General features: G+C 70.3%; 49 protein-coding genes and 6 pseudogenes (1 of these 55 only partly in view). 27 read left to right on the top strand and 28 right to left on the bottom strand.

The window, feature by feature from the left end; genetic code table 11:
• The first annotated feature begins 346 nt into the window (after positions 1 to 346).
• The 5 genes and pseudogenes from gyrB (at position 347) to ACFV8T_RS26730 (ending at position 4505) form a co-directional block, all read left to right on the top strand.
• On the top strand, positions 347 to 2329 hold the full coding sequence (gene gyrB, locus ACFV8T_RS26750; protein ID WP_385332198.1) for a DNA topoisomerase (ATP-hydrolyzing) subunit B: 1983 nt from the start codon (positions 347 to 349) through the stop codon (positions 2327 to 2329).
• Between the two features lie 88 nt (positions 2330 to 2417).
• Positions 2418 to 2797 (top strand): annotated as a pseudogene (locus tag ACFV8T_RS26745) (DNA topoisomerase IV subunit B); the annotation flags it as partial.
• 51 nt (positions 2798 to 2848) lie between these two features.
• Positions 2849 to 3723 (top strand): annotated as a pseudogene (locus ACFV8T_RS26740) (Ku protein).
• 22 nt (positions 3724 to 3745) lie between these two features.
• Positions 3746 to 4411: pseudogene (locus tag ACFV8T_RS26735) on the top strand (ATP-dependent DNA ligase); the annotation flags it as partial.
• Positions 4350 to 4505: an RICIN domain-containing protein gene (locus tag ACFV8T_RS26730; protein ID WP_385332195.1), complete on the top strand. Its 156-nt coding sequence runs from the start codon at positions 4350 to 4352 to the stop codon at positions 4503 to 4505. The pseudogene ACFV8T_RS26735 and the gene ACFV8T_RS26730, both read left to right, overlap by 62 nt.
• A gap of 823 nt (positions 4506 to 5328) precedes the next feature.
• Here ACFV8T_RS26730 and ACFV8T_RS26725 read toward each other — a convergent pair.
• Complete coding sequence (locus tag ACFV8T_RS26725; protein ID WP_385332070.1) at positions 5329 to 7098, bottom strand: amidohydrolase; 1770 nt, start codon at positions 7096 to 7098, stop codon at positions 5329 to 5331.
• A 1032-nt stretch (positions 7099 to 8130) separates the two neighbouring features.
• Here ACFV8T_RS26725 and ACFV8T_RS26720 point away from each other — a divergent pair.
• The 3 genes and pseudogenes from ACFV8T_RS26720 to argB form a co-directional block, all read left to right on the top strand.
• The gene (locus tag ACFV8T_RS26720; protein ID WP_385332067.1) at positions 8131 to 8943 is read left to right on the top strand and encodes a phytanoyl-CoA dioxygenase family protein; all 813 of its coding nucleotides are present in this window, start codon (positions 8131 to 8133) and stop codon (positions 8941 to 8943) included.
• Between the two features lie 341 nt (positions 8944 to 9284).
• The gene (locus ACFV8T_RS26715; protein WP_385332193.1) at positions 9285 to 9584 is read left to right on the top strand and encodes a YfhL family 4Fe-4S dicluster ferredoxin; all 300 of its coding nucleotides are present in this window, start codon (positions 9285 to 9287) and stop codon (positions 9582 to 9584) included.
• Positions 9585 to 10114: 530 nt separating this feature from the next.
• Positions 10115 to 10470, top strand: a pseudogene (gene argB, locus ACFV8T_RS26710) (acetylglutamate kinase); the annotation flags it as partial.
• Positions 10471 to 10681: 211 nt separating this feature from the next.
• Here argB and ACFV8T_RS26705 read toward each other — a convergent pair.
• The 5 genes from ACFV8T_RS26705 to ACFV8T_RS26685 form a co-directional block, all read right to left on the bottom strand.
• Positions 10682 to 11794 carry a trypsin-like serine peptidase gene (locus ACFV8T_RS26705; RefSeq protein ID WP_385332064.1) on the bottom strand — a complete coding sequence of 371 codons (1113 nt, stop codon included), beginning with the start codon at positions 11792 to 11794 and terminating at the stop codon, positions 10682 to 10684.
• 121 nt (positions 11795 to 11915) lie between these two features.
• On the bottom strand, positions 11916 to 12188 hold the full coding sequence (locus tag ACFV8T_RS26700) for a transposase (protein WP_385332061.1): 273 nt from the start codon (positions 12186 to 12188) through the stop codon (positions 11916 to 11918).
• Between the two features lie 121 nt (positions 12189 to 12309).
• Entirely contained in the window at positions 12310 to 12759 is a 450-nt protein-coding gene (locus tag ACFV8T_RS26695) for a hypothetical protein (RefSeq protein ID WP_385332058.1), read from the bottom strand.
• A 23-nt stretch (positions 12760 to 12782) separates the two neighbouring features.
• Positions 12783 to 13535, bottom strand: a complete 753-nt coding sequence (locus ACFV8T_RS26690; protein WP_385332056.1) for an SDR family NAD(P)-dependent oxidoreductase — start codon at positions 13533 to 13535, stop codon at positions 12783 to 12785.
• Positions 13532 to 13849, bottom strand: coding sequence for a hypothetical protein (locus ACFV8T_RS26685; protein ID WP_385332053.1), 318 nt, complete (start codon positions 13847 to 13849; stop codon positions 13532 to 13534). The genes ACFV8T_RS26690 and ACFV8T_RS26685 overlap by 4 nt, the downstream gene beginning before the upstream one ends.
• 70 nt (positions 13850 to 13919) lie before the next feature.
• On the opposite strand from ACFV8T_RS26685, the gene ACFV8T_RS26680 reads away from it, so the two are divergent.
• Positions 13920 to 14840: a LysR family transcriptional regulator gene (locus ACFV8T_RS26680; protein ID WP_385332050.1), complete on the top strand. Its 921-nt coding sequence runs from the start codon at positions 13920 to 13922 to the stop codon at positions 14838 to 14840.
• A gap of 266 nt (positions 14841 to 15106) precedes the next feature.
• On the opposite strand, the pseudogene ACFV8T_RS26675 reads toward ACFV8T_RS26680, so the two are convergent.
• Both ACFV8T_RS26675 and ACFV8T_RS26670 read right to left on the bottom strand, forming a co-directional pair.
• Positions 15107 to 15211, bottom strand: a pseudogene (locus tag ACFV8T_RS26675) (IS5/IS1182 family transposase); the annotation flags it as partial.
• Positions 15206 to 15316 (bottom strand): annotated as a pseudogene (locus ACFV8T_RS26670) (IS5/IS1182 family transposase); the annotation flags it as partial. The pseudogenes ACFV8T_RS26670 and ACFV8T_RS26675, both read right to left, overlap by 6 nt.
• Before the next feature lie 71 nt (positions 15317 to 15387).
• Here ACFV8T_RS26670 and ACFV8T_RS26665 point away from each other — a divergent pair.
• Entirely contained in the window at positions 15388 to 15654 is a 267-nt protein-coding gene (locus tag ACFV8T_RS26665; RefSeq protein WP_385332047.1) for a hypothetical protein, read from the top strand.
• A gap of 82 nt (positions 15655 to 15736) precedes the next feature.
• Here the strand turns inward: ACFV8T_RS26665 and ACFV8T_RS26660 are convergent, their stop codons facing one another.
• From ACFV8T_RS26660 to ACFV8T_RS26635, 6 genes are all read right to left on the bottom strand, one after another.
• Positions 15737 to 17068, bottom strand: coding sequence for a carboxylesterase/lipase family protein (locus tag ACFV8T_RS26660; RefSeq protein WP_385332044.1), 1332 nt, complete (start codon positions 17066 to 17068; stop codon positions 15737 to 15739).
• Positions 17065 to 18009 carry a 5'/3'-nucleotidase SurE gene (gene surE / locus ACFV8T_RS26655; RefSeq protein ID WP_385332191.1) on the bottom strand — a complete coding sequence of 315 codons (945 nt, stop codon included), beginning with the start codon at positions 18007 to 18009 and terminating at the stop codon, positions 17065 to 17067. The genes ACFV8T_RS26660 and surE overlap by 4 nt, the downstream gene beginning before the upstream one ends.
• Before the next feature lie 17 nt (positions 18010 to 18026).
• A complete protein-coding gene (locus ACFV8T_RS26650) occupies positions 18027 to 18482 on the bottom strand; it encodes a hypothetical protein (protein ID WP_385332041.1) in 456 nt (151 codons plus the stop codon).
• A gap of 80 nt (positions 18483 to 18562) precedes the next feature.
• The gene (locus tag ACFV8T_RS26645; protein WP_385332038.1) at positions 18563 to 19957 is read right to left on the bottom strand and encodes an NAD(P)/FAD-dependent oxidoreductase; all 1395 of its coding nucleotides are present in this window, start codon (positions 19955 to 19957) and stop codon (positions 18563 to 18565) included.
• Positions 19958 to 20086: 129 nt separating this feature from the next.
• Entirely contained in the window at positions 20087 to 20512 is a 426-nt protein-coding gene (locus ACFV8T_RS26640) for a PaaX family transcriptional regulator C-terminal domain-containing protein (protein WP_385332035.1), read from the bottom strand.
• 54 nt (positions 20513 to 20566) lie between these two features.
• A complete protein-coding gene (locus tag ACFV8T_RS26635; RefSeq protein ID WP_385332033.1) occupies positions 20567 to 21316 on the bottom strand; it encodes a TetR/AcrR family transcriptional regulator in 750 nt (249 codons plus the stop codon).
• Positions 21317 to 21416: 100 nt separating this feature from the next.
• Here ACFV8T_RS26635 and ACFV8T_RS26630 point away from each other — a divergent pair, with 100 nt between their 5' ends.
• Positions 21417 to 23051: an amidohydrolase gene (locus ACFV8T_RS26630; RefSeq protein ID WP_385332030.1), complete on the top strand. Its 1635-nt coding sequence runs from the start codon at positions 21417 to 21419 to the stop codon at positions 23049 to 23051.
• Positions 23052 to 23084: 33 nt separating this feature from the next.
• Here ACFV8T_RS26630 and ACFV8T_RS26625 read toward each other — a convergent pair whose 3' ends face one another.
• Entirely contained in the window at positions 23085 to 24140 is a 1056-nt protein-coding gene (locus tag ACFV8T_RS26625; RefSeq protein WP_385332027.1) for a LacI family DNA-binding transcriptional regulator, read from the bottom strand.
• A 137-nt stretch (positions 24141 to 24277) separates the two neighbouring features.
• Here ACFV8T_RS26625 and ACFV8T_RS26620 point away from each other — a divergent pair, with 137 nt between their 5' ends.
• From ACFV8T_RS26620 to ACFV8T_RS26600, 5 genes are read left to right on the top strand one after another with little or no spacing between them, the layout of a single operon-like run.
• On the top strand, positions 24278 to 25915 hold the full coding sequence (locus ACFV8T_RS26620; protein ID WP_385332024.1) for an ABC transporter substrate-binding protein: 1638 nt from the start codon (positions 24278 to 24280) through the stop codon (positions 25913 to 25915).
• Positions 25912 to 26865 carry an ABC transporter permease gene (locus tag ACFV8T_RS26615; protein ID WP_385332021.1) on the top strand — a complete coding sequence of 318 codons (954 nt, stop codon included), beginning with the start codon at positions 25912 to 25914 and terminating at the stop codon, positions 26863 to 26865. The genes ACFV8T_RS26620 and ACFV8T_RS26615 overlap by 4 nt, the downstream gene beginning before the upstream one ends.
• Positions 26862 to 27779 carry an ABC transporter permease gene (locus ACFV8T_RS26610; RefSeq protein WP_385332018.1) on the top strand — a complete coding sequence of 306 codons (918 nt, stop codon included), beginning with the start codon at positions 26862 to 26864 and terminating at the stop codon, positions 27777 to 27779. Before ACFV8T_RS26615 ends, ACFV8T_RS26610 begins: the two co-directional genes overlap by 4 nt.
• Before the next feature lie 5 nt (positions 27780 to 27784).
• Positions 27785 to 28777 carry an ABC transporter ATP-binding protein gene (locus tag ACFV8T_RS26605; protein WP_385332015.1) on the top strand — a complete coding sequence of 331 codons (993 nt, stop codon included), beginning with the start codon at positions 27785 to 27787 and terminating at the stop codon, positions 28775 to 28777.
• A complete protein-coding gene (locus ACFV8T_RS26600; protein ID WP_385332012.1) occupies positions 28774 to 29595 on the top strand; it encodes an ABC transporter ATP-binding protein in 822 nt (273 codons plus the stop codon). The genes ACFV8T_RS26605 and ACFV8T_RS26600 overlap by 4 nt, the downstream gene beginning before the upstream one ends.
• Positions 29596 to 29937: 342 nt before the next feature.
• Here ACFV8T_RS26600 and ACFV8T_RS26595 read toward each other — a convergent pair whose 3' ends face one another.
• On the bottom strand, positions 29938 to 30594 hold the full coding sequence (locus ACFV8T_RS26595; RefSeq protein ID WP_385332009.1) for a TetR/AcrR family transcriptional regulator: 657 nt from the start codon (positions 30592 to 30594) through the stop codon (positions 29938 to 29940).
• A gap of 125 nt (positions 30595 to 30719) precedes the next feature.
• Between ACFV8T_RS26595 and ACFV8T_RS26590 the strand changes: the two genes are divergently transcribed.
• From ACFV8T_RS26590 to ACFV8T_RS26565, 6 genes are all read left to right on the top strand, one after another.
• Positions 30720 to 32993, top strand: coding sequence for a glycoside hydrolase family 3 C-terminal domain-containing protein (locus ACFV8T_RS26590; protein ID WP_385332006.1), 2274 nt, complete (start codon positions 30720 to 30722; stop codon positions 32991 to 32993).
• Between the two features lie 51 nt (positions 32994 to 33044).
• Complete coding sequence (locus tag ACFV8T_RS26585) at positions 33045 to 34310, top strand: glycoside hydrolase family 1 protein (RefSeq protein WP_385332003.1); 1266 nt, start codon at positions 33045 to 33047, stop codon at positions 34308 to 34310.
• Between the two features lie 66 nt (positions 34311 to 34376).
• Entirely contained in the window at positions 34377 to 36140 is a 1764-nt protein-coding gene (locus ACFV8T_RS26580) for a sulfatase (protein WP_385332000.1), read from the top strand.
• Between the two features lie 88 nt (positions 36141 to 36228).
• Complete coding sequence (locus ACFV8T_RS26575; RefSeq protein ID WP_385331998.1) at positions 36229 to 37593, top strand: MFS transporter; 1365 nt, start codon at positions 36229 to 36231, stop codon at positions 37591 to 37593.
• 5 nt (positions 37594 to 37598) lie between these two features.
• Positions 37599 to 38543, top strand: coding sequence for a formylglycine-generating enzyme family protein (locus ACFV8T_RS26570; protein ID WP_385331995.1), 945 nt, complete (start codon positions 37599 to 37601; stop codon positions 38541 to 38543).
• Positions 38544 to 39075: 532 nt separating this feature from the next.
• Entirely contained in the window at positions 39076 to 40605 is a 1530-nt protein-coding gene (locus ACFV8T_RS26565) for a hypothetical protein (protein WP_385331992.1), read from the top strand.
• A 120-nt stretch (positions 40606 to 40725) separates the two neighbouring features.
• On the opposite strand, the gene ACFV8T_RS26560 is transcribed toward ACFV8T_RS26565, so the two are convergent.
• Positions 40726 to 40929, bottom strand: a complete 204-nt coding sequence (locus ACFV8T_RS26560) for a hypothetical protein (RefSeq protein ID WP_385331989.1) — start codon at positions 40927 to 40929, stop codon at positions 40726 to 40728.
• Positions 40930 to 41389: 460 nt separating this feature from the next.
• Entirely contained in the window at positions 41390 to 41998 is a 609-nt protein-coding gene (locus ACFV8T_RS26555; protein ID WP_385331986.1) for a TetR/AcrR family transcriptional regulator, read from the bottom strand.
• A gap of 46 nt (positions 41999 to 42044) precedes the next feature.
• Between ACFV8T_RS26555 and ACFV8T_RS26550 the strand changes: the two genes are divergently transcribed.
• Entirely contained in the window at positions 42045 to 42509 is a 465-nt protein-coding gene (locus ACFV8T_RS26550) for an SRPBCC family protein (protein ID WP_385331984.1), read from the top strand.
• A gap of 267 nt (positions 42510 to 42776) precedes the next feature.
• On the opposite strand, the gene ACFV8T_RS26545 is transcribed toward ACFV8T_RS26550, so the two are convergent.
• From ACFV8T_RS26545 to ACFV8T_RS26510, 8 genes are all read right to left on the bottom strand, one after another.
• Positions 42777 to 43175 carry a DDE-type integrase/transposase/recombinase gene (locus tag ACFV8T_RS26545; RefSeq protein WP_385331981.1) on the bottom strand — a complete coding sequence of 133 codons (399 nt, stop codon included), beginning with the start codon at positions 43173 to 43175 and terminating at the stop codon, positions 42777 to 42779.
• A gap of 36 nt (positions 43176 to 43211) precedes the next feature.
• Positions 43212 to 43445 carry a hypothetical protein gene (locus ACFV8T_RS26540; RefSeq protein ID WP_385331978.1) on the bottom strand — a complete coding sequence of 78 codons (234 nt, stop codon included), beginning with the start codon at positions 43443 to 43445 and terminating at the stop codon, positions 43212 to 43214.
• Positions 43442 to 43627, bottom strand: a complete 186-nt coding sequence (locus ACFV8T_RS26535) for a transposase (RefSeq protein WP_385331975.1) — start codon at positions 43625 to 43627, stop codon at positions 43442 to 43444. Before ACFV8T_RS26535 ends, ACFV8T_RS26540 begins: the two co-directional genes overlap by 4 nt.
• Positions 43628 to 43781: 154 nt before the next feature.
• The gene (locus ACFV8T_RS26530) at positions 43782 to 45035 is read right to left on the bottom strand and encodes an alpha/beta fold hydrolase (RefSeq protein ID WP_385331972.1); all 1254 of its coding nucleotides are present in this window, start codon (positions 45033 to 45035) and stop codon (positions 43782 to 43784) included.
• A gap of 219 nt (positions 45036 to 45254) precedes the next feature.
• Entirely contained in the window at positions 45255 to 45911 is a 657-nt protein-coding gene (locus tag ACFV8T_RS26525) for a response regulator (protein ID WP_385332189.1), read from the bottom strand.
• A complete protein-coding gene (locus tag ACFV8T_RS26520; RefSeq protein WP_385331969.1) occupies positions 45896 to 48022 on the bottom strand; it encodes a histidine kinase in 2127 nt (708 codons plus the stop codon). The genes ACFV8T_RS26525 and ACFV8T_RS26520 overlap by 16 nt, the downstream gene beginning before the upstream one ends.
• Before the next feature lie 761 nt (positions 48023 to 48783).
• Positions 48784 to 49440, bottom strand: a complete 657-nt coding sequence (locus ACFV8T_RS26515; protein WP_385331966.1) for a response regulator — start codon at positions 49438 to 49440, stop codon at positions 48784 to 48786.
• On the bottom strand, positions 49437 to 50636 hold the full coding sequence (locus ACFV8T_RS26510; RefSeq protein ID WP_385331963.1) for a sensor histidine kinase: 1200 nt from the start codon (positions 50634 to 50636) through the stop codon (positions 49437 to 49439). The genes ACFV8T_RS26515 and ACFV8T_RS26510 overlap by 4 nt, the downstream gene beginning before the upstream one ends.
• Positions 50637 to 50767: 131 nt before the next feature.
• On the opposite strand from ACFV8T_RS26510, the gene ACFV8T_RS26505 reads away from it, so the two are divergent.
• Complete coding sequence (locus tag ACFV8T_RS26505) at positions 50768 to 51478, top strand: class I SAM-dependent methyltransferase (RefSeq protein WP_385331960.1); 711 nt, start codon at positions 50768 to 50770, stop codon at positions 51476 to 51478.
• A gap of 313 nt (positions 51479 to 51791) precedes the next feature.
• On the opposite strand, the gene ACFV8T_RS26500 is transcribed toward ACFV8T_RS26505, so the two are convergent.
• Positions 51792 to 52094: a hypothetical protein gene (locus ACFV8T_RS26500; RefSeq protein WP_385331957.1), complete on the bottom strand. Its 303-nt coding sequence runs from the start codon at positions 52092 to 52094 to the stop codon at positions 51792 to 51794.
• 169 nt (positions 52095 to 52263) lie between these two features.
• Here ACFV8T_RS26500 and ACFV8T_RS26495 point away from each other — a divergent pair, with 169 nt between their 5' ends.
• Together ACFV8T_RS26495 and ACFV8T_RS26490 are read left to right on the top strand one after the other, a co-directional pair.
• Positions 52264 to 53133 (top strand): helix-turn-helix domain-containing protein, encoded by an 870-nt coding sequence (locus tag ACFV8T_RS26495; protein WP_385331954.1) that lies wholly within the window; start codon positions 52264 to 52266, stop codon positions 53131 to 53133.
• On the top strand, positions 53130 to 53924 hold the full coding sequence (locus ACFV8T_RS26490) for an SAM-dependent methyltransferase (protein WP_385331951.1): 795 nt from the start codon (positions 53130 to 53132) through the stop codon (positions 53922 to 53924). The genes ACFV8T_RS26495 and ACFV8T_RS26490 overlap by 4 nt, the downstream gene beginning before the upstream one ends.
• Positions 53925 to 54064: 140 nt before the next feature.
• Here ACFV8T_RS26490 and ACFV8T_RS26485 read toward each other — a convergent pair whose 3' ends face one another.
• Positions 54065 to 55297: a cytochrome P450 gene (locus ACFV8T_RS26485; protein WP_385331948.1), complete on the bottom strand. Its 1233-nt coding sequence runs from the start codon at positions 55295 to 55297 to the stop codon at positions 54065 to 54067.
• Positions 55298 to 55963: 666 nt separating this feature from the next.
• Between ACFV8T_RS26485 and ACFV8T_RS26480 the strand changes: the two genes are divergently transcribed.
• Positions 55964 to 56948, top strand: partial view of an esterase/lipase family protein gene (locus ACFV8T_RS26480; protein WP_385331945.1) — the 5' portion only. It continues 305 nt past the right edge of the window; 985 of the gene's 1290 nt are visible here — the first part of the coding sequence; the start codon lies at positions 55964 to 55966; the stop codon falls past the right edge of the window.

The raw sequence follows: 56948 nt of genomic DNA, 5'->3' as shown, positions 1-56948 counted from the left end.
CGTGTGTGCCGACCTGCGGGCCTCGGATGCGATTTACGTAGGGGGGATGACCTCCCGGGCCAGGAGACTGTCAGATCGGAAGCCAGGGGACTTCATACCCTAGATTGGATGCCTGTATCGGGTATGCTAAATCGTGTTCTTGCTTCTATCGTGAACCTTGCTGAACGACGCCCGTCCGCCGGTCGGGCTTCAGCGTCGACCCCTCGTCCGATGACACGTCCGCTCCCGCTCAACGGGCGGGAGCGCGGTTTGTCGTGCCAGAAAAGAGAGCGCCCCTGTGACCGAGCCCGGTACCTTCTCCGACCTCTCAGACGACGGCGCCACACCCGCCTCCGCCACAGGAAAGGTGGGAGACGCGTCCTACACCGGTGGCGACATCCAGGTCCTGGAGGGCCTGGAGGCGGTCCGCAAGCGGCCCGGCATGTACATCGGCTCGACCGGCGAGCGGGGTCTGCACCACCTGGTCTACGAGATCGTCGACAACTCGGTCGACGAGGCGCTGGCCGGGCACGCGGACCGCATCGCCGTGACGATCCTGGCCGACGGCGGTGTGCGCGTCGTCGACAACGGCCGAGGGATCCCGGTCGACATCGTCCCCTCCCAGGGAAAGCCGGCGCTGGAGGTCGTCCTGACGGTGCTGCACGCGGGCGGCAAGTTCGGCGGCGGCGGCTACGCCGTCTCCGGTGGTCTGCACGGCGTGGGCATGTCGGTGGTCAACGCGTTGTCCACGCGGGTGGAGGCCGAGGTCCGCTACAGCGGGCACCGCTGGAGCCAGGACTACGAGAAGGGTGTGCCGACCACGGCGCTCAAGCAGCACGAGGAGGTCACCACCACTGGTACCTCGCTGGCGTTCTGGGCCGACGGCGACATCTTCGAGACGACCGAGTACTCCTTCGAGACGCTCTCGCGGCGCTTCCAGGAGATGGCCTTCCTCAACAAGGGCCTGACCCTCTCCCTGACCGACGAGCGGGAGTCGGCGAAGGCGACCGTAGGCGCCGACGACCCGAACGCCGACGCGGTCGAGCCGGCCGCGCGGACGGTCACGTACTTCTACGAGGGCGGCATCGTCGACTTCGTGAAGTACCTCAACGCGCGCAAGGGCGAGCCGGTGCACCCCTCGGTCATCTCCCTGGAGGCGGAGGACACCGAGCGTCTGCTGTCGGTGGAAGTGGCGATGCAATGGAACAGCCAGTTCTCCGACAGCGTGTACTCCTTCGCGAACACGATCCACACGCACGAGGGCGGCACCCACGAGGAGGGCTTCCGTGCGGCGATGACGGCTCTGGTGAACCGTTACGCGCGGGAGAAGAAGTTCCTGCGGGAGAAGGACGACAACCTGGCCGGCGAGGACATCCGCGAGGGGCTGACGGCGATCATCTCGATCAAACTGGGCGAGCCGCAGTTCGAGGGCCAGACGAAGACCAAGCTGGGCAACACGGAGGCGAAGACCTTCGTGCAGAAGGCCGTCCACGAGCACCTGAACGACTGGTTCGACCGCAATCCGGTCGAGGCCGCCGACATCATCCGCAAGTCGATCCAGGCGGCCACGGCCCGCGTCGCGGCCCGCAAGGCCCGTGACCTGACCCGCCGCAAGGGACTCCTGGAGAGCGCCTCGCTGCCGGGCAAGCTGTCCGACTGCCAGTCCAACGACCCGACGAAGTGCGAGATCTTCATCGTCGAGGGTGACTCCGCCGGCGGCTCGGCCAAGTCCGGCCGCAACCCGATGTACCAGGCCATCCTGCCCATCCGCGGCAAGATCCTGAACGTCGAGAAGGCCCGCATCGACAAGATCCTCCAGAACACCGAGGTCCAGGCGCTGATCTCGGCCTTCGGCACCGGGGTCCACGAGGACTTCGACATCGAGAAGCTCCGCTATCACAAGATCATCCTGATGGCGGACGCCGATGTCGACGGTCAGCACATCAACACCCTGCTGCTGACCTTCCTCTTCCGCTTCATGCGTCCGCTGGTCGAGGCCGGGCACGTGTATCTCTCCCGCCCGCCGCTCTACAAGATCAAGTGGGGCCGGGACGACTTCGAGTACGCGTACTCGGACCGGGAGCGCGACGCCCTGGTCACCTTCGGAACCGGCAACGGCAAGCGCCTGCGCGACGACACCATCCAGCGCTTCAAGGGTCTCGGCGAGATGAACGCCGAGGAGCTGCGCGTCACCACGATGGACGTCGACCACCGGGTCCTCGGCCAGGTCACTCTGGACGACGCCGCGCAGGCCGACGACCTCTTCTCGGTGCTGATGGGCGAGGACGTCGAAGCCCGACGCTCCTTCATCCAGCGCAACGCCAAGGACGTCCGCTTCCTCGACATCTGAGCCGGCACCAGCTACACCCTCCCGGACACGGGGCCCGCCCGCGCGGGCCCCGTCCGCCCCCCTCTTCTTCCGTACCTGGTGCGAACGCGTGAGCACCCCGTCCTCCGCCCGTCCCCGCACCCCGGTCGCCGACGGCTCCGACTACACCGCGCGGCACCTGCTCGTCCTCGAAGGGCTGGAGGCCGTTCGCAAGCGACCCGGCGTGTACATCGGGTCCACCGACAGCCGTGGCCTGAGCACTGCCTGTGGGAGATCATCGACAATTCCATCGACGAGGCCCTGGGCCTGTCCGGGGTCGAGGTCGTCATGACCAAGCTGCACGCCGGAGGCAAGTTCGGCGGTGGCTCCTACGCGACCTCCGTGGTCAACACCCTCTCCGCCCGCCTCGACGTCGAGGTCGACCGGGCCGGGCGCACGTACGCGATCGGTTTCCGCCGCGGCGTGCCCGGCCACTACGCGGGCCCCGGCGGGGGCTTACGCACGCGCCGGGCCATGACCGGAAGCTAGCAGAAACAGCCTCTGACCTGCGGACATGTGGAAGTTGGTTCAGTCGACGGCACCATCTGGATCAAGGTTGTCAGTGCGACCGAGGACCGCTCGGTCCGCTTCCACCAGGTCCACCTGGAGGACATGGGCCGGGTCCGCACACGCAAGATCTGCTCGATCGACAACGAGGTCGTGCCGCAGGAGGAGATCGGCAAGGGCTACGAGGTCGCTCGGGACGAGACCACCCCGGTCACCGATGAAGAGCTCGACGAGGTGCCACTGCCCACCGCAAAAGCCATCGAGATCGTGGCGTTCGTCGATGCCGACAGCATCGACCCGATCCGGATCAGCGACCCGTACTTCCTCGCGATCGACGGGCAGGTCGCCGCCAAGCCGTACACCTTGCTCCGCAAGGCGCCGGAGCGGTCCGACAAGGTCGCCGTCGCGAAATTCGCGTGGCACAGCCGCGAGCGGCTCGGGCTGCTCCGGGTACGCGACGACGCGATCGTGCTGCACGCGTTGCGGCAGCCCGACGAGATCCGCGGCCCCGAGTCCCTCGCGCCCAAGACCGTCGGCCTGGACGATGACGAGATCGAGCGGGCAGTCCAGCCCACCGACACCATGGCCCTCGACGACATCTCCGTTTCCGGGACGAGTACCGCGATGCCCTGGAGGAGCTGATCGAGGCGAAGTCGGAGGGCAAGGAGCTCCCGGAGCCGGCCGAGGGCGAGGCGGAGCGGGAATCCGGGAAGGTCGTCGACCTGGTGGCCGCCCTGAACGCCTCCGTCAAGGCGGCCAAAGAGAGCCGCGGCAAGCACGGCGGCCAGGACGCCACCGTGTACACGATGCAGCCACGCAAGAAGACCGCGGCGAAGAAGACGACCACGAGGAAGCGCAGCGCGTCCTGAGCGGGCGCGGAGCGGGATGGTCATGGTGGGCTTGCCGCGGATCGCTCCGATGCTCGCCACTGCCGGCGCTCCGCCGCCTTCGGGTGCCGAGGACCACTGGGCGTTCGAGGTGAAGCAGGACGGGCAGCGGGCCATGGTGTATCTGCCGGGCGACGGGACCACGGTCCTGCGGGCCCGGTCCGGGGCGGACATCACCACCGCCTATCCGGAACTCACGGCACTCGGAACCGCGCTGGGACAACCCGCGGTTCTGGACGGCGAGATCGTCGCACTCGACAACGAGGGGCGCGGCGACTTCGAGCGGCTGCAGTCCCGCACGGGACTGACCGGATCCCCGGCGAAGGCCGCCCGCATGGCCCAGGTCGTGCCCGCCCACCTGATCCTCTTCGACGCCGTGCACCTGAACGGCCACGCCCTGACCGGGCTGCCGTACACCGAGCGCCGAAATCTTCTGGAAGGCCTGGTACTGGACGGGGAGCGGTGGTCGACGCCGACGGCGGTCGTCGGGCACGGGGCGCAGGCGCTGGAGACGACCCTGGCCGCGGGGCTGGAGGGGGTGCTCGCGAAGCGGCTTGCGTCCGTGTACGAACCCGGGGTGCGGTCCCGTTCGTGGGTCAAGATCCGGCATGTCCGGACCGTCGATGTGGTCGTGGGCGGGTGGGTGCCCGGCCGCAGCCGGCTCGCCGGGCAAGTGTCTGGAGATTCAGGGGGACTCCACCGCCAACGGTGCCGGCGCCAACCAGTGGGACTGCAACGGCTCCGCCACCCAAAGCTGGCGTTGAGCTACCACCGCGCGCTGCCGTCCCGAAGAGCCGGAAGGAGGGGCTCTCGCCGGTCTCGGCGATCCAGTCCCGGATCATGCGCAGGATCGCTTCCTGCCGGGCCGACAGGTCCAGGAGGCGGCGGCGCAGGGCGGTGGCGCGGCGGGGACGGGGTGCGGCGAGGGGTGTTTGTGACCAGCAGCGAAGAAGAGATCACCGCAGTTGGCGCCGATGAAGCGGTTCAGCAGATCCCGGCCGTGGTCCGGGTGACCGAGGTGCCCGCTGCCGCCGACTCCCGCGAGGCCCTCCTGCGGGCCATCGGCGCGGAGGCCCAACTCGTTGCGGAGAACTCTGCGGGCCAGGCGTCCGCCGCTCTGGTGGAGCTCGCCCGCGCCTTCGCCCTCGCGACCGCCGGAACTGTCACGGGCGACGGATTCCCTCAACTGTCCAACAGGCCGGGTGGCCACAAGCTGGGCTTCGCAGTGGATATGGAAGCCTGACAGGCCCACAGTTACCGAGGCGAAGCGGTGGCCCCGCCGATGACGGGGCCACCGCCGTGCCCACCTCGGCCTGATGTCGCCCATCCACCGCTCAATGTCCGGTGGCGCGTGCTCAACGTTCGCCGGCACAGGGCAATGAGGCTGTCGCGTCTCACTGAACCCCGGCTGTCTCTTCTCAAATGATCTGGCCCGAAGCCGGCTGGCCTGCGGCGACCGGATCAGCTGAGGCAAGCAGCGGCTCGGAATCTCAACTGATCCGGTCCGGGCGTGTGGATGCTGCACGTCGTCTCAGTCGATCTGGTCCGCTGGTGCTCGGCCCCTCAACCGGGTGACCTTCCCGGGCGTCAGCAGTGGTGGGCAAAGGCTGCGGACATTGCCTTATGCAGGACGGGAGCGGGCTCTGGGCGTGCGGGAGAGGGCGGGTAGACGGTCCTGCCCTCCTTAATCGTCTCCACGACGGTGATGTCCTTGATCTTTTGCTCGGGGATCGTGAGCGGGTTGTGGCTGAGGATCACAAAGTCGGCGAGCTTGCCGACCTCGATGCTGCCCTTGGCGTCCTCTTCGAAGTACTGGCGGGCGGCATTGATGGTGATGGACTTCACCGCATCCAGGACCGACACGCACTGGTCCGGGCCCAGGACGCTTCCTGAGGTGCGGGTGACACGGGTGACCTGGCTGGACAGGATGGCGATCGAGTTGGGCAGGGCGACGGGGGCGTCGTGGTGTGAGGTGTAGGCCATGCCGCGGTCCACCGCCCACCGGGCCGGCGAGATGTTGACAGCCCGTTCGGGGCCGAGCACGGTCTTGCGGTACCAGTCGCCCCAGTAGTAGGTGTGCATGGAGAAGAACGACGGGATGATGCCGAGTTCCCGAAACGCCTCGACCTGGTCCTCGCGGGCGGTCTGGCAGTGGATGGCCGTCGTACGCCGGTCCTGCCCGGCTTCCTTGGTGGCCGCGCGCACACACTGGAGGAGTTGATCGATGGCCGCGTCGCCGTTCACGTGCGCGATGACGTGCCAGTTGTTGGCGAAACCCGCCCGGACCTGGGCCAGGACGTCCTTGTCCGGCAGGGTCGCATAGCCGCGGTAGTCCTCGTCCTGACCGTCGGGCGGGGTGAGGTAGGGCTCGGTGAGCCAGGCGGTGCGCCCCTGCGGCGAGCCATCCAGGACCAATTTCACCCCGGCCGCGCGCAGGCCCTTGGTGTACTCCCGGCTCGCCTGGACCGCGTCAGGGGACTTCATGGCCTGGTCAGCCTTTACATAGACGACCACATCGGTGGGCAGGCCGGCGGGGTGGGCGTCCGCGACCTGCCGCAGGAGGCCCAGGACCTCCAAGCTCGCTGCCCCCTCCTGCACGGTCGTGAAGCCGAAACTCGCCGCCGACAGGAGGCCCACGGGCAGGAATTGCCCGCTGTCGACGGGGTCCATCCCGGCGACGGCCAGGTCGGCGGCGGGGTTGAACGCAGTCTCCTCCAGTACCCCGTTCGGCTCCCCGTACACGGGCCCGGATTCGGTCCCGCGCTCCAGCCTCCGCCGGATCACCCCGCCCTCCGGGTCCGGTGTCATGGCGGTGTACTGGAGCCGTTCGAGTCCCAGGCTGTTGACCACTCCCAGATGGAAGGACTGGTGGATCGCCAGGACAGGCTTCTCGGTGGATACCACGTCCAGGTCGTGGCGGGTGGGGTGCTTGCCCTCGGTGAGCATGGAGTCGTCGTAACCGAAACCGACGATCCAATCCGAGCGTTTCCCCACCGCGCTTTCGGCGAACTCGCGCAGCTTGCCCTGGAGGGACGCGATGTTGGTGACGTTGCCGTCGGGAGCGGCCAGGAGGTTGGCGATCGTGGCCTGCAGGCCAGTGCCGACCACGTGGCCGTGCGCATCGATGAACCCCGGCAGCAGGGCCTGGTCCGGCAGCAGATCGTGCAACCGCGTGTCCGGTCCCCGCCACTCGGCCTGCGCCTGGGACAGGTCGCCGACGAAGACGATCCGGCCGTCCTTGACTGCCACCGCCTCGGGCGCCGACGACTTCTCATCGGTAACCGTCACGATGGAACCGCCGGAGAAGATGATGTCGGCATCTCCAGACCGCGTTCCCGGCAAGATTTCCTGGGACATCACGTACCACCTGTTCCCCTGAGAATGATCAGCCTTCACCGCGAAGAGTAGCCGCTCACATGCGGAACGTGATCGACCGAGGTCGGCCAGTAGCCGGCCGAAGCCGACTTGACGCATCGCACACGAAACTCACAGATCTGCATCGAGACGGGACGCCAGCCGGCCAGATCATCTGGGACGGCGAGAGGATCGGACCCGCTCACCTGAGACCTACACCGGATCGACAGAGACGGGACACTGCCCGATCTCGCCGGAGTTTGACCAGTTGCGTTCAGTGGCCGTCTCCAGCGCCGAGCTTCAGCCGGGCAACGTGCGCCCACTCCTCAGCCCCTGCCCGGAGTTCAGCCACAGCGGTCTCCAGTTGCCCCTGCGGGGGCCAGTGTCCTGGTGAGTCCAGATGGCCTCGGCAAGGTCGGTGACGTCTTGCAAGCCTCATAAGTACTTCGGCCTGCTCAGCTTCCTCGCGACCAACAGACAGCCGCAGGGCCTAGCATCCGCGTGAGCGACGACAGCACTGCCCGCCCGGTGATGTTCCGGGCGGGCAGCATCCTGATCAGCACCAGCAGCCAGAAGGTGAATTGATTAGGTGTGATCAACGCCGGCCGCGGCCACTGACACACCGTCGAGACTGGCACCCCCCTGTGGCAGGCCGCTCTGCCAACCTGAATGTCGCCTCCTGTATCGCGCCGACTGCCGGCCTGGAGGCCGGGCCGACCACTGCCGTTCGACTCTCCGGGCTGCCTTGTGCACCCGACTGGCACTGTCTGCGTGATACGTGCGAAGCAGGTCGTTGATGCCGTCGGTCCAGGTGGTGGTCGAGGCGGCCGAGTCTGCAGATGTTGTCGGCGGTCTCGGTGGCCACGGCGAAGACCAGGAAGCGCAGTGTTCGCCCGCCGTCGGCAATGTGGTCCTGTGACCGCAGGGCGGTTGCTTCCGGTCTCAGAGGGTCAAGAAGGGGCTCGGTGAACACCCGACAAAGGCGGTGCGGAGAATGTCGGGTGATCGGGACCGGTGTCGCCGCACGATGGGGGCATGGATGACACGACCTTGGTATCCCGCTTCCTCCGCGACGGCTTCGTGAAGTTGGAGGGCGCCGTCGCGCCGCGCGTGGCCGCGGACTGCGCGCGGCTGCTGTGGCGAGAGACGGGCTGCGACCCAGACGATCCAGCGACGTGGACGCAGCCCGTGCACTGGGTAGCCGGCATGGCGCAGGGACCGTTCGCCGCCGCACCCAACTCCCCGTCCCTGCAGCACGCGTACGACCTGCTCGTCGGTGCGGGATGCTGGGAGCCGCGCTACTCGCTGGGTACGTTCCCGCTGCGCTTCCCTCACGAGGAGGAGCCGGACGACGCGGGCTGGCACATCGAGGGGAGCTATCTGCCGGAGGGCGAGAGCTGGTACTTCACAAATCTGCGCTCCCGGGGCCGGGCGCTGCTGATGCTGTTCCTGTTCAGCGAGGTCGGTGAGGAGGACGCCCCGACCCGGATCCGGGTCGGCTCACACCTCGACGTGCCGAAGGTGCTGGAGAAGTACGGGGAGGACGGGGCGAGCGGGCTGGCCCTCGCACCCGATCTGGTGGCGGCGTCCGACCACCGGCCGCTCGCCCTCGCCACCGGGTCTCCGGGCGACGTCTTCCTATGCCATCCGTTCCTGGTGCACGCGGCGCAACCGCACCATGGGGTGCGGCCGCGCTTCATGGCCCAGCCGCCGCTGATGCCGGCCGCGCCGTACGAACTGGAGCGGGCCGACGGCGTGTACTCACCCGTGGAGATCGCGATCCGTCGGGGCCTGGGACAGGACACCCCCGGTCCGGACGGGGAGGGCACCGACTGCAGCGCCGGGTAGACATGCGTCATCCGTCCCTGGAACCGGGCGGAGCACCCGTGCCCGGCAGCGGCACGTCCGGCAGCGCCGCGCCGGCCGTAATCGACCATCGGGCAAGTGCTGTCCACAACACACCGGCCTCACGACGACATGCCGGACAAGATCACGCGAAGAGACCGAAGACCGTCACCCGAAGGACGGGGAGATCCACAGAGCAGGTCTCACCAACTTCCTGGGCCCCTTGCCCCGACGCTGCCCGAGCCGTTCGGTGCCTGCTTGTGCGGGCAACGCGCGGCACTGTCCGGCTGTTCGCTCGTTGGTCATCGGACTGCACCAGGAGACAGGAGTGAGCGGCAGTAGCCATCAAGATCACCGAAGACTGCATCAACTGCGGTGCCTGCGAGCCCGAGTGCCCCAACGAGGCGATCAAAGAGGGTGACGAGAACTACGAGATCAACCCCAACGCCTGCTCGGAGTGCGTGGGATTCTACGACCATCTCGCGTGCCAGGCCGTGTGTCCGGTGGAGAGCTGCGTGCCGGATCCGGACAAGGTGGAGAGCGAAGAAGTCCTGATCAACCGATCCTTGAGCCTGCACCCCGACGACAACAACCTCCGGCGGAAGGCAGACGCCGACGACTACCCCAGCCGGTTCCGGAGCTGAGCTCAGACCCGTCCAAGGACGGAACCGAGGACTCACCGCCTGGCCCCGGCCGAGCAACGGTCAGCGGCTCGGTGCAGGTCACGCCTCCATCGTACGGCCGGTGCACCGGAGCGGTCGGGACCTGGGGATGCGTACCTGCGCGGTGTGTGCTGCTCAGTTGGCCGGCATGCACACCTTCTTCGCCACCGACGTCGCCGACCGCAACGCCCTTCTCTCCGAGTTCGGGACGGCCCTGAAGCCCAGCACCGTGATCGGCGGGATCACCCGGTTCTCCCCGCGCGCCATCAACCTCGGTGGCGCCTTCGCCGCGCCCTACGCACGGCCGGGGTCCCTCCCCCGTCACCCGGAACTCGCCGGAGCGCTGGGCCCGTCCCCCGACGCGTTCTCACCCGGGTGGCGGTCGACGGTTTCGTCCCCGACGGACCCGGCGGATTCCCGGCCGAACTCGAAGCACTTCTCATCCACTACTGCGCGCAGGCTCCCACGGCGGGCGGCACGACGTCAGGCCAACGAACTCGTGAACAGGGTGCGGACCGGAATCCCGCTTCGAGGCGGGCCTGCGGGTGACCACTCCGGAAGCCACGGACGTGGTGCGCATGGTGCCGAGCGTCCGGGTCCAGCGGGAGCTGGTCGGCCACATCAACGCACACGGACCCTTCGCGGTGGGCATGACGGGCGAGGACGCCCACACGATGAGGCGGTACGGCGGCCAGCCTGGGTGGACGGGCGGCCGGTGGACACAGGCCTTGTCGGCGACATCGTGGACGTGAACCCCGGCATGGTGCGCACCCTCCTGGAGCAGGGGCACATCCCGGTGGTCTCCCCCGTGGCACGCGGCCAGGACAGGCAGGTCCACAACGTCAGCGCCGACCTCGCGGCGTCGGCTGGTCGAGATCCGGGCAACGAAGTGACCCGCAGGTCCTTGGCGATCACTTCGCTCGCCTCGCCGTGAGTGAACCTCTCGGCCGCCTTGAGTCGTAACTCCTTGCGGAACCGCTGCCGTTCGGCCATCAGCCCGCCCCCTTGTGGATACCGCGTGCCCTGGTGTACCGCAGGGTCGACCAGCCGTCAGCCCCTACGATTCCACGAGTTCAACCTCAGTAACGCGACTGTGCCCAGTCGTAGAGACGGTGGGCGCTGTCACCGAGGCGCGTTGCGTAGAGCGTGGGGGTCTGCCCGCCCGCGAGTTCCTCGTCGGTGGTGGTGACGCCCACGACGGTGCCGGTGCCGGTGCGGGTATCGAAGTGGGCCAGGTGAGGGCCACCGCTCGACCCGGCCGACATGTCGCAGGACTCACCCCACAACAAGGGGACCTTGGGACCGGGACGGCTCGTGCCCGCGCAGTGGATCAGGCGGGATCCGACGTACTTGTCCCCGGGGTCGTTGAGTCCGTAGTTCGGGTACCCGAAGGCGTGGACGAACTCGTCCTCGACGGGCCGGCCGAACCCGATCTGCTGGCTTCCGGTGACGTCCGCGATCGGGTGCCCCCCGGCAGCGGGGTTCGCCACGAGGAGTCCCGTGTCGTAGCCGGCGGCAGCGACGTCCGACGATTCCGTGGTGTCCGGATCGGCGTCCCAGCGGGAAGAGGTGGCCATGGTCCTGACGCTGAAGCCGCCGAGCGGTTTCGTTCCGTTGCGATAGCCGGGCACGAAGTAGAAGTTGTGGTTCCAGGTGTCGTCGGCGGAAGGCGACCCGACGCCTCTCAGGCAGTGTGCTGCCGTGATGACGGTACTGCGGTTGGCGCTGGTGACGACCGTCGCGGTGCAACTGCCGTCGTAGCCGTCGGAGAAGGTGAAGAACAGGCGGCCTACGTTCTTCTCCACCGCCCCGCCGTGTGTCCACACGGCCCCGGAGTCCGGCGTGTTCACGGGAAGCGGCCGCGGGTCGTCCGGCGTGTTGTCGTCCTCGGGCACGGGAGTGATCTCGGGGACCAGAGCGCCTGCCAGCTTCATCCGCTCGGGGGTCCAGTAGGCGTTGATCCGGTTGCGCTCTTGTGCGGTCGTGGCGCCGGCGTGGGTGGTCGTGGTGTCCGGTCCCGCCGCGCTGCCGCTGGTGGACGACGGGTTGTGCGGTGCGGCGTTGGCGACCGCGGTCGGCGTGACCAGTGCGACGACGGCCGCCGACACCGCGACGGTGGCGCCGATCGTGTGCCGGAAGGCCCTGCGGGTGCTGTCCTGGTGACCGCATGGGCGGTATGGAGGTGTGCGCATGCGAGGGACAGTAGTCACGCGATGTCAGGAAGCGGTCAGAAGAGTGTGAAGGCGGTGTCCGCACGGCCGGTCGGCGGTTCGTGCCGGACACGGACGGTTTTCGCGGGGAGGCACCGGGTCGTCAGGAGCTCAGCGCTACGGCGTGCGCAGTTGTCCCGCCCTTGACCTGCAGCACGTGGGCCAGTCCCCGGTTCTCCAGGCCGCGGCGGAAGTCGGCGTTCGCCCCGTGACCGGCATCCGCGACCAGTACTGCGGGCCGCAGACCGAGCGTGGCGAGCCAGTCGAGCATGTCCAGCGCGAACGGCACCGCACCGACCTGCCACCGCCTCGGCGACGACCTGGTGCCGAGCGTGGACATCGCCCCGTACACCGACCGCACCATGGCACCGGACATCCGGCCGTCCTCGTCCCCGTTCGGGGCGCCGGGCAGGGCTGCTGCCCGGCCGGGGCGTGCAACGGGTTGCGCAACGGCGGTGCTGAAGTGCCTGTTCTTGAATCCGGAGGAGGTGAGGGCCTCAACAACGCCTGTCAGCAGTGGCGCGAAATCCAGCTCGTCCAGGTACCGCTCGCCAGTGTGCGAGTTGAGCATGATGCCGTTGAGCCCGAGGGCCCATGGCCCGCTCCATCTCAGCGGCCGCGGCGACCGGATCCTGCGGTGCCACCGTGGCCAGTCCGCCGAACCGGCCCGGGTGACACCGCACGATCGCGGCCGGCGCGTCGCTGAACTCCCGGGTCGGCGGCACCGCGTCGGCCACGGCGTAGGGCTGGACGCCGGGTGGATTGAGGCTGAGCAATGTCATGTCCTGCCCGTGCGCGTCCATCTCCCGCAGCCGGGCATCGAGATCGGTGAGCCGGGCGCGATAGTCGGGAGGGCCTTCCACCGTGCGCATCAAAGCCATCTCGGTCTCGTCGCCCGGCACGACGTCCAGGCCGTGCGCGACGCGCAGGAGCGCCTCGGTGGCCATGTGGTCCTCAAGCGCGATGCCCCTCATGCCCGTCGCCCGCCGTCGACCGACATCGCGATCCCGGTGACGTAGGACGCGGCGTCCGAGCAGAGCCAGACCGCCGCCGCGGCGGCCTCCTCCGGCGTGGCCAGCCGGCCGAGCGGCGTGACCGCCGCCTGCCGCGCGATCATGTCGGTGCCGACTGCCACCTCCTCGAACCCGGGGGTGCGGGTCGGGCCGGGGCACACGGCGTTGACCCGGATGCCGTCCGGTGCGTAGTCGACCGCGGTGGCCTTGGTGAGGCCGACGACGCCGTGCTTGGCGGCCACGTAGGCGGGGGCGGTCGGAATCGCGTACAGGCCGCCGTTGGACGCGATGTTGACGATCGCTCCGCCTCCACGGCCGCGCAGCGCGGGCAGTTCGTACTTCATGCACAGGAAGGTCCCGGTCAGGTTGACGCGGACCACGCGCTCGAACTCGTCCAGGGTCATCTGGTCTAGCCTGCGGTGATGCGAGGCCATGCCGGCGTTGTTCACCGCGAAATCGAGGCCCCCGAACGCCGCGACCGTGCGCGCGACGGCCGCCTGCACGGACCGTTCGTCGGCGATGTCGACGGTGACAGCCAGCGCTTCCCCGCCGTCCTTCCTGATCGTTTCGGCGGTCTCGGCCGCCGTGCCCGCGTCGATGTCGAGCACGGCCACCGCGGCGCCGCTCCGGGCGAACCGGAGCGCCGCCGCGCGGCCGATCCCACTGCCGGCCCCGGTGACCAGGCCCGCCTTTCGGGAAGCGCCGCTCATACCAGCGCCGTGTGGTTCGCCCAGGCGACCTTGTACGGGTGCCGGGACTGCCAGCGGTCGATGACCTCGTGCATGCCCGGCACGGTGAACGCCTTCGCGAGGGCGTCGGTGTCGGCGACGGCCACCTGCACGATCGCGGTCGCGATCAGGGCCGGAACGGCCTCCTCGCCGGGGACGGGAATGTGGCGCCGGGTCGCGACCGACTGCACGAAACCGGATTCGAGCATGACCAGTTCGATATCCGCGAGGTACTGGTCGAGCTCGGCGTCGGGCAGCGGCTGGTCGAAGGAAACAATCATCGTGTGGTTGATCATGCAGGCAATCTTGGCTCTGCACGGCGCCTGCGTCCAAGACCGGTTCGCCATTCGGCGATAACCTGGAGGCATGATCGGACTGGAGACCCGCGAGCTCGAGTACTTCATCGCGCTCTCCGACGAGCTGCACTTCGGTCGGGCCGCCGTCCGGCTCTCGATCGCCCAGCCGGCGCTGTCGAAGGCCATCCGACGGATCGAGACCCGGCTCGGTGTCCCGCTCTTCATCCGCTCCAGTCGGCACGTCGAGCTCACCCCGGCCGGGAAGGCGTTGCAGGAACACGGCCGGCACGCGCTCAACGCGGTCAGCGCCGCCATCCGGCACGCCCAGCGTGCCGGCGATACCCAGGCCCACTTGCGGCTCGTGCTCAAACCCGGCGGCGACGCCGGCCTGCTCTCCGGGCTCCTGGCCGAATACGCACACCGGCCCGACGCCCGCCAGGTGGACATCCTGTTCAGCGGCCCGGCCGATCGCGCCGACTTCCTGCGCGACGGCCGGGCCGACGTCGGCCTGCTCTACGCGCCGTTCGACGACCTCGACGGCCTGGCCCACGAGACACTGCACACCGAGGATCGCGTGGTCATCGTCCCGGCCGGACACCGGCTGGCCGGGCACACTTCGGTGCGCATGTCCGATCTGGAGGGTGAGACGCTGCCGCGCTGGAAAGGCATACCCGGGGGCGATGGCACCGGTCCCGAGATCGCCGACGTGGTCCAGATGCTCCAGATGATCGCAGTGGGCCGGATGATCGGGGTGCTGCCCCGCTCGCTGGTCGAACCGGTCCCGGCCGGCCTGGTCTGCGTCCCGGTGGCCGACGCGCCGCCCAGCCGCCTGGTACTCGCCTGGATCGAGCAGGACCGCCGGCCGCTGGTCGCCTCGTTCGTGGCCGCCGCACTCGGGCCGCGCCGGGATAAGGCCCGATCAGACATCGACGAACCTGACGCGCCGCTCGCTTCGGACAACGAGCGGCTCGTACCGGAAGACGTTCGGTGACTGGGACGAGCGTGCCGGCTACGAGGAGGATGCCCACGACGGACGTGTTCCGCACCGCCTGCCCCAGGGTGATTGACAAGAGCTCGGCCCGGCACCGGCTGTCCGATGCCGACCGGAACTCGGACAGGACAGACGGCTGAGGTGGACGGCCGGCTCCCATGAACAGTCCTTTGCCCGAGCAAGATCAATAATCGGCCGCCGGAACCCGCTGGACCCTCGTTCGGTCCTCAGAGGGCGCTCACTGTGGGCGAATTACCCATTATGCCCTAATAGGTTCCTCTCCAGGTTGGCGTGGTCTCGTCCGCTATGCGCTTGGCGAGGTTGTCGATCGAGGCGACGTGAGTCACGGCTGCGGAGCTGGCGGTGCCGGTGGGCCTGCCGTCGGGCCGGGCCTTTCTCCATGCCGTCGGGGTCGCCTCGATCAGGGCCCATCGGGCGTCGGACAGGTCGCTGGGGTATGGCTTGCGCCGGCTCACTCCGTAGCGTTGGTTCGGGAGGGCCGGAAGGTGCCATTCCGCTGATCATCGGGAGATTCTGTCGCGAGGAGGTGCTGTACCAGCACCCGGACGTCCTGGAGGCCTCGGCGGTCGGTGTTCCCGACCCCGCGCACGGTGAGGAGGTCGCCGCCGTGCTGGTCCTGCGGCCCGGCGCCCGCACGACGTCGGACGAGCTGCGCGACTATGTCAGACAGCGGGTGGCAGCCTGCAAGTACCCGCGGACAGTGCGGTTCGCCGACGCACTGCCCAAGGGAGCGACCGGCAAGATCCTCAAGCGGGACATCGTGGTCGCTCCACCGAAGCCCCTGGATGCCTGACCGTCACGGCCGGTGGGCCGAGGACGACTGCGACACCTGCTCGGCGCGGACGGTCCGGCCGCCCGCGCCGCTTCTTCAAGTGCTACGGCCTCCGGAGCCGGCCCAGGGGGTCGTGGGCAGTGTGCGGTGTGCGGTTCCAGAGGCGGGTGGCGCGGGAGGCCGGGGTGTAGGGGGGCCAGGCCTCACCCGGGTCGAGGTCACTGACGAAGCGGACCCAGGACGTGTGGACCGCGTCGGCCAGTTCCTGGGGCGGGGTGGCGCCGAGGGCCTCGGGGACGCCGGGTGCGCCGAGGAGGTCGAAGGCGAAGGGCAGGTCCACGCAGTGGTGGCCCTCGAAGGCCGGGGCGGTGGCCGTCCATTCGAACTGGTAGAGCCAGGTGGGGCGTTGGCGTTCGGCACGGGCCTCGGCGAGGGCCAGAGCGGGGATGCGGAAGAGCTCGTCCGTGAGGGCCTGCCCGAGTCCGGCGGGCTCGACCATGTGGAACTCGTGGGCGGTGAAGCCGAGCATGAGCGGGACCTCGGCTCCGGCGTCGCCCTCCATGAGCGCCTCCGGCACCGGCTCCGGGATCAGCTCCCCGTCGACGAAGGGGGCGAGGTCGAGCATCGGGAGCTCGTCACGGTCCGGGCCCGGCTCCCGCAGACGGTCCTGGAGGTCGAGGAGTTCGTCGTCGCTCAGGTCGCGCAGGGCGGCGGCGGTGGCTGGCAGGCCGGTACGGGAGGCGAAGAGCGCGGACACGGTCTCGGCCAGGTCCCTGCCCTGCGGCGACATGACAGCGCCCGAGGCCGAGATCGCGGCCCGGAACAGGCCCTGGGCGGAGGGGACGGCGAGCAGGGTCTGGACCGCCCCGCCGCCCGCCGACTGGCCTGCGATCGTCACCCCGGCCGGGTCGCCGCCGAAGGCCGCGATGTTGTCCCGCACCCACTCCAGGGCCATGATCCAGTCCCGTACACCCCGGTTGTCCGGGGCGCCCTCCACGTGCAGGAACCCCTCGATCCCGAGCCGGTAGCCGAGGGACACGAGGACGACCCCGTCCCGGTTGAACGCGGCCCCGTCGTACCACGGGCTCGCCGCCGAGCCTGCCACGAATCCGCCGCCGTGGATCCACACGAGGACGGGCAGCCCGGATTCCGGATCGGTGTCGGGGGTGAAGACGTTGAGGTTCAGGACGCCCTCGCCCGGGATCGACGGCTCGGGAATCGTCGTCACGTCGGCGAACGGGCGCCGCTGGGCCGTCGGCCCGTACGCCATGGCGTCCAGCGGCTCCGTCCACGGCTCGGGCGGGACGGGCGCGGCGAACCGCAGGTCACCCACCGGTGGCTGGGCGTACGGAATACCGAGGAAGCGGAGGCTGCCGTCGGCCCGGCGCTCGCCGAGCACGGGCCCGCGGTTCGTGGAGACAAGGGTGTCGGTCATGAGATGGGGCTCCTGCCGTGGGTGGTTCGGACTCGGGCGGCTTCGTGCTCGACATAGTGGCGGATCTTCCGCAAGATCCCGGGGCGCGGGGGCTTCGCTCCGTAGGTGCGGTCGGCGGTCACCGGAGCGACGGAGATGCGGTGTTCCCCGTACAGGGCCTCCGCGTCGGCGTTCCTGACGGTCTCGGTGCAGGGGTCGCCCGGCCGTTCTTCGCAGAAGCCGAGGCCGATGCCGAAGGAACTCTCGCCGGTCTCCTCGTAGGTGTGCCGGACGACCTTGCCGTGGCCGACGCTCGTCCACCGGGGCGCACCGGCCGGCTGTCCGGCGCTGACGTCCGGGTGGTCGACCTTGAGCACGAACTCGGAGGTGAGGAGGGAGCGTTCCTCCAGTCCGGCGACGAAGCGGGTGGCGAACTCGGCGGTGACACGGTAGTTCTCGCGTGGAAAGCTGACCTCGGTCTCGTCCCCGGTGGAGGAGAGGGCGAGGGCCGGGACGCCCTCGTCGACGGCGGCGATCACGGCGCCGACGGTGCCGGAGTCATTGACCTGGGCGCTCACATTGGGACCGGAGTTGATGCCGGTGAGGACGAGGTCGGGGGCATCGGTCCAGCCGGCCTTGGCCTTGAGGCCCCCGCCCAGGGCGAGCTTGACGGTGTCGGCGGGGGTGGCGCTGGGGGTGTCCTCGGCGCACGGGCCGTCGGAGAGGCGGACGCCGAAGACCGCCCCGTCCGAGGGGGCGCCCGCGCAGTCGTTCTCGTATCCGGCCGGAAGGGTGGTCCGGCGCTGGGTGGTGAGGACGCCGCCGTTGGTGACGGCGGTGCCCTTGCCGGACTGGACCTGCCAGGGGGCCATCACGACGACGTCGGCGCCCGCGGCGCACATCGCGCGGCGCAGCTCGTACAGGCCGAGGCCGTCGGAGTTGCTCGCCCTGGCGGCCTGCATGGAGTCGTCGTTGGAGATCAGGATCCGCATCCCGGCGAGCGGCGGCTCGTCGGGTCCGGGGACGGGAGCGGCGTACGCCGTGACGCCGCACCACGCGATGGTGACGAGCAGGACGGTCTTGGCCGCGCCGAGGAGAGCCAGCATGCCGGGGCGGCGAGACCGCCGCCGAGGATCCAGGGGTCGCGGCGCCCGGAACGGTCCGAGAAGAGGCCGGCGAGTGGGTTGAAGAGGGTCGCGAAGATCGCTGAGATGCCGGAGACGAGGCCGAGGTTGGCAACCTTGTCCGCCGGGTCGACCAGTTCCACCTGGATGGGAAGCAGCACCACACCGATACCCATGTAGACCATGTACATCGCGGCGTTGGACACGGTGAGCATGGGGATCAGCCGTAGCAGGGCGCGTCCGGCGGACGTGGTGGGCCCGCCGGGATCCGGCATCACGGGAGCTGCGGGCCGGATTTCGGGTGCGGTCACGTCGGGCCTCCCCGGCCGTGCCCAGTGCGGGGAAGGCAGGACGGTTGTGCGGATGATGCGGGTGGGCGGGCGGCGGACACTCAGCTGTCGAAGCCGAGACCGAAGCGGTCCAGAGACCTCAGCCAGAGGTTGCGGCGGCCTTCATTGAGGTCGGCACGGGCCATGGACCACTTGGTGAGCCCGATGCCGATCGAGCGGACCGGCTCGGGCGGGAACGGAAGGGGTTTGCGGCGGACGAGGTCGAGCGCCGTGCGCTCGGTGCGCTCGCCGGCGAGCAGGTCGAGCATGACCTCCGCGCCGAATCGGGTCGCACCGACACCGAGGCCGGTGTAGCCGGCCGCGTACGCGACCTTTCCGTGGTGACTCGTGTCGAAGAAGACACAGAAGCGCGTGCTGGTGTCGATGGCCCCGCCCCAGGCGTGGGTGAACCTCACCCCGGCCAGCTGCGGGAAGGTCGTGAAGAAGTGCCGCGCCAGGGTGGCGAAGGTCGCGTGCCGCTGGTCGTGTTCGGCGCGGACGCGACCCCGGTAGCGGTAGACGGCGTCGTAGCCACCCCACAGGATGCGGTTGTCCGCGGAGAGCCGGACGTAGTGGAACTGGTTGGCGCTGTCCGCGAAGCCCTGACGGCCGCGCCAGCCGACGGAGGCGAGCTGCCGCTCGCTCAGCGGCTCGGTCATCAGCGCGTAGTCGTAGACGGGGACGGTGTACGGGCGGTGGCGGCGGAGCAGGGAGGGGTACGCGTTCGTGGCCAGGGCGACCCGTCGGGCCGTGATCCTGCCGTAGGGGGTACGGGCGGTCATCACGGCACCCCGCTCGTCGAGCGAGAGCGCCGGTGTGTGCTCGAATACGCGGACGCCGAGCGAGAGGCAGGCGCGCTTGAGGCCCCAGGCGAGCCGGGCCGGGTTGACCATGGCGACGTCGTCCTTGTTCCACAGACCACCGAGGAAGGTCGGGGAGTCGATCTCGGCCCGGACGGCGTCGGTGTCGAGCAGGACGGGCTTGCCGCCGTAGCGGGCGGCGACCTCGGCCTCGTGCCGGAGGCCCTCGACCTGGTAGGGCTCGGTGGCGACGACGATGGAGCCGGTGCGCTCCCAGGCGCAGTCGATGTCGTGGCGTTCGACGGTGTCCTCGATGGCCTGGAGGTTCTCGCGGCCGAGGCGTTCGAGGACGCCGATCTCGTCGGGCCAGCGGCCGAGGCCGTTGTGCAGGCCGTGGGTGAGGCTGGACTCGCAGAATCCGCCGTTGCGGCCGGAGGCCGCACCGCCGGCCTCGTCGGCCTCGATGAGCACCACGTCGAGCGAGGGGTCGCGCTCCTTGGCGACGAGGGCGGTCCAGAGGCCGGTGTACCCCCCGCCGACCACGAGGAGGTCGCAGGTGGTGCCCCCGGTCAGGGCGGGGGTGGCCTGCGGCCGGTCGGGGTCGTCCAGCCAGAACGGGGTCGGTTCGGCGTCCCGGAGCGAGGTGAGGTGGTCCATGGGGCGGGCTCCTTAGGATCGCGGAGGTACGTGCCTCCGGAATGCCGTAATGAGACCCGCCAGGACTCGATAAGGTCAATGGTGTTGACGTAAGACCCCCCACACACCCGTTTCCGCAGGTCAGGCCAGTCAGATAGATCCGGACGGATCCCAGCGGTCGAGGATCTCGTGCGCGATCCGGCTCGCCCCGGGCCCGAAACGGTGCGCCAGCTCCCGGAAGAGCTCCTCGGCGCGCGCGGCCGGCCACTCCTCGGGCAAGTGCTCGGCGGGCAGGTGGGGGTCGCGCCGCACCAGGTCGAGCCAGTCGGTGTGGAGCAGGAGTTGGCGGCCGAGGTCGTCGCCGGCCTCGCCGGGCGCGGAGCCGCCGCCCCAGCGGACCAGGAAGTCACGGTAGCCCTCGGCGATCACGTCGATGTCGAAGGCGGTACGGAGCAGGGGGCCGACCTCGGTGGGCGCGGCGACCTCGCCCCGGAAGGCCCTGATGCGGTCCCCCAGCCCCAGCTCCGCGCCGGACGTTGCCCGGCGGAGCAGAGCCTGGCCACGCTCCTCCCCCACTTGATGCAGACGGCGGCGCGGATCAGCGCCGACCTCGCGGCAGTGGGCCGCTGGTCACCCGTCCCCGTGATCTGAACCGCCCGTCGGCCCGGCGCCCGCGTCGGCCGTCCCCGGCAGCCGGGCCGCCACCGCTTCCAGCATCAGTTCCAGCGCGAAGGGGTACCCGCTGTCGCGCATGTCGGCGGCGAGCAACGGGTATGCCGACGTGATGTTCGGATGGGTGTCGGGCGACAGCTTTCCGTACACCTCGTGCCAGACCTCGGCATCCGCCTGCTGAGCGTTCGCGGGGCGGGCGAGGACGGCGGCGTCCTGTGCCGCGAAGGCGAGCGCCTGGTCGACGAACGCGTGGTAGATCCGTACCGCCAGGGGGTTCGGAAAGCCCGCCCCGCGCAGGATGCCGAGGACCGTCTCGACGGCCCGGGTCTCGTGGGGACGGCCGGTCGTGCGGTGCGCGGCCAGGAGTGTGGCCTGCGGGTTGGAGCTGTACGACGCGTGGATCCTGAGCCCCATCGCCCGGAGGTCGGCACGCCAGTCACCGGTCGGCTTCAAGCCTTCCTGGGCACGCCCGATCAGCTCGTCGGCCAGGGCGAGCAGCAGGGCGTCCGTGTTGCGGAAGTAGCGGTAGAGAGCGCTGGGGTCGGCGCCGAGCGCCGCGCCCAGGCGCCGCACGGACAACGCCTCGGCACCGTGCTGCACGACCAGGCGCAGGGCGGTGTCGACGATCAGGCGTTCGGAAAGGACGGCGCCCTGCTTGGTGGGGCGGCGGCGCTTTCGCTGCCCTTCGGAAACCACGCGATCGGCCATGGCCGGACCTTATGACAACACCATTGACGTGTAAAGACCATCCGGATTGCATGGCACTCGTCACAACGATCAACCGCCCCCTCACGCACTGGAGCAGCGCATGACCGCAGCCGATCTGGTCTTCACCCGCGGCCCCGTCTTCACGGCCGATCCGGCCCGCACCCGGGCCACTTCGCTCGCCGTCGTCGGCGACCGGATCGCCGCCGTCGGCCACGACGAGGTGCTCGAACTCATCGGTCCCGGCACCGAAGTGGTCGACCTGCACGGGAAACTGCTGCTCCCCGGCTTTCAGGACGCCCACATACACGCGGTGTACGGCGGCTCGGAGCTGGCCGAGTGCGATCTGAGCGGAACGGTCGGCGTCGAGGAGTACCTGGAGCGGATCCGCTCGTACGCGGACGCGCATCCCGACCGTGCCTGGATCACCGGCGGCGGCTGGTCGATGGAGAGCTTCGCCGGCGGTCTGCCCACCCGGCAGCTGCTCGATTCCGTGGTCCCGGACCGTCCGGTGCTGCTCTCCAACCGCGACCACCACGGCGCCTGGGCCAACACCCGTGCCCTGGAGCTGGCCGGTGTCACCGCCGGGACCCCGGATCCGGCCGACGGCCGGATCGAGCGGGAGCCGGGCGGCGCCCCCAGCGGCATGCTCCAGGAGGGCGCGACGGCCCTGGTCTCCCGGCTGATACCCGCGAGCACCCCGGCCGAGCGCCTGGCCGGCCTGATGCGCGCCCAGGAGCTGCTGCACTCGCTCGGCATCACGGGGTGGCAGGACGCGCTGCTCGGGGTGTTCAACGGCAAGCCCGACCCGTCGGACGCCTATCTGACCGCCGCACGGGACGGATCGCTCACGGCCCGGGTCACCGGTGCACTGTGGTGGGACCGTGAGCGCGGGGCCGAGCAGATCGAAGAACTGGTCGCGCTGCGCGAGCAATTGAGCCACGGCCGGTTCCGCGCCGGTTCCGTCAAGGTCATGCAGGACGGCATCGCCGAGAACTTCACCGCCGCGATGACCGCCCCCTACCTGGACGGCTGCGGCTGCACCACCGCCAACAGCGGGCTCAGCTTCGTCGATCCGCTGGCCCTGCGCGGCTACGTCACCCGACTCGACGCCCTCGACTTCCAGATCCACTTCCACGCACTCGGCGACCGAGCCGTCCGCGAGGCCCTCGACGCTCTGGAAGCCGCAGTCGACGCCAACGGCCACCGCGGCAACCGCCACCACCTCGCCCATCTCCAGGTCGTTCACCCCGACGACCTCCCCCGCTTCGCCCGGCTGGGGGCCATCGCCAACATCCAGCCCCTCTGGGCCGCCCACGAGCCCCAGATGGACGAGCTGACCGTCCCCTTCCTCGGGCCCGAACGGGCTGCCTGGCAGTACCCGTTCGGCGAGCTGGTCCGCAGCGGGGCGACTCTCGCCGCGGGCAGCGACTGGCCTGTGAGCAGCCCCGACCCGATCGAGGGCATCCACGTCGCCGTCAACCGGGTCGCCCCCGAGTCCCCCGGGAACCGCGTCTTCTACCCGGAGCAGCGGATCGACCTGCCGACCGCCCTCGCCGCCTACACCGCGGGCACCGCGCACGTGAACGGTTGCGACGACTCCGGGAGCCTGCGCGCCGGACACCTCGCCGACCTCGTCGTCCTCGACCGCGACATCCTCACCGCGCCGCCCGAGGAGATCGCCCGAGCGCGCGTGGAGCGGACGTATGTGGGCGGCACGCTCGTCCACACGGTCTGAGCCGACCGAGTGAGCCGCCGGGTCCGCTCCGGCTCAGTGCCCGCCCCTGCGGAGCGAGGACTCCCGTACGTCGAGCCGCGTCTGCACCAGCACGCCGGAGGGCTCCTCGCGGCCCAGTTCCAGGGCGGCCACGAGAAGTTCGATGCCGGCCTCCGCGATCTCCCCGGGCCGCAGGCTGAGCGTCGTCACGGGCGGTTCGGTGTGGGTGGCCGTGACGTCCTCGCTCACACACACCACGAGCAGGTCGTCGGGCACCCGGTAGCCGTGGCGGCGCGCCGCCTCCAGCACCAGGGGCGGGCTCGCCTCGGCGACGACGAGCAGCGCGTCGGGCCGGTCGGGCCCGCCGAGGGCCTCCTCGACGGCCCGGACCACCGGCCCGTTGCCGGCCTCGGCGGCGAGTGCGACGTGCTCCTGCCGACCGAGCGCGACGCACCGGTCGCGGTAGGCGGCGAGCGCGCCCGTGTGGAAGCGGGTCGTACTGTCGGGCAGGACGAGCGCGGGCCGCCGCGCCCCCTGCCCGGCCAGATGGTCGAGCGCCTTGCGTACGGCCTCGCCCGCGTCGACGTCCACCCACTGGGCACCCGGCTGTCCCTCCACGGAACGGTCGCTGATGACGGGGATCCGGGCGGCTAGGAGGTCGCCCACGATCCGGTCATCGGCGACCGGGTCCGCGACGATCACCGCGTCGAGCGGGAGATCGGCCCACTCGTCCTGGAGGGAGCCCGAGGGAAGCAGCACCAGGGCGTAGCCACGGCTGAGCGCCGACTGCGCGGTCGCGCTGGTCAGCTGCGCGAAGTACGGCGACTCCAGGAACGTCCACGGGGCGCCGACGAACTCTCCGACCACGTATCCGATCAACCTGGCCCGTCCCGCGCGTAGTTGGCGTGCGGTGGCGTTGGGCCGGTAGCCCATCCTGCGCGCGGTCTCCCTGGCTCTCTCCCGGACGGCCGGGGAGAGCCGTCCGGTGCCGTTGAGCGCCGCCGAGACGGTGGTCTTGGACAGGCCCGCCTCGCGGGCCACGTCGACGAGCCGGACGCGTGGCGGGGTGGGTGGCGAGGCGTGCCCGCGGTGCCGTGAAGCTTCGGTCATGGGGCTCATGCTGCCACCCTCACGACCTCGGGAAAATCGTTCCCGCAAAGCCTTGTGCGGGAACGTTCCCGCACCAATACTCGCTCCATCCCCCAGCGCCCGTCACTACACCCGTAAAGGGCTGGTTCTCCTTGCGCATGCCCAGAGCCATCGCGTCGCTCGTCTGCACCGCCGCCCTCGCGGTCACCGCCACCGCCTGTTCCGGCGCCACGAAACCCGGTTCCGCCGGGAACGGAACCGGCCCGGGGTACCGGGTCACGCCGACCTCCGCGCCGGCGAAGGGTTCCCTGTCCTCCGTCACCTGGTCTCTCTACGCCGAGCCGTACACGCTCGACTACGCCCTCGCGTACGACTACCCGCCGAACACCGTGCTCGCCAACGTCTGCGAGCAGCTCCTCAGGGTCACCCCGGACCTGAAGATCGAACCGGGTCTCGCGGTCAAGTACGCCCAGCCCGATCCGCGCACCCTCGTCTACACCCTGCGCCCGGACGTGAAGTTCCACGACGGAACGACCATGACCGCGGACGACGTGGTCGCCTCCCTCAAGCGCCACACGGACCCGGCCACCGGCTCCCCGTGGGGTTCCTCGTTCAAGAACGTCGGCTCCATCAAAAAAACCGGCCCGCTGGAGGTGACGATCCGGCTGCGCAAGCCCGACATCCTGTTCAACGAGCTCATGGCCGCTTCCCCCGGCACCGTCGAGAGCGCCGCCACCCTGGCCGAGAACGGCAAGGACTACGGCAGCCCGAAGGGCACCGTGAACTGCACCGGCCCCTTCGCCCTCGGCAAGTGGGCCCAGGGCGACAGCATCACGCTCAAGAAGAATCCCGCCTACTGGGACCGGGCGCTGATCCCCAGGACGGACACCGTGAAGTTCACCTTCGTCGAGGACTCCGCGGCCCGCACCAACGCCCTGCGCTCCGGCACCGCCGACGGCGGCTACATGGTGCCCTCCACCTCGCTCGCGCAACTGCGCTCCAGCGGCAAGGGCCAGGTCCTCTTCGGCCCCAACACCGCCGCTGCCAACCTGGCCGTCCTCAACTACCACGGCCCGCTCGGCGACCTCAAGGTCCGTCAGGCGCTCTCCATGGCGCTCGACCGCAAGGGCATCATCAAGGCGGCGGCCGGCGGTGTCGGCGTCCCCGCCAAGGCACCTGCGGCGCAGGGCGCCTGGGCCCTCGTGCCGGAGAAGACCTCCGGCTACTTCGGCGCCCTGCCCGAACCGAAGTACGACGTCGAGGCCGCGAAGAAACTCATCACCGAGGCCGGCGCCACGGGCCGGAAGATCACCATGGTCACCAGCCCGCTCGCGCCCGAGATCAGCGTCGTCGCCAACGCCGTGCAGGCGGCCGGCCGGCAAATCGGACTCGACGTCGAGCTGAAGACGGTCTCCCCGGAGGCGTACAGCTCGATCTTCGTCGACCCCGGCGCGCGCACCGGTCTCGACCTGGTGGTCACCAACGGGTACGACAACACGCCCGACCCGCTGGAGTTCTACCAGTACCTGCGCACAGGCGACTTCGGGAACTACGGCAACTGGTCCGACGCCGGGTTCGACGCCGCCTTCGACCGGGCCAACTCCGAGCCCGATCCCGCCAAGCGCGCCGACCTGACCGCGAAGCTCCAGGAGATCGCGGTGCGCGAGCTGCCGGTGATCCCGCTCTACGAGGCGCCGTTCTCGGTCTACCTCGGCGAGCGGATCACCGGCGCCCCCACCGGCATCGCTCAGCTGTACTACCCCTGGGCCGCGACGATCGGGGCCGCTCAGCGATGACCCGCTACCTCCTCGGCCGGCTGGCCGGCCTGGTGACCGTGCTGTTCGTGACCTCGCTCGTGGTCTTCGGCACAATCCACCTCGCGCCTGGCGACCCGGTGTCCTTCCTGCTGCACGGCCGCCCCGCGACCCCGGAGACCGTGGCGTCCCTGCGCAGCCAGTACCACCTGGACGAGCCGCTGCCGGCGCAGTACGCGAAGTGGCTCGGCGGCGTCCTGCAGGGAGACTTCGGGCGCTCCGCCCAGTACCACCAGGACGTCGCGAGCCTGATCGGGTCGCGGCTCCCCGGCACGGCCCTGCTGGTCGGCTACGCGGCCCTGCTGGTCGCGGTCCTCGGGGTGACGGCCGGTGTCCTCGCCGCGCTGCGCCCCGGGATCGCGGACCGCGCGGTGCTCCTCGGCACCGGTATCGCCACGGCGACGCCCTCGTTCGTCACCGCCATCGCGCTCATCTCGCTGTTCTCCGTACAACTGGGCTGGTTCCCGGGGCCCGGCGGCACGCCGGAGGGCCTCGGCGATCGGCTGTACCACCTGACCCTGCCCTCCTTCGCGCTCGCGCTCACCTTCGCCGGACTGCTGGCCCGGGTCACCCGCTCGGCGATGCTGGACGAGTCGGTCCGGGACCATGTAGAGGTGGCGCGCGCCCGCGGTGTGCCGGGGCGGGCCGTGGTCCGCCGGCATGTCCTGCGGAACGCGCTCGGCCCCGTCGTCACCGTCGGCGGCACCATGCTCGCCGGGCTGCTCATCAGCACCTCGATCGTGGAGACCGCTTTCGACGTGTCCGGCATCGGTTCGCTGCTCGTGCAGTCGGTGACGGCCAAGGACTTCGCCGTCGTGCAGGCGATCACGCTGCTCAGTGTGGCGGCCTTCGTCGTCGTCAACCTCGTCGTGGACCTGCTGGTCCCGCTCATCGACCCCCGTCTGTCCCTCAACGGGGAAGGCACCTCATGACCCTCATCCCATCTTCCGCGGCGAACGCCCCCGAAGCCCCCGGCCCGTCGGGCGCGTCCGGTGCCCTGCGCCGCCGCCCCGGCCTGCGCGGTCTCAAGGTCCTCGGCCAGGGCCCGCTGTTCACGGCGGCCGTGGCCGTCCTGGCACTGCTCGTCCTGGTCGCCGTCCTGGCGCCGCTCCTCGCCCCGTACGACCCCGAGGCCGTCGACCTGTCGGCGAGCCTGACGGGAACCTCGGCCGACCACCTTCTCGGCACCGACCAGTCCGGGCGGGACATCCTGTCCCGGCTGCTCCACGGCGCCCGCACCGGCCTGCTCGGCCCACTGCTCGTCGTCGGCGTCTCCACCCTCCTCGGCACGTTCGTCGGGGTGGTCGCGGCCTGGGGTGGCGGCTGGGCGGACACGCTCCTCTCCCGGTCGATGGACCTGGTCTTCGCGATCCCCGGACTGCTGCTCGCGATCCTGCTCGTGTCCGTGGTCGGCTCCGGGATGACCGCCCCGGTCGTCGCGATGGCCGTGGCGTACACCCCGTACGTGGGACGCCTGGTGCGCGGGATCGCGCGGCAGGAGAAGGCCCGCCCCTACATCGAGTCGTACCGGGTGCAGGGCTGGTCGGGATGGTCGGTCTGTCTGCGGCACCTCCTGCCCAACATCGCCCCGACCGTCTTCGCCCAGTCCGCGATGAACTTCGGGTACGTGCTGATGGACCTGGCGGCGCTGTCCTTCCTCGGCTTCGGTGTGCAGCCGCCCACCGCCGACTGGGGAGCCATGATCAACGAGGGGCAGGCGGCACTCCAGCAGGGGGCGATGCTGCCCGCGCTCGCGCCGTCCGCGTGCATCGTCCTCGCGGTGGTGGCCTTCGGCATCGTCGGCGAGGGGCTCGCCGACCGCATCGCTCGGCGGGAGGAACGGTGAGCAGCATGACCGAGAACGGTATGCCGGGCCCCGACCCGGTCCTGGAGATCGACGGACTCGGCATCCGATTGCCGGGCGACAAGGCCGCCCGGCCGATCCTGGACGGGGTCGGTCTGCGGGTGCGCCCCGGGGAGACCGTCGGCCTGGTCGGCGAGTCCGGTTCGGGCAAGTCCGTTGCCTGCCGCAGCGTGCTGGGGCTGCTGCCGGCGGGCGCGCGGACCAGCGGTGAGGTACGGGTCGCCGGGCGCGACGTCCTCACGATGAGCCGCACCGAACTGGCCACGCTGCGCGCCCGGCAGGTCGCGATGGTCTTTCAGGACCCGCGTGCCTCCGTCAACCCGCTGCGACGGGTGGGCGACTTCCTCACCGAGGGGCTGCGGGCGGCGGGCGCGGCGGCCGGGGCCGCCACCGCTCGGGCCGAAGAACTGCTCGACGCCGTCGGAATCCGCGACCCGCGCGGCGCGCTGCGCCGCTACCCGCACCAGTTCTCCGGCGGCATGCTCCAGCGGGTGGTCATCGCCGCCGCCCTCGCGGGCGAGCCCGCGCTGCTCGTCGCCGACGAGCCCACCACCGCCCTCGATGTCACCACCCAGGCCGAGATCATCGCGATCCTCACCCGTCTGCGGGCCGAGCGTGGCACCGGACTGCTCTTCGTCACCCACGACCTGGAGCTGGCCTCCGCCATCTGCGACCGGGTGTACGTGATGTACGCGGGCCGCATCGTCGAGACCCGGGGCACGGACGAGCTGTTCGACCGGCCGCGCCATCCGTACACGGCGGGGCTGCTCGCCTGCACTCCGCGCATCGAGGCGGACGCGCCGGCCCCGCGGCCGATTCCGGGCCGCCCCGTCTCGCTCGCCGAGGCACCGCCCGGGTGCGCCTTCGCCGCGCGCTGCTCCGTTGCCCTGCCGCGCTGCTCCGAGGAAACCCCCGCGCTGGCGCGACATGGCGACGGCCTCGCCGCGTGCCACCGCGCCGACGAAGGGATCACACTGTGACCGGCACGGCTCAAGGAACGAAGGGCCTCGTCGTCGAGGGGCTGAGCAAGCGGTACGGGAACCACACGGCGGTCGACGACGTGTCGTTCACGCTGGCTCCCGGGTCTTGTCTGGCCCTGGTCGGCGAGTCCGGGAGCGGCAAGACGACAACGGTCCGGATGCTCGTCGGCCTGGAACGCCCGGACGGCGGCACCGTCCGTCTCGACGGCCGGGACCGCTCGGCGCGCGCCCGCGGCCGGGCCGAACGGCTGGCGCGGGCCCGGGAGATGCAGATGGTCTTCCAGGATCCGTACCTCTCGCTCGATCCACGGGTGACCGTGGCCGATTGCGTCGAGGAGGTGCTGCGCCTGCACGGCTCCCTCGGCGCGGCGGACCGCCGGGCCCGGGTCGCCGAGCTCCTGGACCAGGTCGGCCTCGGCGAACGGGAGGCGGCGGCGCTGCCCCGGCGTCTCTCGGGCGGCCAGCGCCAGCGCGTGGCCATCGCCCGCGCCCTGGCGGTCGAGCCCCGCGTCCTGGTTCTGGACGAGGCGGTCGCGGCGCTGGACGTATCGATCCAGGCGCAGATCCTCGACCTGCTGGCCGCGATCCGGCGCCAGGCGGGGATCGGCTACCTGTTCGTCACCCACGACCTCGCCGTGGTCCGCCACATCGCCGATGAAGTGCTGGTCCTCAAGGCCGGACAGGTCGTGGAATCGGGCCCGGCGGGCCAGGTCCTGGACGCCCCCGAGCATCCGTACACACGTCTGCTGCTCGGCTCCGTACCCCGTCGCGGCTGGGACCCCTCTGCCGCCGCGCCGCTCCGCCGCGCCCTCGGCTGACGGGCGTACGCCTGCGGGGCGCCCGTGGGAACGCGTACGCCGTGACGCCCATACGCGTCACGGCGGAGCGCCTTGAGAACACCTCGCCCTCGGCCCCCCGCATCGTCGCCGCCACTTGGGCGTGGCAGGCCGAGGGGGCTGTGAGCAGGCGCGACACGTGAGCGAGGGGCCGGCGGAAGCGGTGCTGGTCGAGGAAGGCGGGGTGGAGGGTGGGGGCGCCCTTTTCCGCCGGTTCAAGGATCGCAACGCGCTCAACTTGGTGGGCCATCGAGGAAGAGAGCAAAGAGGGCCGGCAACCCGCGTCCGCCTCCCGACGCGCCACGGCCTCCCCCACTCCGCGGGTCAGCCCCCCTGCGTCGGCACATCCTCAGAGGCTGCCGCCCGCCCCTGATCCTCACCAGCATCCAGGGCTCCCAGGAGTACCTGGCTGAGCGTGGCCGTGTCTGCGGCCATGTCGATGTCCGGGTCGAGGAGCCACTGGAGTTGGAGGCCGTCGACGGCCGCGAGCAGGATCCGCGCCGCCCAGTCGGCGTCGGGCGTACTGCGCTTGGATCCGAGGTCCTGCCGGTGATCGACGAAGTCGGTCATCAGACCGGCCAGGCTCTCGCGAAGGCGGGGGTAGCGCTCGGTGAAGTAGGTATGTGCCGGGTGGTCCGGTTCGGCTGCTGCGGCGGCGACGTCAAGGAAGAGCTTGACCAGGCCCGGAGTCGTGGCGTTGTGGGCCAGAAGTTCGAATGCGGCCTTCGGATCACTGCTGGCGTCTCCGAAAGCGTTTCTGTCGGCCTTCTCGCGCGCCTGCAGGACGGCAGTGAACAGTTCCTCGCGACTGCCGAAGTGGTGCATGACCCCGGCATCGGTCATGCCCACACGCTGGGCGATGTCCCGCACAGAAACACCGCGACTGCCGGCTTCCGTATAGGCGGCCAGCGCGGCGTCGATGATCTGCTCCCGCCTGGCGACGGTCTTGCGGTAGGGGCCCCGGGGGCTGCGGCTGGTCACCACGTGATTCTAGGCCGTCGGGCGGACCCGCATGTTCAAAACCTTGACACTCAAAGTTTTCAAATCCATGCTGACCCGAGCCTCCTCAGGCCCTCGTACTCCGGCTTCAGCGACAAGGGATCGACATGCGCGACAGCGAGCACACGAAGTGTCCGGACCAGCTGACGCTGGGACAGAAGGCGGCGCTGACCTCGGGCGGCGACTTCTGGCACACCCAGGCGATCCCGGAGGCCGGAATCGCGCCGGTCATGCTCGCTGACGGTCCGCACGGCCTGCGCAAGCAGCCCGAAGGAGGTGATGCGCTCGGGATGGGCACCAGCGTGCCCGCCACCTGTTTCCCCCCGCTGGTGGGCCTCGGCTCGTCCTGGAACCCCTCCCTGGTGGAACGGGTGGGCGCCGCGATCGCCCGCGAGGCGATCACCCACGGGGTCAGCGTCGTCCTCGGCCCCGGCGTCAACATCAAGCGCTCGCCGCTGGGCGGGCGGAACTTCGAGTACGTCAGCGAGGACCCACTGCTCGCCGGCTGCATCGGCGCGGCCTGGGTCGACGGTGTGCAGTCCCTCGGCGTGGGCACCTCGCTCAAGCACTTCGCGGTCAACAGCCAGGAGACCGACCGGCTGCGGGTCAGCGCCGAGGTGGACGAGCGGACCCTGCGCGAGATCTACCTGCCCGCGTTCGAGCACATCGTCACCACGGCGCGGCCGACCACCGTCATGTGCGCCTACAACGGCGTCAACGGCGTTCTGTGCAGCCAGCACAGCTGGCTGCTGACCGACGTGCTGCGCGGTGAGTGGGGGTTCGACGGCCTGGTGGTCAGCGACTGGGGAGCGGTGTCCGACCGTGCCGCCGCGCTCGAAGCCGGCCTCGACCTGGAGATGCCGCCTTCCGGCGTGGACCACACCCTGGTCGAGGCCGTGCGCGCGGGCGACCTCGACGAGCGTTACCTGGATGCCTCCGCGCGACGGGTCCTTGAGCTGATCGAACGCACCGCCGGCGCCCGGGACACCGCCACTGGCACCGACGTCAGCCTCGACGAGCACCATGCGCTGGCACGGGCCGCCGCCATCGAGTCGGCGGTGCTGCTGAAGAACGAAGGCGGACTGCTGCCGCTCGACCCGCGCGCCGACACCGCGCTCACCGTCATCGGGGCCTTCGCCGAAACGCCCCGATTCCAGGGCGGCGGAAGTTCTCATGTGGTGCCCAGCCGTGTGGACAACGCCCTGGAAGCCATCCGTGCGGCCGTCAGCGATCCGGCACGGATCCGCTTCGCCCCCGGCTTCACGCTCGACGGGGTCCCCGACGAGCAACTCGTCGAGCAGGCCGTGGAGGCTGCGCGCGGTGCCACGCAGGTGCTGCTCTTCCTGGGGCTGCCCGAGTCGGCCGAATCCGAGGGCTTCGACCGCACCGACATCTTCCTGCCCGCCGACCAGATCGCGCTGCTGAACGCCGTCGCAGAGGTCGGCGCGAGCATCGCTGTCGTACTGTCCAACGGCGCCACCGTGCAGATGAACCCCTGGCAGGACAAGACCGCTGCGGTCCTTGAGGGCTGGCTGCTCGGCCAGGCCGGTGGATCGGCCCTGGCCGACCTGCTGTTCGGCATCGCCAACCCCTCCGGACGGCTCACCGAGACCGTTCCGCTGCGCCTGGAGGACTCTCCCTCCCATCTCCACTTCCCCGGCGGCGACGGCCACGTCCACCACGGCGAGGGCCTGTTCGTCGGCTACCGCTCCTACGACACTCTCGGCACGGCGGTCGCCTATCCCTTCGGCCACGGCCTGAGCTACACCGCCTTCTCGTACGGCGATCTCGACGTGACCGAGACGGGCCCGAACCGCTTCGCAGCCTCCTTCACCGTGACCAACACCGGATCGCGGGCCGGAGCGGAGGTCGCGCAGCTCTACGTGCACCAGCCCGTGTCGCGGCTGCGCCGGCCCGTCCAGGAGCTGAAGGCGTTCGAGAAGGTGTTCCTGGAGCCGGGCGGGAGTGCCCGTGTGACGCTCGGTCTGCACGAGCGGTCCTTCTCCTACTGGTCACCGCGCGACGGCGGATGGACGGTCGATCCGGGTGAGTTCGAGCTGCGGATCGGGGCCTCCTCCCGCGATGTGCGTCTCCGGGCCCGCGTGCGCTGCGACGGCACGGCGCGACCGCGCCGGCTCACCGCCGATTCGACGATCGGCGAGTGGCTGGCCGACCCGGTCGGAGGCCCGCTGCTCACCGCGGCCATGAAAGCCGACCTGGACGACTCCCCTGTGCCCGTGTCCTTGGACGCCTCCGAGATCTCCGCCATGGCCGCCTCGTTGCCGCTGGCCCGGGTGCCGTCGTTCCTCGCCGGAGTCACGCACGACCACATCTCCGCGCTGGTCGCCATCGCCGACGGAGCTCTCCCCCAGCCCCGCTGACCTCGCCCATCGCGCCCGTACCCGCACCCGCACCCAGGAAGGCACCCGATCATGAGTACCGATCGACGCCTGCCCGACAGCTTCCTCTGGGGGGCCTCCACCTCCGCGCACCAGACCGAGGGCGGCAACACCAACAGCGACTGGTGGGCCTTCGAGCACAGCGGCATCGACTTCATCAAGGAATCCAGCGGTGACGCCTGCGACAGCTACCACCGCTGGCCCGAGGACATGGATCTCCTCGCCGCACTCGGCTTCACCGACTACCGGTTCAGCATCGAGTGGGCACGTATCGAGCCGGCACCGGGCGAGTTCTCCCGTGCCGCGGTCGCCCACTACCGGCACATGGTCGATGGTGCCATCGAGCGCGGTCTGCGCCCCATGCTGACACTGCATCACTTCACTTCCCCTCGCTGGTTCATGGAGCGTGGCGGCTGGGCCGCCACCGGTTCGGACGAGCTGTTCGCCCGCTACGTCGATGCGGCGTCAGCCGTCCTCGCCTCCGGTGTCGACCATGTCTGCACCATCAACGAGCCCAACATGGTCGCCGTCATGGCGGCCGTGCGGCACGCACTCACGTCCGGCGGTGCCCTTCCGCCGCTTGGGCTGCCGCTGCCGGACGAGGCCACCACCAATGCCCTGATCCGCGCCCACGCACGTGCCGTCGAGACCGTCAAGTCCCTTGCACCTCACGTGCGTACAGGATGGTCCGTCGCCAACCAGGTCTATCAACCGCTGCCGGGTGCCGAGGCGGTCGCGGCGGCGTTCCGCCACCCGCGAGAGGACATCTTCCTGGAGGCTGCCCGCGGCGACGACTGGCTCGGCGTGCAGTCCTACACCCGCGGACTCATCGGCCCGGACGGCCCGCTGCCCGTCCCCGACGACGCCGAACGCACCATCACCGGCTGGGAGTACTACCCCCAGTCGCTCGGACACGCAGTGCGCCACTGCGCCGCGCTCGCGCCCGGCACACCACTGATCGTCACCGAGAACGGCATCGCCACCACCGACGACGCCCGCCGTATCGACTACACCGCCGCTGCCCTGGGCTCCCTCGCCGAGGCCCTGCACGACGGCATCGACATCCGCGGCTACTTCCACTGGAGCGCCCTGGACAACTACGAATGGGGCCGCTACGAGCCGACGTTCGGCCTCATCGCCGTCGACCGCAGGACCTTCGCCCGCGCCCCCAAGCCCTCCGCCGCCTGGCTCGGTGCCGTCGGACGCAGCCGCGTCCTGCCTGCCGCGGCCCGAGATGCCCGGCGGGGCGAGCGCCGGCCACCGATCGTCCGCCCCAGTCCCGGGAGGCGGCGGACCTGACACCGCCGCCTCCCGTCAGCCCAAAGCACGTTCCCCCGCACCCGCACGAGAGGAGCCGCCCTCGTCATGAAGGCGATCATGGTGATGTTCGACAGCCTCAACCGGCACATGCTGCCGCCGTACGGAGGTGACTGGACGCATGCCCCCAACTTCGCCCGGCTCGCCGAGCGCACGGTGGCCTTCGACAACGCCTATGCGGGATCGATGCCGTGCATGCCTGCCCGCCGCGAGATCCACACCGGCCGCTACAACTTCCTGCACCGCAGCTGGGGTCCGCTGGAGCCGTTCGATGACTCCATGCCCGAACTGCTCAAGCAGAACGGTGTGTACACACACCTGGTCAGTGACCACCCGCACTACTGGGAGGACGGCGGAGCCACCTACCACGGCCGCTACAACACCTGGGAATTCTTCCGTGGCCAGGAAGGCGATCCGTGGAAGGGCCATGTGGCGGACCCTCCGATCCCGGAGAACCTGAAGCGGCTTCGCTCGGAGGGCTTCCGACAGGACTGGGTGAATCGCGCGTACATGCCGACCGAGGACCACCACCCGCAGAGCCTGACGTTCGACGCCGGACTGGAGTTCCTTCGTACCAACCGGGCGGAGGACCGCTGGTTCGTGCAGATCGAGACGTTCGACCCGCACGAGCCTTTCTTCAGCCACCAGCAGTACAAGGACCTCTATCCGCACGACTACAGCGGCCCCCACTTCGACTGGCCCGACTACGCCCGCGTGACACAGACCGACGACCAGGTCGAGCACGCCCGCTACGAGTACGCGGCGCTGCTGTCGATGTGCGACCGCTCCCTCGGGCGCGTCCTCGACGCCATGGACGAGCTCGGCCTGTGGGACGACACCCTGCTGATCGTCAACACCGATCACGGCCTGCTGCTCGGCGAGAAGGGCTGGTGGGGCAAGAGCGTCCAGCCCTGGTACAACGAGCTGGTCCGGCTGCCGCTGTTCGTGTGGGATCCCCGGGCTCAGGTGGCGGGCGAGCACCGGCAGGCACTGGTCCAGACGATCGATCTGGCGCCGACGCTCCTGGACTACTTCGATGTCGATGTACCGGCCGACATGCAGGGCGCGCCGCTGCCGGTCGCCGACGAGACCGCCGTCCGCGAGGCCGGGCTGTTCGGCATCCACGGCGGCCACGTCAATATCACCGACGGCCGGTACGTCTACATGCGTGCCCCCGCCACCCCGCAGAACACTCCCCTGGAGGAGCACACGCTGATGCCGACCCATATGCGCGGGCGCTTCTCACCCTCGGAGCTGGCGGGCGCCACCCTGGCGGAGCCCTTCACCTTCACCAAGGGCGTGCCGACCCTGCGCACCCGGGGCCGGACCTTCTTCAATCCGTACCAGCACGGCACGCTCCTCTTCGACCTGGCCGGCGACCCCGAGCAGCGGACGCCGATCGTCGATGACGCCGTCGAGCAGCGCATGGCCACCCTCATGGTGGAGTTGATGCGCGCCACGGACGCACCGCTCAGTCAGTACGAACGGCTCGGACTCCCCGTCGAGGGGCCGGTGGGCGAAGAACACCTGCTGGCCCGCGTCCAGGCAGAACAGGCGAGCAAAGCGGCCGAATCGCTGCCGCGCGCCGATGACTACCCGGCCGGCCGTCTCTCTCTGCGCACCCCCGTGAAGGCGCTGATCTCCGATCCCGTCGCGGTGGAGATCCTGCGCCGTCATATGCCCGGACTCGTCGACTCCGAGCTCCTGCAGGTCGTCGGGGCCACCCCGCTCATCGACCTGGCCGCGCTCGCGGGCGGGCTCCTGTCCTCCGCAAGCCTGCGCGAGGTCGCCGAAGAGCTTGCCTCGCTCTGACACGACGAGCCGTGCACCGGTGCCGTCGAGCCCCCGGTACACGCCCCCTCCCCGCCTCACCCGCTCCTGCGCAGAAAGAGGTGTCGCGATGACCGACCTTGCCCGCGATCCCGCCAGACTCCACGAGGCCGCCCAAGGCACCGTGGTCCAGGGCCGTTGGAGGCAGCTGTCCCTCCTCGGTGGCACCATGCTCATCGACAGTGCCGAAAGCGGCCTGATCGTCGGCCTGTTCCCCGTCATCCGACAAGCCCTGGGCCTGTCGCTCGGTGCCCTGGGTGTGCTGGCCGCCGCCGGTAAACTCGTCGGCGTCATCACCGCCCCGTTGTGGGTATGGGTGGCGCACCGCTGGTCCCGCAAAGGTGTCCTCATCGTCGCCACCGGGCTGTGGGGCGTGTGGGGCGTGGCGGCGGGATTCGCACAGAATTTCGCCCAACTCCTCATCCTCACCACCGTGCTCGCCGCCGGTTACGCCGCCGCCCAGCCCATCGTCACCGAGATCGTCGGCGACCTGTTCGACACCCCTGCGCGCGGCCGGGCCATCGGTCTCCTCTACGGAGCGGTCGCGCTGACCAGCGCCGTCCTGGCCGCACTCAAGGGACAACTGGCCGGCTTCGAGGACGGCTGGCGCTGGGGTCTCTGGGGGATCGGCGTCTTCAACGTCCTCTTCAGCCTGGCGGTGTGGCGTTGGCTGCGCGACCCCGGCCACGGCGCTGCCGAACCACAGCTCGCCGACCTCGACCCCAAGGCCCGCAAGGCAACCGCAGACGTCGCTCGGGACCAGATCGCGGCGCTGCTGAAGATCCGCACCTTTCTGTTCCTGCTGATCTCCCGTCTTCTCTCCGGCCACCTGCTGCTGACCGCCTTCGCCGTCGTCTACCTCGTCGACGTCTACGGCTTCACGACCCAGGCCGCCTCCATCGTCCTGCTCCCCCTCGGCCTCGGCTACTTCGCCGGTACCGTGCTCGGCGGTCTCGCGGCCGACTGGGCCTCCCTCCGCAGCCCCCGCTACGGGCTGCCCGCCGTACTGCAGGCAGCACAAATCGCCTTCGCCGTCGTGGCCTACTTCGGCACTCAGTTCGACTACGGTTCCCTCGGTCTGTTCGGCGTGTTCTTCGCACTCATGGGGATGGCTCAAGGCGTCAACCCCGGTATCAACCGCCCGATGGTCATGGCGGTGACACCGCCTGAGCTGCGCGGAGCCGCCTTCACCGTCTACGGCTCGATCGTCGAGGCCATAGCCTGGGCCGTCTTCAGCCTGGGCGCCGGGTATCTCGGCGAGGTCATCGGCCTGCGGGAGGTGTTCCTGTGGGGCCTGGTCATCCTGATGCTCGTCAACGGCGCCTTCCTGACCCTGCTGTACCGCCCGTACGCCAACGACGTGCGACGCGCGCAACAGGACCTGGACCAGCGGCGAGCGACCGCCCTGTCCTCACCAGCACACCAGCCGAGGTGAGAACCATGCCCACCCCCCGACCCGTTCCCAGCTGTTGCATGCCCCCGGGCGGCGGAGCCTCCCTAACGGCACCCCTTGCGCCACCGGCTCGACGCGGCAGCGGCGAGGGCATGGCCCGCATCCCCGGAGGCCCGTTCCTGATGGGCGGCCAGGACACCCACACCCTGCACGCCGATGGCGAAGGCCCGGTCCGGGAAGTGCGCCTGTCCCCTTTCCTCATCGACATCCACGCCGTCACCAACGACGCCTTCCGCGCCTTCGCCGAGGACAGCGGATATGTCACCGATGCCGAGCGGATCGGCTGGTCGTACGTCTTCGCCGGCTTCCTCCCCGACCACTTGCGCCGAGGTGCGCCAAGCCCCGGGCACACCCCTTGGTGGTGCGCCGTGCCCGGCACTGCCTGGGCACGGCCCGAAGGGCCCGGCAGCACCCTCGACGGCAGAGGCGACCACCCAGTGGTCCACGTGTCCTGGAACGACGCCGCCGCCTATGCGCACTGGGCGGGCAAGCGCCTGCCCACGGAGGCCGAGTGGGAACACGCGGCGCGCGGCGGCCTCGAACAGCGCCGCTACCCCTGGGGGGACGAACTGGACCCGGACGGCGAGTACCGCTGCAACATCTGGCGCGGCCGTTTCCCCCTTCACAGCACCGCCGCCGACGGCTACCACGGCACCGCACCCGTGGACGCGTACCGGCCCAACGGCCACGGACTGTTCAACATGGTGGGCAATGTGTGGGAGTGGTGCGCCGACTGGTGGACCACCGACCATCACATCCACGGACTCGCCGACCCGACAGGCCCCACAACCGGCGACGCCAAGGTCATCCGGGGTGGCTCCCACATGTGCCACGCCTCTTACTGCAACCGCTACCGCGTCGCCGCCCGAACCGCCAACACCCCGGACAGCTCCAGCGGCCATGCCGGATTCCGCTGCGCCCGCAACGCGTGATGAAGAATTGCGCCTCGCATGGGTAATGCAGATGAGGACGGACGAGGCACCCGAACCTCATTCCGAGACGATCGATGTCGCCGCTCACGACGAACTCCCCACCCCACAGCCCGGAAAGGGCGCTCATGATGATCACGTGGCTAAACGCGTGCGGGTGCGTCGGATCGATGACGTCGGGGGCAGCGGCTGCAGCGGTTCGTCCGCCGGGGTACTGGGTCGGTTCGGGCATGAGTGCCCTGGCAGGACGGTGTGCTCATGGGCTGGCCCCGCGGTCACTTCGCACGTTCCGCAGGGCCTTGCGTCGGGCCTTGAGCCGGGTGGGGCCGATGCGCCGGGTGGGAGCTGGGGGTCGTGTCGTCCTGGCTCAGCACTCTGCGAGCCCTTGATGGCTTCGCTGTACGCGCGCCCGGAACCGACTGCGTCCGTACGCGGCGCACGTGATGGTGCCACCCCCCATGGTGTTGCCGCCGACACCCCGAAGCCACTGCCTGGAGCCAGTGACCAAGGATCCAGCCCGGACCAGAGTGGTGCCATGCCCACTCGACGCGAAGCCCTCGCCACCTCGGCCGCCCTCACCGGCGGCGCCCTCCTGTCCGCCGCACCGCCCGCGGCAGCCGTCCCCCGCACGAATCCGGACCGTACGACGGCTGCCTCCGGTCAGCACCCCGGCCGCGCCATCGCCCTCACCCACGCCACCGTCCTGGGCGCGGGCACCGACCGCACCGTTCTCGTACGCGACGGCCGCGTCATCCTTGTGGGCCGCTCGGCCGAGGTCCCGATTCCCCGCGGGACGACGACGTACGACCTGACCGGCAAGTACATCGTCATGGGCGGCCTCGTCGAGTCCCATGTCCACAACCAAGGGCCCGAGACCGTGCTGCCGCCCCTCTTCCCGCTCAACGGTGTGACCGCGGTCCGCGAGATGTGGGGCGGACCCCTCCACCACGAGTGGCGCGACAAGGTCCGCGCGGGCCAGCTCCTCGGCCCGCGCTGGGTGATCGCCAGCTCAATCATCGACGGGCAGCCCTCGCTGTGGGCCAATGACACCGGCGATCGGGTCGTCGAGGTCGCCGACGCCCCGTCCGCGCGCCGCGCGGTGCGCGAGGCGAAAGCGAGCGGCGCCGACTTCGTCAAGGTGTACTCGCGGCTCACGCCAGAGGCGTACGAGGCGATCGCCGACGAGTCCCGCCGACAAGGTCTGCGTCACGCGGGCCACTGCCCCGACACCCTTCCCATCGCCCGCGCGAGCGACACCGGGCAGCAGTCCATCGAGCACTTGCACGCCCTCCTCCTCGCCACCTCGGCCCGGGAGGCCGAGATCAGGCGGGCCATGGCGAAGATCCGTATCGACCCCGCCCTCGGCACCAGCTTCGAGCGCTACGCGAGCTGGTTCCGGCAGGTGCACGCGGTGGAGTGGGAGGCGATGCGGACGTACGACGTCGGCCGTGCCCGCGCCCTCTTCGACCGGCTCGCCGCCAACGGCACCCGCGTCGTTCCGACCCTCACCGTCCACCATTCGCTGGAGCGCACCGATCAGCTGCCCACCGATTCACCGGAGTTCGCGTACCTGCCCGGCTGGATGACCGACTACTGGCCCACCATCTGGTCCTCCCTGACCGCGGGTCGCACCGCGCGGGACACCTCCCGCATCCACCGGATCTACGAGCACCGACTACGCCTCGTCGCAGAACTCCACCGGGCCGGTGTGCAGTTGATCGCGGGCACCGACACCGGCACCGGCTACGCGGTTCCCGGCTTCTCTCTCCACCACGAGCTGGAACTGCTCGTCGAGGCGGGACTGCCCGCACGAGACGTCCTCCACGCCGCAACCACTGCGCCCGCCCGGATGCTCGGCCTGCCGGCCGACCGCGCCGACCTGCTGGTCCTGGACGCGGACCCGCACACCGACATCCGCCATACGCAACGGATCCACTCCGTCCTGGTCGACGGCCGTTATCTGGACCGTGCGGAGCGCCTGCGCCTGCTGGCCGACGTGGCGCGCGCCGCTGCCGCGAGCGAGCCCCCGGTCACGGGCGCGGCTCCCCACATCTGCGTCCACTGACCGCTCGGCGCCATCCTCTCGGGACGGCCGCAGCCGGGGCCCCACCTGCCACCCGGCCCGGGAAAGGCACGCGGGGCCCTCACGGCGAGCGTTGCCGCCCTCGCTCCGGCGGTCGCCTCTTCACCTCACGCGGTACGGGCACGGGACAGCACACGCGCCGGAGCCGATGTCCATGCCGGGGCAGTTCTTGTCCCGGATGACCGACGGCTCGTGCGCGCCGTGGACGTTCATGTTCGTACGCATCAGCTCCTTGACCTCCCGGGCCCGCAGCCCCCAACCCGGCAGGTCCCGGGCCGGCGCCACCAGGACCCCGCCATTCCGCACCGACGAACGCATCCCGCTGGATCACGGCGAACGCGGTCGCCCCCTCGGGCACGTCCCAACTGGCGTATCCGGACACCGCGTCACCGCGCGCGAGCACATATCCCGTCAGCTCGGGCAGTACGGCCGCATAGAAAGCGAAGACGGCCGGATAGTCCCCGGCGAGTACGCGCGGATACAGAGCGAACATGAGTACCAACCCAATGGCCCAGGTCTCTCAACCGGGTCGGATGCCAGTGCCTCCTGCTCATCGGGACGGTCGGCCTTGCCGGGGGATCCGTGCTCCGCGTGGCCGGCCGCGCCGTCCGTCGGCAGCTGGGGCGAAGCAGGACGGTTCTCCATACGCTACGAATGTGCCTCAGAAAGCCTGCGGAGCAAGTCGAGGCGTACGTCTACCTCGGTGACCGTTGTTCGAACGGTGGTCGTCGTCTGGCCCAACCGCTCGGCCTGATCGGCGACTCCGTCACTTCGAGCCGTAGTACAGCCGGAGGAATTCCTCCATCGCCGCGTCAACACCGGCGCGGTCACCGGTGGCGAGCAGGTCGAGCAGCAGACCGCGGACGGTGGCGATTCCCAGCCTGGCGCGGTTCCGGGCCGCGGCAGGGTCCGTACCTGCGGCGACCTCGGCGGCCATGAGCGGCTCCAGCCAGTCGTTCACGAGCCCTTCGAGAACCGGGGCGAACTCGGGGCGGCCCCGCAGTGCTTGCCCGCAGATCTCGAAGAAGAGCCGCTCCTGACCGGCCAGTCGAGGGTCCGTCAGCTGTCGCCAGAGGAGCCGTGCAGCATCGGCGGGCGGGAGGCCGGGTTCCAGGCGGAACCGGGACAGCAGATCACGCTGGCGTTGCTCCGACGTCCGGACGATCTCGACGAGCAGTTGTTCCTTGGAGCCGAAATAGTGGATCAGCATGCGGTGACTGACGCCGATCGCGGCGCCCAGGCCGCGCAGGCTCAGGTCCGCGAAGCCGTGTGCCGCGACGTGGTCGACGGCCGCGTTCACCAGTTGGGAGCGCCGGTCCCCGTCCGTACCTGGCGCGGCCCTGCCTTCGGGATGCGAGCCGTCCGTATGCGCCACGTCGCGAGTGTACCCATTGGCACATGTCCTATGTACCGTGTGGTACATGAAGTCTGTCACCGTGTCGATCGACGTACCGCAGACGCCCGAGCAGGTCTACGACTTCCTCGATGTCATGGCTCACCACGAGCGATTCACCCATCACTACCTCACCGACTGGCGCTGCAGCGGCCCCGGCCGCGGCATCGGATCGTGCGCCACGGTCACAGCCGCGCTGGGCGGCACGAGGACCGACGTCACCATCGAGGTCGTCAAGGCCGATCCGCCGCAGCGCATCGTCGAACGGAACGTCAGCGCGGCCGGCCGACGCCTGGCCCACGGCACCTACGCCATCGAACCGCTACGGACCGGCGGGAGCCACGTGTCGTTCACGTACGCCTGGGCACGCGCCCCGCTCGCCGACCGCCTGCTGGCACCCGTCGTCCGAACCACGATGCGGCGCGCCAACCGTACGGCCATGCGACGCCTGGCCACCGAGCTGGTTCGCCACGTGTCCACTGCCGGATCCTGACGTCGGTGGAGTTTCCCCATGCTCCTGGACACGTTGTCGTTACGCCGCGAGGGCCTGGTTCTGTCGGTGACGCAGGCGTGTCTCGTGGGGCGTGAGGTAGCCCCAGTGGATGTGCTTGCGCAGACGGCGTCTGTTGTAGAAGGTCTCGACGACATCGAAGATGTCGGCGCGGGCGGTGGCCCGTTCGGGCCGGAAGCGGGCACCGATCTCCTCTTTCCATACGACCCAGAGACTCTCCGCGGCTGCGCTGTCGAAGCAGCTGCTGGTTCACCCCACGCTTTGCCGATACTCCAACTTGCCTCTGCTGGTGCAGAGTTGTCCCGAGATGCATTTCGATCCGCAGCCACTGTGGACCACGCAGCCGGGCTCCGGACGGCCCAGCGCGGCGGCCATGTCCAGGGCATCGACGACGGGTTCGGCGCGGTGGCGATCGGCCATCGAGTAGCCGATCACCTCGCGTGTGGCCAGGTCCAGCCACGAGGCGAAGTGGAGCCCACCCTCGGCGGTGGGGATGCAGGTGATGTCCCCGACGATCTTTGTTCCGGAACAGATGGCGGTGAAGTCCCGGCCGATCAGATCCGATGACGGGGCGGCCTGAGTGTCGGCCTTGGTCACGCCGCGGCGCCGGGTGCGCCGGCCGTTTCCGGCGATGCCGTGCTCCCGCATGACCCGCTCCACCGGCTTGCGGTTGACCGGCCGGCCTCACCGGCACAGTTCGGCGATGACGCGCGGGACGCCGTAGTTCCGCCGGGACGCGAGGTGGATCACCGTGATCTCGTGGGCCAGGGTCTCGTCCGCCCGTTGCCGCGTTTCGCGGACTTCCCGTCCGGCCGCCCATGCGTAGTACGTGGAGCGGGCCGTTCTCATCGCCTTGCACACCAGCGTGATGGTGCGATTCGCCTTCTCCGCGTGGATGAACCGGCATACCGTGCTCACCGGTCGCTCTCCTTCACGAAGAAGGCTGTCGCTTCTTTCAGGATCTCCCCGAGCTCCCGGGCGACCTCGGTCGCCGTCCGGCCCGGCGACCGCACGAGGTCGACCGCGTCCCGCTTGTACTCCTCCGAGTACCGCTTCGTGTACTCACCTCCCACCTGGCACAGCTTCCTCTGGACTCTCACGTCCCAGTCTCCAGGTGCCCACGATCAAGGGGAGGCTTCACCTTCAGCAGGGCACCGTTCCGGCAGCCTCGGCCGGGGCCGGGAAGGAGACGACGGAGGCGGCCGCACACGGTCGCCTCCCCTGGCCGGCCACGGCTCGTCGTGCGATTTTTGTTCAGGATGCGGTCGCGGGCAGGGGCCTGCCCGCGAGGAAGGCCCGCAGAAGCGCGGTATAGAGGCGCGGCCGGCCGCGGGAGATGGCGTGTCCGGCGTCTTTGACGGTCACGAGCTGGGAGTCCGGGAGGGTGCGCCGGTACTCGTCGGTGACCGCGGGTTTGATGAAGTCGCACTCGCCCCGCAGGATGAGCGAAGGGACGTGCGCCGTGCGCAGGTTCGGCCGGGGGTCGGGGATCCGGTCGAAGTCGTCGCGGAGGATCTGGTTGCTGTAGAAGCCCTGGGGGTTGTGGTGTGCCGCGGCGGGCGGCGCGCCCTGGCACGAGGTGCTGTCCTTGCCCGTCAGAGCCACCTCGTGCATCCAGTGATCGACCTCGCGGTCCCCGACCAGGGCGTGCGCGGCACCGGGATTGACGTCCAGCAGCAGGCTCGCGGCGAGCATCCTGGGCGTGCTGTTCAGCTTCTCCAGCCGGGCCTCCTGGGCCGGGGTGAGCCGGTTCCAGGGTTCGCCGGCCGTGGAACCGGGATACTCGCGCCCCCACAGCGCACCTGGCGAGGTGAACACCGCCTTGGCCACGTGCTGACTGTGGGCCGCCAGGTACTGGGCCGCGAGCGACCCTCCCCAGGACTGGCCGACGATGACGATCCGGTCCGTGCCGAGCGTACGGCGGATCGCGTCGAGGTCGGCGACCTGGCGGGCGACCGTGTATCCGGTGACGTCCCGCAGCCTGGTGGAGCGGCCCGCTCCGAGCTGGTCGTAGGAATAGACGTCGAAGCCGTCCTCCGCGAGTTCCCGGCCGCCGATCGGAATGCCCTCCGTAGGCGTACCGGGTCCGCCGTGCAGGAAGATCACCGGCGTCGGCCTGGCCGTGCCGACGGCGGGGGCGTGGACGTACGCGATGCGCGAGCCCGTCGGCAGCTTCCAGAAGGCGACACCGGGCGGGACGGGCGCCGTCGCGGAGGTCGGCATCGGACGGAATACCGTGACGGCGGCGAGTACTGCCACGGCGGTGGTCAGCCCGCCCACGAAGAGGACAGTTGCCCGCCGTCCCGCGCCGAGCACGGCGAACCCCGCGCGACCGAGCAGCCAACCGACCAGGGCGCCGGACGCGAGCCCGGCAAAAGTGAACACCGGAACACTCGTGGTGACAAACGCCGTGACGAGGAAACCGGCCGCCGCGGCAACGGATGCCAGCGGCAGCGAGATCAGCAGAAGAGCGCCACCGACGAGGCGGCGAGCAAGTGTGTGTGCCATACGGACGAGGCTAGGAACACGGCGCGCGCATTCCGTCCCGCTGCGGGACGATCCGAGAGCGGGAGGTCACCGCCGTGCAGTGGGGTGCTCACCCCGCCGCACGGCGGGGTCGAGAACGGCGGCATGCCGGTAGGCCCTGTCATCGAACTGCCGTCTGCCGTGCGGCGTCCGGCACGCGCGGCTGCCCTCCGGGCGACGACGGCAGTCTGACGACAGGGCCTAGGGCGCGCCGGGCCGGACCAGGCCGGTCTCGTACGCGGCGATCGTCGCCTGGACCCGATTCCGCACGCCGAGTTTGCCGAGTATCGCGGAGACGTGGTCCTTCACGGTGGGCGCGCTGATGCCCAGCGCCGCAGCTATCTCCGTGTTGGACAGCCCCCGCGCGACCTGCCGGAGCACCTCGGTCTCGCGCGGGGTGAGCCGGTCGAGCCGGACCGCGTCGAACAGGTCGGGCCCTTCGGCGAACCGGTCGATGAGCCTCCTGGTCACCGCCGGATCGAGCAGCGCGGCCCCGGCCTCGACCACCCGCACCGCGTCGATGACCCGCTCCGGTTCTGCGTCCTTCAGCAGGAAACCGGCGGCTCCGGCACGCAGGGCGGCGAACAGGTACTCGTCGAGGTCGAACGTGGTGAGCACGAGAACGCGGGTTGCCGGATTGTGCGCGGTGATCGTGGCGGTCGCCGCCAGGCCACCGGCGCCAGGCATCCGGATGTCCATCAGCACGACGTCCGGCCGCAGCGACAGCGCGAGTTCGACGGCGGCTTCGCCGTCCGCGGCCTGCCCGACGACGCACAGGTCGGGCTCCGCGTCGATGATCGCTGCGATGCCGGCGCGTACGACGGCCTGGTCGTCTGCGATGGTCACTCTGATCGTGATGAGAACACCTCCGGCAGCCACACCCGTACCGCATCGCGGCCGGACATCGAGAGGGTACCGCCGGTGGCATCGGCCGTCGCGCGCAGCCGCCGCCGCACGCCCGGGTCGGCGGGTGCGGGACCAAAGAGCTCGACCCCGTCGTCGAGGCTGCGCACCGTGAGTGTCACCCCCACGGCCATCAGCGCCGCGGCGACCCGGTACGCGGCGACCTCCACGACGGCGGGTACCGGGCGGAGAGAGCCGGTGTAGCGGACCGCGGTGCCGTACCGGGTGGCCAGCACTGCGATCCCTGCCAGGGTTGGGGGCGGGGCGTCCCCATCGTCCCGGCCCCGCAGTTCGGTGAGCAGTTCCCGCAGCGCGGTGAGGCCGGCACGGGCCTCGGTCCGTACGGTCTCCAAGTGACCGGCCTCGGCGGCAGCGACCACCGCGCACGCGTGCCGGTGCGCCGTGCGCCGCAGCCCGTCGGCGATTCGTCGGCGCTGGTCGCGAACTGCGGCGTCGGCGTCCCGGTCGAGCAGCTTCCGCTGCCGGGCGGCAGCGGCCCGCAGCCGGTCCCGGCGCCGGGCCGTGAACCGTCCGAGTGACCAGGCCGCGAACGTGGGGAAAGCCAGCACGCCGGTCAGTACCGCCCAAGCTGCCGCCCGGTTGCCGGTGATGCCGCTGCCGCTGGCGAGCGTGACACCGCCCACGGCGGCCACTGCGAGGGGCGCGAGACAGCTGTGACGGCTGGTCAGATACGCTCCGCAGCCATAGGCGAGCGTCAACTCGACCCACCAATACACCAGGAAGATGTCACTGACCGGCGGCTGCGTCCAGCCGGCCAGATCGCAGGCCAGCCAGAGCACCAAGGCCAGCAGCACCACCGCCAGTCCGCGCCCGGGTGCGCGCGAACGCCATCCCAACGGCACGGCGTGCAGCCCCGACAGCAGGACCATCGGCACTGCGGGCAGGAAGCCGCGGAAGGGGTCCGGTACGTCGGCCGACAGCAGGCTCGCACCGAGCGAGAGGGCGACTGCGAGGACCACCAATGCCCAGTCGAGAGCGATCGGCCCGCGCCAGCAGGGCCCCCGGCGTACGGCAGGTAATGCGGCCGGAGGCAGCTGTGCCCGTACGGTCCAGCCGGAGCCTTCCGGGCCCGCGGACAGCGTTCCGCCTGCGGTATGGACCACGGCTCGCAATCCCGCGATGCCGTGGCCCGTACCGAGGCCGGGCACGGCGACCGTGCCGCCGTCGTCGGTGATGGTGACGGTCAGCGCGGGACCACCGCCGGACAGGTCGGGACCGCCGGACATGGCGATCCCCTCCGCCCCGCCGCTCTGTCCGCCCCGCTCTACGTGTACGCGCACCGCCGCCCCGTGCGCGTACCGGGCCGCGTTGGTCAGCGCCTCGCGGACCACGCGGTACGCGGCCTCCGTGCTGTTCCCGGGGACCGCGTCCACCGTGCGTCGATAGTCCACCCCGTGTTCGGCGGCCAGCGCGTCGATGTCGGCGAGGGCGGACACCGCGACGCGCTCGCCCAGTCCCGTGAGACGGTCGAGTTCGCGCACCGCCTGCCGGCCCGCGTCGATCGCGTGACCGAGCGCCTCGGCAGTCCGCGCCTGGTCGGCGAGCCGGAGCGCGGCACCGGCGGACACCACGATCCCGGTCAGCCGGTGCGCGGCCACGTCGTGGAGCTCCGCCGCCAGCCGGTCCCGCTCGGCGAGCGCCGCGAACCGGGGCACCGCGGAGGCGCCGGCCCGGTACGCGACCAGTGCGGACCGGTGGGCTCGCCTGCGCCGACGCGACCGTCCCGTCGCGAAGGCGACCGCCACCCCACCACCCGTCACCAGCGCCACGCCCGCCACGTAGTGGGGCGGCTCGCCGAGCGCTGCGGCGGTACCGGAGGCGAGCATGGTGGCCGTGGCCGCCCCCGCAAGTGCCGGTCCCGCGGTGCGGTGCACGGCCAGCTCGTGGAGCGCGATGAGCACGGCGACGGGCGCGGCAACCGCGCCCGCAACCGCAGCTGCGCCGGACGGCAGGACCACCAGCGCAGGGGCCAGGACGAGCACGGGAAGAAGCAGAACGCGCCACCCGCGCGGACCGTCCGTCATCGACCACGTAATCCGGCTCATCGCCGGAACGTACCTTCCGCACGCTGACTCCCGGTAGTGGTGACGAGTCCCGGAGTTCGAGCTTGTGAATGGTCGGGAATGGCGTGTGAAGGGGTGCCGGTCCTGTCGGTGCTCACTTTCGCCGACCGATTCGGTGACACCCTCCGGGTGCGGCCGACCGCATGGCCGACCACGGCACCGCTGTGGTGGAGGAACTCGTAGCCGAGACCGGGCCGACGCCAGGGCGAATGACGTGGCACGCGGCCACTGATCGCGAGCTGCTCAGTCTGCACGCACGCCACCGGGCGGACTTGACCCGGACGTGGCGGGCGCCTTGGACTCGGCCCTGACAGTTGCGACGGAGCGAGGCTCGTCGGACAGCGTCGGCCTCTGTGCGCTGTTCGTGGGCCGTGGCCAGGGCACGTCGGGCGTGTTCCAGGGCCGGCTCCGACTCGTCAGAAACACACACCTTCACACCAACAACCGGCCATTTGTTGCTTGACCACTGCTGGTCGAGGTCGGTGGTTCTGCTTTCGTCTCCGTGGGCAGGATGCGGCCGCATCTGCCCGGCTGAGTCGCGGCCCGTGGCCGCCGGTCGGCCATGGCCTTCGGCGTGATGTCGATGAACAGATCCGGCTCGTGCTGCGGGACGAGTGCAACTCCTTCGAACCTGCGGTCACCGACGAGTACCGGCGCACCCTTCCGGACTCCCTGCTCGTGACCGTCAAAGACGCCGGTCACGCCATCTCCCGGGACCGAAGGCCTCCCCTGCGGCGAACCGGTCAGACATGGCCGCCCAGCCCCGCGTCGCGGGCCAGCAGGGCGGCCTGGACGCGGTTGCCGGCGCCGAGCGTACCGAGGATCCGGCTGACGTGTGCCTTGACGGTACTCTCGCGCATGCCCAGCGCCGTCGCGATCTCCGCGTTGGAATCACCCAGCGCCAGCCGTGCCAGGACATCCGTCTCACGGGGTGTCAGGCCCTCGACCCGGGTGCGGGCTTCCAGCGCTTCGGGGCGGGCGGCACGGTGGAAGCGGTCGATCAGGCGACGGGCGGCAGCCGGGTGCAGCATGCCCTGGCCGTCCGCCACCACATGGACTGCGCGGATGATCTCGCGCGGTTCGGTGTCCTTGAGCAGGAAGCCGTCCGCGCCGGCGGCGAGCGCATCGTAGACGTACTCGTCCAGGTCGAAGGTGGTCAGGGTGATCACCCGTGGCGGGTCCGGGAGCGCGCGCAGCCGGCGGGTCGCGGCGATGCCGTCCATCCGCGGCATCCGCACATCGACCATGGCAATGTCGACCCGGTGCCGGCTCGCCTGTTCGAGGGCGGCAAGACCGTCCGCCGCCTCGGCGACGACGGTCAGTTCCGGGTCGGTGGACAGCAGGTCGACGAGACCGAGCCGCACCAGGGCGTCGTCGTCGACCACCAGAATATTGATCACGATGCGGACACCGGCCGAAGGACGGGCGAGGAGGCGGGCAGCCGGGCGAACAGCCGCCAACCGCCCCCACAGGCGCCGGTGTGCAGGTGACCGCCCAGCGCCGCGACTCGCTCCGCCAGACCGATCAGGCCGTAGCCACCGGGCACTGCGGAACCTCCGGGGACCGCGGAGTCACCGACGTGTCCGGCCGGTCCGTTGACGACTTCCACCGTGGTGGCCGACGGTCCGTAGTGCACGCTCACCGTCACGGGCGCGTCATGGGCATGTCTGCGGGCATTGGTCAGGGCCTCCCGTACGAGCCGGTGTACCGCCAGACGATGGCTGGTAGAGGTGCTCTCCACATCACCGGACACCACCGACTCGATCACCTGACCGGCGGTCCGCGCCTCGGCGAGCAGCTCCGCCAGCTCCGGCAGGGCCGGCGCCGTGCCGGCGGGCGCCCCATCGGCCCCGGCGGGCCGGTCGGAGCGCAGCGCCCCCAGCACCTCGCGCAGATCGTCCAACGCCTGTCCGGCCGTGCTGCGCAGCAGGGTCAACCGCTCCAGGACGGCAGGTGACATCCCCTCAGCACGTAGCTGAAGTGCTCCGGCGTGCAGCATCAGCAGGCTCAGCCGGTGTGCGAGCACATCGTGCATCTCGCGGGCGATCCGCGCCCGCTCCGCCAACCGCGCTTTTTCGGCGCGGAGTTCACGCTCAACCCGTAGCTGTTCCACCTGGTCCGTCAGTGCACCCAGCAGTCTGCGCCGACTTCCCGCCCACATGCCGAGGGCCAAGGCGAGAGCCACCAGCACGGCATTGCCAACACCGGCGCCGGTCCAGGTGTTGAGCCTTCCCCCGGACAAGGGGCGTCCCAGCGCCAGCGCAGCCGCCAGCCACGGCAACCCGGCGGCCAGAGCGATACCCAGGCTCACCCACACCGCTCGCAACCGGCCGCGCGAGGCGAAGTGGTAGAGCGTCACCAACACGGGGAACACGGCTCCCAGTCCGACCGAGACCAGCGCCAGGCCCGCCACCGCCCGCGGAAACCTATAGCGGGCGAGCACCGCGAGCGAGGCGGCCGCCGCCACCCACGGTGCCGGATCGGCCAGGGTGTCACCGGCCGACCGAAAGCCCTCCAGCGTGGACAGCAGGGCGAACAGCACCGCTGACGGCACCTCCACCCACAACGGCATGTTGCGCTCCGGCTCGGATTTCACCTCGTCATCCTAGGGACGTTCCTGCCTTGTCGACCCCGGCGAACGGCCATCGGGACCCCCTGCTTTCGTCGGGGGTCTTCGTCACACATCGGAAGATTCCGGTGCGCCCCCGGCTGCCTAGCGTCCATGCCATGGTCTTCTCCCCGACACGCACATCCCCCGCCCGGCGGACCCCGGCACGACGCCTCGCCGACCGCCGGCTGTTCTTTGCCGAGACGTTCCGGACCTTCCGTACGACCGGGGCGGTGACCCCGAGCGGCCGTCACCTCGCCGCGGCGCTCGCCGCGCCGCTGGCGCACCGCACCGGGCAGCCACGCGCCGTACTGGAGGTCGGTGCCGGAACCGGCGCGGTCTCCCGAGTACTGGCGGACCTGCTCGGCCCCGAGGACACCCTGGACCTCGTCGAGGCCAACCCCCGCTTCGCCCGCCTGCTCGCCGCGGACCTGCGCACCGACCCCCGGCTGGCGGTCCACCGGGAACGCATCGCACTGATCGCCGGACCGGTGGCAGAGCTCGACCCCCAGGCGCGCTACGACGTGATCGTCTCCGGGCTGCCGTTCGCCAACTTCCACCCCCGCGAGGTGTCCGATCTGCTCGCCGCCTATCTCACCGCACTCAAGCCCGGCGGCCACCTGACGTACTTCGGCTACCGCGGCACGGCCCGCCTCCGCGCACTGGTGGGTACTTCCCGGAGCCTGGCCCGGCACAGTGGAGTCACCCACGTGCTCGACATGTTCCAACAGACCCACACCGTCGACTGCCGCACCGTATGGGGCAACCTCCCCCCGGCGCGCATCTGGCACCTGCGCGCCCCCACAGGGCCGCCTCATCCGCTTCCCTGAGGGACTCCGTTGCCTGGCACTCCAGCCGGACTTCTTCATTCGTGCTGGTCAACGGCTTGGGCGTGGGGGGTGTAGCGGGCTGGGACCGAGGGCGGGTCGGTCTTTGCCGGGTGGTCCCACGAGGGTGTGACCGCGCCGTGTGCAGTGGCAACGGCGGGCGCGTGTTTCGTGGCGGCGGTGCCACAGTCACCGGACTGGACGGCGCCGGCGTGGCGAGGGCATCCGGCCGAGCGCTCATCCGATCCGGGCCCGGTCGGGACAGTGGGGTCGTCGGCCATGTCGCACAGGAGCGGCAGGCTCGCGGCGGCCCCGCTCAGAGTCCTGGGCTGTCGTCGGCGGGAGGCCGGGGGTGAGGGACAGGGATCTCCCGGCGTGTGTTCGTGCCCTCCGTGGTCACACTCACACGGATTGTTCCCGGGACGGTGAGGGACTGCTGGATGGTGAGGCCGTACCGGCTGACACCTGCCGTCCGGCAGAGCGGATCGAGGAGGTCGGCGACGACGCGCTGGGCTTCGGCTATCTGCTCAGGAGGGCAGTGCCGCAGCCGGAGCTCCGCGGCGACGACGCGCTGGGTGTGGCGAATCGAGTCGAGGTCCGCCGGCATGCAGATGTACATGTATGCCTCCACTCCTACAAGGACGGCCGGAGGAGGGTTTTCGGCCGTTTGGCCTAATCCACTATCGAAGGTACCCGACACTCTGCAACCCTGCAGAGTGCGAGTAAGCGGTCGCTGCTGGATCGTGGAGCAGCGCGGCACCCGTCGATCGAGGAAGGGACTCCTGCCTGTGTCACGGCCCCGTTCCGGCCCCACCGTGGCCCTGCGCCTGTTCGCCTCCGAGCTGCGCGCCCGGCGCGAAGCCGCAGGTTTCACCCTGGAGGCCGCCGCGGTCGCCCTCGGCGTGCACGAGATGACGCTCAGCCGTCTGGAACTTGCCAGGACCGCCCCGCGCCGCGCGACGGTGAGCCACCTGCTGCGCCTTTACGGGACGCCGGACGCCGAGGCGGAGATGGTCCTGGCGTCACTGGAGGAGGCACGGCAGCCGGGATGGTGGCACCCGTACCGCGACATCCTCCCCGACCACCTGGCCGGGGTGATCGATCTGGAATCAGAAGCCTGCCTGATCCGCACCTACGCCCCCGGTGTGGTCCCCGAACTGCTCCAGACCCCCGGCTACGCGCGTGCGCTCCTGAAGCTGCGGCACCCCCGCGCCGGTGCGGAGGAGATCGGCCGACGGCTGCGGCTCCTGGAAGAACGGCAGCAGCACACCGTCTGCCGCATGGACCGGCCCGTACTGTTGTGGGCCCTGATCGAGAGCGTTGTACTGGAGCGGATGATCGGGGACCGGGACGTGATGGCCGAGCAGCTCGCCCACCTGGACCACTTCGCCGTACACCGGAGGGCGGTCACCCTGCAGGTGATCCCCGTAACAGCCGGACAGCACCCGCTGCTGCTGAGCGGGTCCGCGGACATCTTGCGCTACACCCACCCGCAGCTCGCCGACCGGCTGATCGTGCGCGGGCTTCACCCGGAGGCCACGACGGTCACGGAGGACAAGGGAGCGGTCCTCGCCTACCTCGCCGCGATGGACGCGACCGCGGCTCTCGCTCCGCCCCCGACGAACCGCATCCGGACCGGAAAGGACTCTCTCTCATGAGCAACGGCACGCAGGATCTGGACCTCCAGCCCGAGAAACCGCACTCCGCACGGTTCTGGAACTACCTGTTGGGCGGCAAGGACAACTTCGCCGCAGACCAGGAACTCGGCGAGCAGATCAAGCGCGAGTACCCCGGTGCGGTCGACCTGGCCATCGCGACCCGCGCCTTCCTCGGACGGACGGTACGGCACCTGGCCGGCGAGAAGGGGTTCCGGCAGTTCCTCGACATCGGTACCGGACTCCCGACCGCCGACAACACCCACGAGGTCGCGCAGCGCGTCGCACCCGACGCCCGCATCGTCTACGTCGACCACGACCCGATCGTCCTCGCACACGCCCGCGCCCTGCTCACCAGCACGCGTGAGGGCGCCACCGACTACGTGGACGCCGACCTGACGGACCCGGACACGGTGCTCGCCCACGCCACGCGGACGCTGGACCTGGACCGGCCGGTCGCGCTGATGCTGATGGCCGTCATCGGCCATGTCACCGACCCCGCCGAGGCCGCCGCCCTGGTGCAGAGGTACATGGCCCGCCTCGCGCCGGGCAGCTGCCTGGTCCTGTGCACGACCCTGGCTTCGCCAGAGGTCGACGCCGCAAACGAGTCCTACGCGGCCTCCGGGACCATTCCCTACGTGGCGAGCTCCGCCGAGGCGATGGCCGCAATGGCGGAAGGTCTCACCATCCCCCTGCCCGGCCTCGGACCGGTCAACCGCTGGTTCCCCGACCAGCGCACCGGGCCTGGTCCCGATACTGAGCAGTGGGGGTACGTCGCCTACAAGGCGGCCTGATCCTGCTGCCCGCGCCGAAGACGCCTCTCGGCGCGGGCCCCCCTACTCGTTCCCGGAACTGCCCGGCTCGTGCCGCCGCACGGTGAGCAGTGCAGTGGGAGCAAGCGAGGTCATGGTCGTCCTTCCCGTCCGTGGAGCCATCACTGGGATACCGGGCGCAGGCGAACGGGCAGGGCCACGTGCCCGTTGCTGATCAGGGTCGGCAGAGGCTGCAGTTCCCCAGGGGGTACCGCGAGTCGGGCGTCGGGAAAGCGCGCAAACAGCTGACGCAGGGCGGCGGCGACTTCGAGGCGGGCGAGGGGGGCGCCGAGGCAGTAGTGGACGCCGTGCCCGAAAGCCAGGTGGTCCTTGGTGGTTCGGGTGGCGTCGAAGAGATCGGCGTTGTCACCGTGCCAGTCCGGATGGCGGTTGGCGGCTGCGTAGGAGGCGAGAATCGCCTCCCCGGCCCGGATCGTCTGCCCGTCGGGCAGTGGGATGTCCTCGAGTGCGTAGCGCAGAGGCAGGTGCTTGATGGCCGGCTCGTGGCGCAGCGTCTCCTCGACGACGTCATTCCAGTCGCACCGGCCGGCGCGGACATGGGCCGTCTGCTCCGGGTCGGTCAGCAGGGAGGTGATGGCCTGGTCGATGACGTTGACGCTCGTCTCGTAGCCGGCGCTGATCATCAGCACCAGGGTACCGCGCAATTCGGCGTCGGTCAGAGCGCTGCCGTCGCCCTCCTCGTCGCGGGTGGCGATCAGGAGAGAGGTCATGTCGTCGCCGGGCTCGGCCCTTTTCGCGGCGATCAACTCGTCGAGGAGCCGGTAGAGGGTGGCCGCATTCGCCGCGGCTTCGTCTGCGGAGAGGGTTGTGGCGAACACCCGGTCCACCACCGTGCGGAGCCCTTTCAGCTGGGTGGAGGAAAGGCCCATCATCCGGCCGATGACCGCGATCGGCAGTGGATAGGCCAAGTGCTCGCGCAGGTCGACGAGTTCGCCGGCCGGAAGGGCGTCCAGGTCGTCGAGGACGACGGTGACGAGGTCCTCGACGACGGGCGTCAGGGCGGCGATACGGCGAGCGGAGAAGGCCGGGGCGATGAGACGACGCAGGCGGCGGTGGTCGCTGCCGTAGGCGGTGAACATGTTGTCGACCGTTACCCAGAGAGCGAGTGGCCAGGTGGGGACCGTGTCGGCAAAGGCCGGCCAGTGCGCTCGAGCGTCCTTGGAGACGTATGTGCGCGTCAGGAGCTGCTTCAGGAGGCCTGGATCGGAGACGGACCACGCGGTCACCCCGAGGATGTCCACGAGTGTGGCCGCCCCGCGGGCGCGCAGGGCCCGGTCCTCGGCGTGGTGGTCGGCAGCGGTGGGATCGAGGACGAATGGCTGCTCATCGGACATGTCCAGGGTTCCTTTCTGGCATGGGCATTCGAATTCCTGACGGAGTGGGTGGCACGTGCTGCGTGTCGGGATTACGTCGGCGGCGGTCCGACGAAGGAGGCCTCGTCCTCGGTCTGACGCTATGTCATGGTGGCTCCATTCACTGAGGAAACGCCTCTTCGTCCAGGGACCACCGAAACCCGGGTCATGGCGATTCCGTCACACCATTGACCGAGCATCCGACGAACAATCGGTGTCTGGTTACGCCACCCCCATGCGCAGGCGGGAGCACCCAACCGTGGCGAGCTGCTACGCACCATTCTGAACGCCCCGGCCTGACGGCACTGACGTGGGACCAGGCCAGGGCCCGCGCCTGCGTCTGGTGCAAGAAGCCCCTCACCACAGGTGCCGTGAGCGCCGGCACCATCCGCAACCGGGGTCAAGGTGATCGAGCCCTTCTCGTAACACTTCGAGATGAACTGGAAGACCGGGTTGGCTTCAGCGGATCACGCCATATGCACTGTCACCCGTTCGTGAACCCTGGTGTCCATTTCCGGGGATCGCCCTCGTCCGGCACTTGACCCCATACGGACCGCTCCCCTTGTGTGGCCCACACACATCCCCTCCCCGGTCGCCCCTTCCCTAGCGTGTGCGTCGCATCGGCATCATGGCCAAGGAGGCAGGAACATGCGGTACAAAGGTAACGCCGGGCGCCGGTGGTGGCTGCTGCCCGCCCTGCTCCTCGCAGTGGTGGCCGGGCTGCCGGCCACCGGCGGAAGCGCCGCGGCCGCCGAACCACCCGCGTATCTCACCCTTGAGGCGAGCTACGGAGTCGGCACCGTCACCAACGGCTGGGAGCGCGTCGACCGCTATCTCGACACCACCAGCGGCTTCCGCGCCGAGGGCTACCCCTCGGACGGACGAGGCGACCAGGACGGCAAGCGAGTCACCTACTTCGGTGGCGCCTCCCGCCCGTCCTCGGACCGCTTCCTCCTCTACTCCGCGCCCGGCTGGAACACTGGATCCCGCACCACACCCGTCCTCCTCGTCCACGGCGCGAACGACACCGCGGACCGCGCCTGGGCCAACCCGGGCGAGTCGGGCGGCTACGGCTGCGGAGCCCTGACCTGCCCATCCACCGGGATGATGCAGTCTCTGTCCGCGCGCGGCCACCGCGTCTTCGCCGTCGGCTTCGCGCACAAGCAGGGCGACAACCTGATGCAGGCGCAGATCGTCGGCGACGCCATCGCCGTCATCAAGGCGAAGCTGGGCGTGAGCAAGGTCGATCTGGTCGGCTGGAGCAAGGGCGAGATGTCGACCCGCGCGTATGTGTCGTCCCTGAAGCCGAGCTGGGGGCGGGCGTACGCCGGCGACGTACGGAAGCTGATCACGCTCGGCGGTCCGAACGGCGGCTACGACTACCCGTACGCCCACGGCTGGGCCCATGACTTCTCCATCTGGCCCGAGTGCGGAGGAAAGATCAACGCCCCCTCCCCGCACTCCCACATGACCTGCTACGGCCAGTACACCGCGCACCCCGAGTTCTCGATGACGCCCTCCGGCGGATACGACAACTATCCCGGCCAGCGCCAGATGCTGGCACGCTGGGACGGTACGTACGGAGTCGACGGCGCCGCACAGGACTGGTACACGACCTACTACGGCGGCCAGG

Source organism: Streptomyces sp. NPDC059832, from assembly GCF_042731715.1.
Classification (GTDB): domain Bacteria; phylum Actinomycetota; class Actinomycetes; order Streptomycetales; family Streptomycetaceae; genus Streptomyces.
Note: the sequence above shows the minus strand (reverse complement) of the source record. Positions and strands in the feature narration are given on the sequence as shown.

Coding starts and splice junctions, on each gene's coding strand:
- ACFV8T_RS26500 (WP_385331957.1), bottom strand. CDS start 52,094: ATGTACATCTGCATGCCGGCGGACCTCGACTCGATTCGCCACACCCAG.
- ACFV8T_RS26685 (WP_385332053.1), bottom strand. CDS start 13,849: ATGATCAACCACACGATGATTGTTTCCTTCGACCAGCCGCTGCCCGAC.
- ACFV8T_RS26485 (WP_385331948.1), bottom strand. CDS start 55,297: ATGTCCGATGAGCAGCCATTCGTCCTCGATCCCACCGCTGCCGACCAC.
- ACFV8T_RS26725 (WP_385332070.1), bottom strand. CDS start 7,098: ATGTCCCAGGAAATCTTGCCGGGAACGCGGTCTGGAGATGCCGACATC.
- ACFV8T_RS26590 (WP_385332006.1), top strand. CDS start 30,720: ATGCGCGACAGCGAGCACACGAAGTGTCCGGACCAGCTGACGCTGGGA.
- ACFV8T_RS26530 (WP_385331972.1), bottom strand. CDS start 45,035: ATGGCACACACACTTGCTCGCCGCCTCGTCGGTGGCGCTCTTCTGCTG.
- ACFV8T_RS26620 (WP_385332024.1), top strand. CDS start 24,278: ATGCCCAGAGCCATCGCGTCGCTCGTCTGCACCGCCGCCCTCGCGGTC.
- ACFV8T_RS26645 (WP_385332038.1), bottom strand. CDS start 19,957: ATGGACCACCTCACCTCGCTCCGGGACGCCGAACCGACCCCGTTCTGG.
- ACFV8T_RS26660 (WP_385332044.1), bottom strand. CDS start 17,068: ATGACCGACACCCTTGTCTCCACGAACCGCGGGCCCGTGCTCGGCGAG.
- surE (WP_385332191.1), bottom strand. CDS start 18,009: ATGCAGGCCGCCAGGGCGAGCAACTCCGACGGCCTCGGCCTGTACGAG.
- ACFV8T_RS26635 (WP_385332033.1), bottom strand. CDS start 21,316: ATGGCCGATCGCGTGGTTTCCGAAGGGCAGCGAAAGCGCCGCCGCCCC.
- ACFV8T_RS26610 (WP_385332018.1), top strand. CDS start 26,862: ATGACCCTCATCCCATCTTCCGCGGCGAACGCCCCCGAAGCCCCCGGC.
- ACFV8T_RS26565 (WP_385331992.1), top strand. CDS start 39,076: ATGCCCACTCGACGCGAAGCCCTCGCCACCTCGGCCGCCCTCACCGGC.
- ACFV8T_RS26580 (WP_385332000.1), top strand. CDS start 34,377: ATGAAGGCGATCATGGTGATGTTCGACAGCCTCAACCGGCACATGCTG.
- ACFV8T_RS26680 (WP_385332050.1), top strand. CDS start 13,920: ATGATCGGACTGGAGACCCGCGAGCTCGAGTACTTCATCGCGCTCTCC.
- ACFV8T_RS26730 (WP_385332195.1), top strand. CDS start 4,350: ATGTCCGGACCGTCGATGTGGTCGTGGGCGGGTGGGTGCCCGGCCGCA.
- ACFV8T_RS26520 (WP_385331969.1), bottom strand. CDS start 48,022: ATGAGCCGGATTACGTGGTCGATGACGGACGGTCCGCGCGGGTGGCGC.
- ACFV8T_RS26700 (WP_385332061.1), bottom strand. CDS start 12,188: ATGTCCGGTGCCATGGTGCGGTCGGTGTACGGGGCGATGTCCACGCTC.
- ACFV8T_RS26490 (WP_385331951.1), top strand. CDS start 53,130: ATGAGCAACGGCACGCAGGATCTGGACCTCCAGCCCGAGAAACCGCAC.
- ACFV8T_RS26690 (WP_385332056.1), bottom strand. CDS start 13,535: ATGAGCGGCGCTTCCCGAAAGGCGGGCCTGGTCACCGGGGCCGGCAGT.
- ACFV8T_RS26550 (WP_385331984.1), top strand. CDS start 42,045: ATGAAGTCTGTCACCGTGTCGATCGACGTACCGCAGACGCCCGAGCAG.
- ACFV8T_RS26545 (WP_385331981.1), bottom strand. CDS start 43,175: ATGCGGGAGCACGGCATCGCCGGAAACGGCCGGCGCACCCGGCGCCGC.
- ACFV8T_RS26570 (WP_385331995.1), top strand. CDS start 37,599: ATGCCCACCCCCCGACCCGTTCCCAGCTGTTGCATGCCCCCGGGCGGC.
- ACFV8T_RS26625 (WP_385332027.1), bottom strand. CDS start 24,140: ATGACCGAAGCTTCACGGCACCGCGGGCACGCCTCGCCACCCACCCCG.
- ACFV8T_RS26695 (WP_385332058.1), bottom strand. CDS start 12,759: ATGGCCACCGAGGCGCTCCTGCGCGTCGCGCACGGCCTGGACGTCGTG.
- ACFV8T_RS26720 (WP_385332067.1), top strand. CDS start 8,131: ATGGATGACACGACCTTGGTATCCCGCTTCCTCCGCGACGGCTTCGTG.
- ACFV8T_RS26505 (WP_385331960.1), top strand. CDS start 50,768: ATGGTCTTCTCCCCGACACGCACATCCCCCGCCCGGCGGACCCCGGCA.
- ACFV8T_RS26585 (WP_385332003.1), top strand. CDS start 33,045: ATGAGTACCGATCGACGCCTGCCCGACAGCTTCCTCTGGGGGGCCTCC.
- ACFV8T_RS26575 (WP_385331998.1), top strand. CDS start 36,229: ATGACCGACCTTGCCCGCGATCCCGCCAGACTCCACGAGGCCGCCCAA.
- ACFV8T_RS26705 (WP_385332064.1), bottom strand. CDS start 11,794: ATGCGCACACCTCCATACCGCCCATGCGGTCACCAGGACAGCACCCGC.
- ACFV8T_RS26605 (WP_385332015.1), top strand. CDS start 27,785: ATGACCGAGAACGGTATGCCGGGCCCCGACCCGGTCCTGGAGATCGAC.
- ACFV8T_RS26615 (WP_385332021.1), top strand. CDS start 25,912: ATGACCCGCTACCTCCTCGGCCGGCTGGCCGGCCTGGTGACCGTGCTG.
- ACFV8T_RS26630 (WP_385332030.1), top strand. CDS start 21,417: ATGACCGCAGCCGATCTGGTCTTCACCCGCGGCCCCGTCTTCACGGCC.